48 protein-coding genes and 1 pseudogene (1 of these 49 running past the window's edge) are annotated in these 57,671 nt (G+C 74.1%); 33 read left to right on the top strand and 16 right to left on the bottom strand.

Annotated features, from left to right (window positions below; translation table 11 throughout):
• A protein-coding gene (locus E4P43_RS02840; RefSeq protein ID WP_135143920.1) for an MBL fold metallo-hydrolase crosses the window boundary here: on the bottom strand, nucleotides 1-470 show its 5' portion. Its footprint begins 199 nt before the window's first position; the window shows 470 of its 669 coding nt (coding positions 1-470); it begins with the start codon at nucleotides 468-470; its stop codon lies off the left edge, out of view.
• Between the two features lie 104 nt (nucleotides 471-574).
• Between E4P43_RS02840 and E4P43_RS02835 the strand changes: the two genes are divergently transcribed.
• The 13 genes from E4P43_RS02835 to E4P43_RS02775 all read left to right on the top strand — a co-directional run bounded on the left by E4P43_RS02835 (nucleotide 575) and on the right by E4P43_RS02775 (nucleotide 16,571).
• The gene (locus tag E4P43_RS02835) at nucleotides 575-1,954 is read left to right on the top strand and encodes an amidase (protein WP_245158903.1); all 1,380 of its coding nucleotides are present in this window, start codon (nucleotides 575-577) and stop codon (nucleotides 1,952-1,954) included.
• A gap of 147 nt (nucleotides 1,955-2,101) precedes the next feature.
• Nucleotides 2,102-4,999 (top strand): excinuclease ABC subunit UvrA, encoded by a 2,898-nt coding sequence (gene uvrA / locus E4P43_RS02830; protein ID WP_135143918.1) that lies wholly within the window; start codon nucleotides 2,102-2,104, stop codon nucleotides 4,997-4,999.
• Between the two features lie 217 nt (nucleotides 5,000-5,216).
• Nucleotides 5,217-5,522 (top strand): hypothetical protein, encoded by a 306-nt coding sequence (locus tag E4P43_RS02825; RefSeq protein WP_167759036.1) that lies wholly within the window; start codon nucleotides 5,217-5,219, stop codon nucleotides 5,520-5,522.
• A gap of 148 nt (nucleotides 5,523-5,670) precedes the next feature.
• On the top strand, nucleotides 5,671-7,698 hold the full coding sequence (uvrC, locus tag E4P43_RS02820) for an excinuclease ABC subunit UvrC (RefSeq protein WP_135143916.1): 2,028 nt from the start codon (nucleotides 5,671-5,673) through the stop codon (nucleotides 7,696-7,698).
• A 38-nt stretch (nucleotides 7,699-7,736) separates the two neighbouring features.
• Nucleotides 7,737-8,669, top strand: a complete 933-nt coding sequence (gene rapZ / locus E4P43_RS02815; protein ID WP_135143915.1) for an RNase adapter RapZ — start codon at nucleotides 7,737-7,739, stop codon at nucleotides 8,667-8,669.
• A gap of 14 nt (nucleotides 8,670-8,683) precedes the next feature.
• Nucleotides 8,684-9,637 carry a uridine diphosphate-N-acetylglucosamine-binding protein YvcK gene (gene yvcK, locus E4P43_RS02810; RefSeq protein WP_245158902.1) on the top strand — a complete coding sequence of 318 codons (954 nt, stop codon included), beginning with the start codon at nucleotides 8,684-8,686 and terminating at the stop codon, nucleotides 9,635-9,637.
• 133 nt (nucleotides 9,638-9,770) lie between these two features.
• Nucleotides 9,771-10,751, top strand: a complete 981-nt coding sequence (gene whiA, locus E4P43_RS02805) for a DNA-binding protein WhiA (RefSeq protein ID WP_091930636.1) — start codon at nucleotides 9,771-9,773, stop codon at nucleotides 10,749-10,751.
• 172 nt (nucleotides 10,752-10,923) lie between these two features.
• Complete coding sequence (gene gap, locus E4P43_RS02800; RefSeq protein WP_135143914.1) at nucleotides 10,924-11,928, top strand: type I glyceraldehyde-3-phosphate dehydrogenase; 1,005 nt, start codon at nucleotides 10,924-10,926, stop codon at nucleotides 11,926-11,928.
• Nucleotides 11,928-13,121, top strand: a complete 1,194-nt coding sequence (locus tag E4P43_RS02795; protein ID WP_135143913.1) for a phosphoglycerate kinase — start codon at nucleotides 11,928-11,930, stop codon at nucleotides 13,119-13,121. Before gap ends, E4P43_RS02795 begins: the two co-directional genes overlap by 1 nt.
• An 11-nt stretch (nucleotides 13,122-13,132) precedes the next feature.
• Complete coding sequence (gene tpiA, locus E4P43_RS02790) at nucleotides 13,133-13,939, top strand: triose-phosphate isomerase (RefSeq protein WP_135143912.1); 807 nt, start codon at nucleotides 13,133-13,135, stop codon at nucleotides 13,937-13,939.
• A 50-nt stretch (nucleotides 13,940-13,989) separates the two neighbouring features.
• A complete protein-coding gene (locus E4P43_RS02785; RefSeq protein ID WP_245158901.1) occupies nucleotides 13,990-15,765 on the top strand; it encodes an ABC transporter substrate-binding protein in 1,776 nt (591 codons plus the stop codon).
• Nucleotides 15,766-15,867: 102 nt separating this feature from the next.
• The gene (gene secG / locus E4P43_RS02780) at nucleotides 15,868-16,098 is read left to right on the top strand and encodes a preprotein translocase subunit SecG (protein WP_135143910.1); all 231 of its coding nucleotides are present in this window, start codon (nucleotides 15,868-15,870) and stop codon (nucleotides 16,096-16,098) included.
• Nucleotides 16,099-16,229: 131 nt separating this feature from the next.
• A complete protein-coding gene (locus E4P43_RS02775) occupies nucleotides 16,230-16,571 on the top strand; it encodes an RNA polymerase-binding protein RbpA (protein ID WP_135143909.1) in 342 nt (113 codons plus the stop codon).
• Between the two features lie 22 nt (nucleotides 16,572-16,593).
• Here E4P43_RS02775 and pgl read toward each other — a convergent pair whose 3' ends face one another.
• From pgl to tkt, 6 genes are all read right to left on the bottom strand, one after another.
• The gene (gene pgl, locus E4P43_RS02770; protein WP_135143908.1) at nucleotides 16,594-17,406 is read right to left on the bottom strand and encodes a 6-phosphogluconolactonase; all 813 of its coding nucleotides are present in this window, start codon (nucleotides 17,404-17,406) and stop codon (nucleotides 16,594-16,596) included.
• A complete protein-coding gene (locus E4P43_RS02765) occupies nucleotides 17,403-18,416 on the bottom strand; it encodes a glucose-6-phosphate dehydrogenase assembly protein OpcA (RefSeq protein ID WP_135143907.1) in 1,014 nt (337 codons plus the stop codon). The genes pgl and E4P43_RS02765 overlap by 4 nt, the downstream gene beginning before the upstream one ends.
• Nucleotides 18,417-18,441: 25 nt before the next feature.
• Complete coding sequence (gene zwf, locus E4P43_RS02760) at nucleotides 18,442-19,959, bottom strand: glucose-6-phosphate dehydrogenase (protein ID WP_135143906.1); 1,518 nt, start codon at nucleotides 19,957-19,959, stop codon at nucleotides 18,442-18,444.
• Nucleotides 19,960-20,029: 70 nt separating this feature from the next.
• Complete coding sequence (locus tag E4P43_RS02755; protein WP_135143905.1) at nucleotides 20,030-21,631, bottom strand: glucose-6-phosphate isomerase; 1,602 nt, start codon at nucleotides 21,629-21,631, stop codon at nucleotides 20,030-20,032.
• Nucleotides 21,628-22,734, bottom strand: a complete 1,107-nt coding sequence (gene tal / locus E4P43_RS02750; protein ID WP_135143904.1) for a transaldolase — start codon at nucleotides 22,732-22,734, stop codon at nucleotides 21,628-21,630. Before tal ends, E4P43_RS02755 begins: the two co-directional genes overlap by 4 nt.
• 44 nt (nucleotides 22,735-22,778) lie before the next feature.
• Complete coding sequence (gene tkt / locus E4P43_RS02745) at nucleotides 22,779-24,992, bottom strand: transketolase (RefSeq protein ID WP_135143903.1); 2,214 nt, start codon at nucleotides 24,990-24,992, stop codon at nucleotides 22,779-22,781.
• Between the two features lie 275 nt (nucleotides 24,993-25,267).
• Between tkt and E4P43_RS02740 the strand changes: the two genes are divergently transcribed.
• Together E4P43_RS02740 and E4P43_RS02735 are read left to right on the top strand one after the other, a co-directional pair.
• Nucleotides 25,268-26,200: a heme o synthase gene (locus E4P43_RS02740; protein ID WP_135143902.1), complete on the top strand. Its 933-nt coding sequence runs from the start codon at nucleotides 25,268-25,270 to the stop codon at nucleotides 26,198-26,200.
• A gap of 101 nt (nucleotides 26,201-26,301) precedes the next feature.
• Entirely contained in the window at nucleotides 26,302-26,595 is a 294-nt protein-coding gene (locus E4P43_RS02735) for a hypothetical protein (protein ID WP_135143901.1), read from the top strand.
• 83 nt (nucleotides 26,596-26,678) lie between these two features.
• Here E4P43_RS02735 and E4P43_RS02730 read toward each other — a convergent pair whose 3' ends face one another.
• Nucleotides 26,679-27,623 carry a COX15/CtaA family protein gene (locus tag E4P43_RS02730; RefSeq protein ID WP_135143900.1) on the bottom strand — a complete coding sequence of 315 codons (945 nt, stop codon included), beginning with the start codon at nucleotides 27,621-27,623 and terminating at the stop codon, nucleotides 26,679-26,681.
• 161 nt (nucleotides 27,624-27,784) lie between these two features.
• Here E4P43_RS02730 and E4P43_RS02725 point away from each other — a divergent pair, with 161 nt between their 5' ends.
• The 9 genes from E4P43_RS02725 (at nucleotide 27,785) to E4P43_RS02685 (ending at nucleotide 35,250) form a co-directional block, all read left to right on the top strand.
• Nucleotides 27,785-28,606, top strand: coding sequence for a helix-turn-helix domain-containing protein (locus E4P43_RS02725; RefSeq protein ID WP_245158899.1), 822 nt, complete (start codon nucleotides 27,785-27,787; stop codon nucleotides 28,604-28,606).
• Nucleotides 28,603-30,045 carry a Fe-S cluster assembly protein SufB gene (sufB, locus tag E4P43_RS02720; protein WP_135143898.1) on the top strand — a complete coding sequence of 481 codons (1,443 nt, stop codon included), beginning with the start codon at nucleotides 28,603-28,605 and terminating at the stop codon, nucleotides 30,043-30,045. Before E4P43_RS02725 ends, sufB begins: the two co-directional genes overlap by 4 nt.
• A complete protein-coding gene (gene sufD / locus E4P43_RS02715) occupies nucleotides 30,045-31,340 on the top strand; it encodes a Fe-S cluster assembly protein SufD (protein ID WP_209313689.1) in 1,296 nt (431 codons plus the stop codon). The genes sufB and sufD overlap by 1 nt, the downstream gene beginning before the upstream one ends.
• Nucleotides 31,340-31,693, top strand: a complete 354-nt coding sequence (locus tag E4P43_RS02710; RefSeq protein ID WP_104524133.1) for a non-heme iron oxygenase ferredoxin subunit — start codon at nucleotides 31,340-31,342, stop codon at nucleotides 31,691-31,693. Before sufD ends, E4P43_RS02710 begins: the two co-directional genes overlap by 1 nt.
• A gap of 10 nt (nucleotides 31,694-31,703) precedes the next feature.
• A complete protein-coding gene (gene sufC, locus E4P43_RS02705; protein ID WP_135143897.1) occupies nucleotides 31,704-32,474 on the top strand; it encodes a Fe-S cluster assembly ATPase SufC in 771 nt (256 codons plus the stop codon).
• A complete protein-coding gene (locus tag E4P43_RS02700) occupies nucleotides 32,471-33,784 on the top strand; it encodes a cysteine desulfurase (protein WP_135143896.1) in 1,314 nt (437 codons plus the stop codon). The genes sufC and E4P43_RS02700 overlap by 4 nt, the downstream gene beginning before the upstream one ends.
• 10 nt (nucleotides 33,785-33,794) lie before the next feature.
• Entirely contained in the window at nucleotides 33,795-34,256 is a 462-nt protein-coding gene (sufU, locus tag E4P43_RS02695) for a Fe-S cluster assembly sulfur transfer protein SufU (RefSeq protein ID WP_135143895.1), read from the top strand.
• Nucleotides 34,253-34,636: a metal-sulfur cluster assembly factor gene (locus E4P43_RS02690; RefSeq protein WP_135143894.1), complete on the top strand. Its 384-nt coding sequence runs from the start codon at nucleotides 34,253-34,255 to the stop codon at nucleotides 34,634-34,636. The genes sufU and E4P43_RS02690 overlap by 4 nt, the downstream gene beginning before the upstream one ends.
• Nucleotides 34,637-34,710: 74 nt before the next feature.
• Nucleotides 34,711-35,250 carry a GNAT family N-acetyltransferase gene (locus E4P43_RS02685; protein WP_135143893.1) on the top strand — a complete coding sequence of 180 codons (540 nt, stop codon included), beginning with the start codon at nucleotides 34,711-34,713 and terminating at the stop codon, nucleotides 35,248-35,250.
• A gap of 3 nt (nucleotides 35,251-35,253) precedes the next feature.
• Here the strand turns inward: E4P43_RS02685 and E4P43_RS02680 are convergent, their stop codons facing one another.
• The 4 genes from E4P43_RS02680 to E4P43_RS02665 form a co-directional block, all read right to left on the bottom strand.
• Complete coding sequence (locus E4P43_RS02680; protein WP_135143892.1) at nucleotides 35,254-36,522, bottom strand: alkaline phosphatase family protein; 1,269 nt, start codon at nucleotides 36,520-36,522, stop codon at nucleotides 35,254-35,256.
• Nucleotides 36,519-38,186, bottom strand: coding sequence for an alkaline phosphatase D family protein (locus E4P43_RS02675; protein WP_209313688.1), 1,668 nt, complete (start codon nucleotides 38,184-38,186; stop codon nucleotides 36,519-36,521). The genes E4P43_RS02680 and E4P43_RS02675 overlap by 4 nt, the downstream gene beginning before the upstream one ends.
• A gap of 73 nt (nucleotides 38,187-38,259) precedes the next feature.
• On the bottom strand, nucleotides 38,260-40,050 hold the full coding sequence (locus E4P43_RS02670) for a hypothetical protein (protein WP_135143890.1): 1,791 nt from the start codon (nucleotides 40,048-40,050) through the stop codon (nucleotides 38,260-38,262).
• A 66-nt stretch (nucleotides 40,051-40,116) separates the two neighbouring features.
• The gene (locus E4P43_RS02665) at nucleotides 40,117-42,282 is read right to left on the bottom strand and encodes a hypothetical protein (protein WP_135143889.1); all 2,166 of its coding nucleotides are present in this window, start codon (nucleotides 42,280-42,282) and stop codon (nucleotides 40,117-40,119) included.
• A gap of 131 nt (nucleotides 42,283-42,413) precedes the next feature.
• Between E4P43_RS02665 and E4P43_RS02660 the strand changes: the two genes are divergently transcribed.
• From E4P43_RS02660 to E4P43_RS02640, 5 genes are all read left to right on the top strand, one after another.
• Nucleotides 42,414-44,015, top strand: a complete 1,602-nt coding sequence (locus E4P43_RS02660; RefSeq protein WP_135143888.1) for an ABC-F family ATP-binding cassette domain-containing protein — start codon at nucleotides 42,414-42,416, stop codon at nucleotides 44,013-44,015.
• 167 nt (nucleotides 44,016-44,182) lie between these two features.
• On the top strand, nucleotides 44,183-44,410 hold the full coding sequence (locus E4P43_RS02655) for a helix-turn-helix domain-containing protein (RefSeq protein ID WP_135143887.1): 228 nt from the start codon (nucleotides 44,183-44,185) through the stop codon (nucleotides 44,408-44,410).
• Nucleotides 44,407-45,198: an enoyl-CoA hydratase/isomerase family protein gene (locus E4P43_RS02650; protein ID WP_245158898.1), complete on the top strand. Its 792-nt coding sequence runs from the start codon at nucleotides 44,407-44,409 to the stop codon at nucleotides 45,196-45,198. Before E4P43_RS02655 ends, E4P43_RS02650 begins: the two co-directional genes overlap by 4 nt.
• An 81-nt stretch (nucleotides 45,199-45,279) precedes the next feature.
• The gene (locus E4P43_RS02645) at nucleotides 45,280-47,175 is read left to right on the top strand and encodes an ABC transporter ATP-binding protein (RefSeq protein WP_209313687.1); all 1,896 of its coding nucleotides are present in this window, start codon (nucleotides 45,280-45,282) and stop codon (nucleotides 47,173-47,175) included.
• Nucleotides 47,176-47,420: 245 nt separating this feature from the next.
• A complete protein-coding gene (locus E4P43_RS02640) occupies nucleotides 47,421-47,885 on the top strand; it encodes an SgcJ/EcaC family oxidoreductase (protein WP_135143886.1) in 465 nt (154 codons plus the stop codon).
• Between the two features lie 9 nt (nucleotides 47,886-47,894).
• Here the strand turns inward: E4P43_RS02640 and E4P43_RS02635 are convergent, their stop codons facing one another.
• The 4 genes from E4P43_RS02635 to E4P43_RS02620 all read right to left on the bottom strand — a co-directional run bounded on the left by E4P43_RS02635 (nucleotide 47,895) and on the right by E4P43_RS02620 (nucleotide 53,018).
• Entirely contained in the window at nucleotides 47,895-48,647 is a 753-nt protein-coding gene (locus tag E4P43_RS02635; protein WP_135143885.1) for a DUF881 domain-containing protein, read from the bottom strand.
• A gap of 62 nt (nucleotides 48,648-48,709) precedes the next feature.
• On the bottom strand, nucleotides 48,710-49,414 hold the full coding sequence (locus tag E4P43_RS02630; RefSeq protein WP_135143884.1) for a sirohydrochlorin chelatase: 705 nt from the start codon (nucleotides 49,412-49,414) through the stop codon (nucleotides 48,710-48,712).
• A complete protein-coding gene (locus E4P43_RS02625; RefSeq protein WP_135143883.1) occupies nucleotides 49,411-50,166 on the bottom strand; it encodes an SDR family oxidoreductase in 756 nt (251 codons plus the stop codon). The genes E4P43_RS02630 and E4P43_RS02625 overlap by 4 nt, the downstream gene beginning before the upstream one ends.
• Nucleotides 50,166-53,018 (bottom strand): aconitate hydratase, encoded by a 2,853-nt coding sequence (locus E4P43_RS02620; RefSeq protein ID WP_135143882.1) that lies wholly within the window; start codon nucleotides 53,016-53,018, stop codon nucleotides 50,166-50,168. Before E4P43_RS02620 ends, E4P43_RS02625 begins: the two co-directional genes overlap by 1 nt.
• 272 nt (nucleotides 53,019-53,290) lie before the next feature.
• Here E4P43_RS02620 and E4P43_RS02615 point away from each other — a divergent pair, with 272 nt between their 5' ends.
• From E4P43_RS02615 to E4P43_RS02600, 4 genes and pseudogenes are all read left to right on the top strand, one after another.
• Nucleotides 53,291-54,298: a phosphatase PAP2 family protein gene (locus E4P43_RS02615; protein ID WP_135143881.1), complete on the top strand. Its 1,008-nt coding sequence runs from the start codon at nucleotides 53,291-53,293 to the stop codon at nucleotides 54,296-54,298.
• A complete protein-coding gene (locus E4P43_RS02610) occupies nucleotides 54,295-55,056 on the top strand; it encodes an NAD-dependent protein deacylase (protein WP_135143880.1) in 762 nt (253 codons plus the stop codon). The genes E4P43_RS02615 and E4P43_RS02610 overlap by 4 nt, the downstream gene beginning before the upstream one ends.
• Nucleotides 55,057-55,144: 88 nt before the next feature.
• Entirely contained in the window at nucleotides 55,145-56,680 is a 1,536-nt protein-coding gene (locus E4P43_RS02605; protein WP_135143879.1) for an AMP-binding protein, read from the top strand.
• A gap of 150 nt (nucleotides 56,681-56,830) precedes the next feature.
• Nucleotides 56,831-57,671, top strand: a pseudogene (locus E4P43_RS02600) (hypothetical protein); the annotation flags it as partial.

Below are 57,671 nucleotides of genomic sequence, written 5' to 3'. Positions count from 1 at the left end.
GTGAAGACGTGGACGCCGGCGTCCTCCGGGCCCCGCCAGACCAGCGCGATGCTGCCCGGGGTGTGCCCGCGCAGGCGCACCACCTCGAGGACCTGCTCGCCGACCGCGACGGTGTCCCCGTGCTCCACCGGCCGCTGGACCGGCACGGGCAGGTCGGCGGCGTCCGCGGGGTGGGCCACGGTGACCGCACCGGTCGCCGCGACGACCTCGGGCAGCGCCCGGTGGTGGTCCCAGTGCCCGTGGGTGGTGACGACGGTGCGCAGGTCGGCGTCGCCGATGAACGAGCGCAGGGTGTCGGGCTCGGCCGCGGCGTCCACCAGCAGCGCCTCGCCGGTCGCCGTGCAGCGCAGCAGGTAGGCGTTGTTCGCCATCTCGCTGACGGCGACCTTGCTGATGGTCAGCCCGGGCAGCTCGCGGACGTCGGCGGGGCCACCGACCTCGACGTCGCCGGTGTAGGTCGGGGTGCTCATCCGGACTCCGTTCGGGAAGTGTCGGCGGACGCCGTTACGGTCCAGGTATGGACGCTAGCGGAGCTGTCGGTACAGCTCAGGACGGTGCCCCGGCCGGGAGCGACGTGAAGGCGGGGATCGTCGGGCTGACCGCCGCGGAGATCGCCGCGAAGGTGCACGCCGGCGAGCTCACCGCGGTCGACGTGGTGCGCGCCCACCTGGACCACATCGAGGCCGTCGACGCCCGCATCGGCGCCTTCCGGGTCGTCCGCCGGGAGGCCGCGCTGGCCGAGGCGGCGGCGGTCGACGCCAGCCCCGCCCGCTTCGCCCTGCCGCTGGCCGGGGTCCCCGTGGCGATCAAGGACAACGTCGCCGTGTCGGGGGAGACCTGCACCGACGGCTCACCCGCGCGCACCGCGGGCCCGGAGGCGAAGGACCACCCCGTGGTCAAGCGGCTGCGCAAGGCCGGCGCGGTGGTCGTCGGCATCACCCGCGCGCCGGAGCTCTGCCTCTACGCCGCCACCGACGGTCCGGGGACGGTCACCCGCAACCCCTGGGACACCGCGCTCTCGCCCGCGGGCAGCTCCGGGGGGAGCGCCGCCGCGATCGCCTCCGGGTCGGTGCCCATCGCGCACGGGAACGACGGCATGGGGTCGCTGCGGCTGCCCGCCGCCGCGTGCGGTCTGGTCACGCTCAAGCCCGGCCGGGGCGTGGTGCCCGGTGGCATCGGCGCCGACGACTGGTCCGGCATGGCCGTGAACGGCGCGCTGGCCACGACGGTCGCCGACCTGGCGCTCGCCCACGGGGTCCTGGCGGGGGAGGGGCCGGCCGAGCCGTCGGACCCCGGCCGCCCGCTGCGCATCGCGGTGAGCTCGAGCTCGCCGGTGCCCGGGGTCCGTGCCGACGCCGCCACCCGGGCGGCGCTCGACCGCGTCGTCGCGGAGCTGCGCGCTGCCGGGCACACGGTCGTCCGGCAGAACCCGCCGATCACGCCGGGGGCGGCGGCCGGGGCGCTGGTGCGCTGGATGGCCGGCGCGGAGGACGACGCGGAGCTCCTCGGCATCCCCCGCGACCAGCTGCAGCCGCGCAGCCGGACGCACGCCCGGATCGGGCGGCTGGTCCGCCGGCTCGGCCTCGTGCGGCCGAGCACCCAGGAGCGCTTCCGCGAGCGCATGGTGCGCTTCTTCGACGAGGTCGACCTGCTGCTCACCCCGGTGACCACCGGCCCGCCGCTCCCCGCGCGCCCCTGGCACGAGCGCGGCTTCCTGGCCAACATCACGGCGAACGCGCGCTGGGCGCCGTGGACCGCCGCGTGGAACCTGGCGGGGCTGCCCGCGGCCGTCCTCCCCGCGGCGTCCCGGCCGCAGGGCCCACCGGTGCCGGTCCAGTTCGTCGGTCCGCCGGGCGCCGAGGCGCGGCTACTCTGGATGGCCGGGGAGCTCGAGCGGCGGCTGCCGTGGCGCCGGTACGCGCCGGTCTTCGACCCCACCTCAACCCCCGGCTGAGCCGTGTCCGTGCGCTGACCGGGCGAAGCTCACACCTCTAGGCGGACGACCGCGACACACCTGGTCGTTGCACCCGGAGGACCGCGACCCGGCCGGCACGGCCGCCGCACCACCTGCGACATCCACCCAGCGACCGACAGGGATCACATGGACCGGCTCGTCGTCCGCGGCGCCCGAGAGCACAACCTCAAGGACGTCCACCTCGACCTCCCCCGTGACGCGCTCATCGTCTTCACGGGGCTCTCCGGCTCGGGCAAGTCCAGCCTCGCGTTCGACACGATCTTCGCCGAGGGCCAGCGCCGCTACGTCGAGTCGCTGTCGGCCTACGCCCGCCAGTTCCTGGGCCAGATGGACAAGCCGGACGTCGACTTCATCGAGGGCCTCTCGCCCGCGGTGTCGATCGACCAGAAGTCGACCAACCGCAACCCGCGGTCGACCGTCGGCACCATCACCGAGGTCTACGACTACCTCCGGCTGCTCTACGCGCGCGCCGGGCAGCCGCACTGCCCGAACTGCGGCAAGCCCATCTCGCGGCAGACCCCGCAGCAGATCGTCGACCAGGTCCTCGCCATGGAGGAGGGCACCCGCTTCCAGGTGCTCGCGCCGGTGGTCCGCGCGCGCAAGGGCGAGTACGTCGACCTGTTCAGCTCCCTGCAGACCCAGGGCTTCTCCCGCGTCCGCGTCGACGGCGTCATCCACTCGCTGACCGAGCCGCCGAAGCTCAAGAAGCAGGAGAAGCACACGATCGAGGTGATCGTCGACCGGCTCACCGTCAAGGAGAGCGCGAAGCGGCGGCTCACCGACTCGGTCGAGACGGCGCTCGGGCTGGCCGGTGGCCTCGTGGTCCTCGACTTCGTGGACCTGCCCGACGACGACCCGCACCGCGAGCGCACCTACTCCGAGCACCTCGCCTGCGTCGACGACGGCCTGTCCTTCGAGGCGCTCGAGCCGCGCTCCTTCTCCTTCAACTCGCCCTTCGGCGCCTGCCCGGAGTGCACCGGCATCGGCACCCGCAAGGAGGTCGACCCCGACCTCGTGGTGCCCGACCCGACGAAGAGCCTGGCCAAGGGAGCCATCGCGCCCTGGTCGAGCTCGATGAGCAACGAGTACTTCACCCGCCTGCTCACCGGTCTCTCCCAGCAGATCGGCTTCTCCATGGACGAGCCGTGGGAGCGGCTGCCCGCCAAGGTGCAGAAGGCGATCCTGCACGGCTCGCCGGACCAGGTGCACGTCCGCTACAAGAACCGCTACGGCCGCGAGCGCAGCTACTACGCCGCGTTCGAGGGAGTCCTGCCGTTCCTGGAGCGCCGGCACGAGGACACCGACAGCGACTACATGAAGGACAAGTACGAGGGCTACATGCGGGACGTCCCGTGCCCCGTCTGCCACGGCACCCGGCTCAAGCCGGAGATCCTCGCCGTCAAGCTGGCCGGCCGGTCCATCGCCGAGGTGACCGGGCTGTCCATCGGCGAGGCCTCGCAGTGGCTGGGCGCGCTGGAGCTGGGGGAGCGCGAGGCGGCCATCGCCGACCGCGTGCTCCGCGAGATCCAGGCCCGGCTGTCCTTCCTCGTCGACGTCGGGCTGGACTACCTCTCCATGGACCGGCCGGCGGCGACGCTCGCCGGCGGCGAGGCACAGCGCATCCGGCTGGCCACCCAGATCGGCTCCGGGCTGGTCGGCGTCCTCTACGTGCTGGACGAGCCGTCCATCGGGCTGCACCAGCGGGACAACACCCGGCTGATCGAGACCCTCGTCCGGCTCCGCGACATGGGCAACACCCTCATCGTCGTCGAGCACGACGAGGACACGATCAAGGTCGCCGACTGGGTGGTCGACATCGGCCCGGGTGCCGGTGAGCACGGCGGTGAGGTGGTCGTCAGCGGCACGGTCGACGACCTGCTCAACTCGGAGCGGTCGCTCACCGGTGCCTACCTCTCCGGCCGCAAGCAGATCGTCGTCCCGGAGAAGCGGCGGGAGCCCACGCCCGGCCGGGAGCTGGTCGTGAAGGGCGCCCGCGAGAACAACCTGCGCGGCGTCGACGTGACCTTCCCGCTGGGCCTGCTGGTCGCCGTCACCGGCGTCTCCGGCTCGGGCAAGTCCAGCCTGGTCAACGACATCCTCTACAGCGTCCTGGCCAACGAGCTCAACCGCGCCCGGCTGGTGCCCGGCCGGCACCGCACCGTGACCGGCCTGGAGCACCTGGACAAGGTCGTGCACGTCGACCAGTCGCCGATCGGCCGCACCCCGCGCTCGAACCCGGCGACCTACACCGGCGTCTGGGACCACGTCCGCAAGCTGTTCGCCCAGACGACCGAGGCGAAGATGCGCGGCTACCTGCCGGGCCGCTTCTCCTTCAACGTCAAGGGCGGCCGCTGCGAGGCCTGCTCCGGCGACGGCACGCTGAAGATCGAGATGAACTTCCTGCCGGACGTCTACGTCCCCTGCGAGGTGTGCAAGGGCGCCCGGTTCAACCGGGAGACCCTCGAGGTGCACTACAAGGGCAAGACGGTCGCCGAGGTCCTCGACATGCCCATCGAGGAGGCCGCGGAGTTCTTCGAGGCCATCCCGGCGATCGCCCGGTACCTGCGCACGCTCACCGAGGTGGGGCTGGGCTACGTCCGGCTCGGCCAGCCGGCGACCACGCTCTCCGGCGGTGAGGCGCAGCGGGTGAAGCTGGCCAGCGAGCTGCAGAAGCGGTCCAACGGCCGGAGCATCTACGTGCTCGACGAGCCGACGACCGGCCTGCACTTCGAGGACATCCGCAAGCTGCTCCTCGTGCTCCAGGGCCTGGTCGACAAGGGCAACTCGGTGATCGTCATCGAGCACAACCTCGACGTCATCAAGAGCGCGGACTGGCTCATCGACATGGGCCCGGAGGGCGGGTTCCGGGGCGGCACCGTCGTCGCCGAGGGGCCGCCGGAGTTCCTGGCGACGGTGGAGGAGAGCCACACCGGCCGCTACCTGCGGCCGATGCTCGACCCCGACGCCGTCGCCGCGGCCGTCGCGGGCCCGGTGAAGAAGCGGGCCCGCAAGAAGGCGAGCTGACTGCTGAGGGAAGCCACCAGGAGCGGGGCCCACGACGGCTCCTCCGGGTTCGACGGCCCCCACCCGCTTCGTAGAGGTGCGCCTCCCACCCGGTCGGGCTGGGGAGGTCGACGCCGGGCGGCTCCGTGCTCAGCACTTGTGAGAGAAGTCACTCCGGGCGTACTCTCCTTGTGACCGACGTCACCGGGCTGCCTGCGCAGCCCACGAGGAGGCCGCGATGAGCGCACTCACTCCTGACTGCGACCCGGACATGGCCCACTGCGGCGAACCGTGGAAGGGCAAGGGCTCACGAGGGTCGGGGATCCTCTCCACCGTCGTCCTGCTCGCCCTCCTGGGCGTCTCGTTGGCCGTCGTGACCAAGGACGTCGTCGCCGACGCCTTCGACTTCGCCGCCGTGCCGGTCGGCGTGCTGGCGGCCGCGGTGCTGGCCCGCCGGGCGGCCCGCCTGACCGCCCGCGGCGCGTCGGCGCTGGCCGCCCGCACCCCGTCCGTCGCGGTGCGCCGGTCGCAGCCCGTGGGCTGAGCACCGCTCCTGCCCGTCCCGACGGAGCGGACCCGACCGGGGTCCGCTCCGTCGGCGTGCGCGGCACCCGGCGCCCTCGGATGTGACACGTGGGACGGACGGGTACGTCCGCGCACGGCGTGTCGGCCCCGCGACCTAATGTGGAGACATGGCCGATCCGTCCACGTACCGCCCGGCGGTCGGATCCATCCCCGAGAGCCCCGGGGTCTACAAGTTCCGCGACCCGAACGGGCGCGTCATCTACGTCGGCAAGGCCAAGAGCCTCCGGCAGCGGCTGAACAGCTACTTCGCCGACGTGGCGGGGCTGCACCCCCGCACCCGCCAGATGGTGACGACGGCGTCGAGCGTCGAGTGGACCGTCGTCGGCACCGAGGTCGAGGCGCTCCAGCTCGAGTACAACTGGATCAAGGAGTTCGACCCGCGGTTCAACGTCCGCTACCGCGACGACAAGAGCTACCCGTCGCTGGCGGTCACCCTCAACGAGGAGTACCCGCGGCTGCAGGTCATGCGCGGGCCGAAGAAGAAGGGCGTGCGGTACTTCGGCCCGTACGCCCACGCCTGGGCGATCCGCGAGACCCTGGACACGCTGACCCGCGTCTTCCCGGCGCGCACCTGCTCCAACGGCGTCTTCAAGCGGGCCGGCCAGATCGGCCGGCCCTGCCTGCTGGGCTACATCGGCAAGTGCGCCGCGCCCTGCGTGGGCCGGGTGAGCGCCGAGGAGCACCGGGAGATCGTCGACGACTTCTGCGACTTCATGGCCGGCCGGACCGACCAGATGACCAAGCGCCTCGAGCGCGAGATGGCCGAGGCCGCCGAGGCGATGGAGTACGAGAAGGCCGCCCGGCTGCGCGACGACCTCGGGGCGCTGAGGCGGGCCATGGAGAAGCAGGCCGTCGTCCTCGGGGACGGCACCGACGCCGACGTCGTCGCCTTCGCCCAGGACGAGCTGGAGGCCGCCGTGCAGGTCTTCCACGTCCGGGGCGGGCGGGTGCGCGGCCAGCGGGGCTGGATCATCGACAAGGTCGAGGAGGTCACCACCGGCGAGCTCGTCGAGCAGTTCCTGCTGCAGGTGTACGGCGGCGTCGACGAGCAGACCGGCGTCGGCGAGGCCGGGGAGCAGGTGCCGCGGGAGGTGCTCGTGCCCGAGCTGCCCGAGGACGCCGACGTCTACGTCGAGCTGCTGGAGGAGCTGCGCGGCGGCCGGGTGTCGCTGCGCGTCCCGCAGCGCGGGGACAAGCGGAGCCTGCTGGAGACCGTCGAGCGCAACGCCAAGGAGTCCTTCGCCCGGCACCGGGTGAAGCGCTCCAGCGACCTCACCGCTCGCTCCCTGGCGCTGTCGGAGCTGCAGGAGGCCCTGGAGCTCCCGGACGCGCCGCTGCGGATCGAGTGCATCGACATCAGCCACGTGCAGGGCACCAACGTCGTCGCCTCGATGGTCGTCTTCGAGGACGGCCTGGCCAAGAAGTCCGACTACCGCCGCTTCTCCGTCAGCAACGGCACCGACGACACCGCGGCGATGGCCGAGGTCGTCCGCCGCCGGTTCGCCCGCCACCTCAAGGAGGAGGCCGACCGGCGCGACGAGCAGGGCGTCGCGGCGGAGGAGGGGCGCCCGAGGCGGTTCGCCTACCCGCCCAACCTGCTCGTGGTCGACGGCGGTGCGCCGCAGGTGGCCGCGGCCGCCCGCTCGCTGGAGGAGCTGGGCATCGTCGACATCGCCGTGTGCGGGCTGGCCAAGCGCATGGAGGAGGTGTGGCTGCCGGGGGAGAGCGACCCGGTGATCCTGCCGCGCACCTCCGAGGCGCTCTACCTGCTGCAGCGCGTGCGGGACGAGGCGCACCGCTTCGCGATCACCTACCACCGGCAGAAGCGCTCCACGAGCATGCTGGTCTCCCTGCTGGACGACGTCCCGGGCCTCGGTGAGGCCCGGCGGAAGGCGCTGATGAAGCAGTTCGGATCCCTCAAGCGGCTGCGCGCGGCCACGGTCGAGGAGCTCATGGCGGTGCCCGGGATCGGCCGGCGGACGGCGGAGGCGGTGCAGGCGGCGGTCGCCGAGCCGGCCGACGGCGACGCCGGGCAGGTGGTCGAGACGACCCTCGCCCCGCAGGGCGCGGCGGAGCAGGGCACGCTGCAGGGCGGGGCCGGCGCCACCGCCGAGGTCGGCCGGGTGGCCTCGTGACGGCCGGCTCCGACGTGACCCAGGGAGCGGAGCAACCCATGTCCGGCGAGACCGCACCGGTCGGCCCGCAGAACGGCGTCTCGCCGGCGCTGGACCCGGCCTCGACCGAGCTCGCGCCGCTGGAGGTCGTCGTCGTCACCGGCCTGTCCGGCGCCGGCAAGAACAGCGCGGGCCGGGTGCTGGAGGACCTCGGCTGGTTCGTCGTCGAGAACCTGCCGCCGGCGCTGCTGCTGCCCATGGTCGAGCTGGGCGCCCGCGGTGACGTGCGCCGGTTCGCCGCCGTCGTCGACGTCCGCAGCCGCGCCTTCTCCAGCGACCTCCAGGAGGCCATCCGCGTCCTCGCGGAGGCCGGGCACCGCCCCCGGGTGGTGTACGTGCACGCCCGGGACGAGGTGCTGGTGCGGCGGTACGAGTCGAACCGCCGGGAGCACCCGCTGCAGGGCAGCGGGACGCTCACCGACGGGATCACCGCCGAGCGCGCGCTCCTCCGCGGCATCGCCGGCGACGCCGACCTGTGGGTGGACACCAGCGACCTCAACGTCCACCAGCTGCGCGCGACCCTGGAGAACGCCTTCGCCCGCGAGGGGCAGACCCCGCCGCTGACCGCGACGGTGATGAGCTTCGGCTTCAAGTACGGGCTCCCGCTGGACGCCGACCTGGTGGTGGACGCGCGCTTCCTCCCCAACCCGCACTGGATCCCCGAGCTGCGCGCGCACACCGGCCGCGACGCCGACGTCCGCGACTACGTGCTCGGGCAGGCCGACGCCGGCCCCTTCCTCGACCGCTACTCCGAGGTGCTGCGGCTGCTGCTCCCGGGCTACCGACGCGAGGGCAAGCGCTACCTCACGCTCGCGGTCGGCTGCACCGGCGGCAAGCACCGCAGCGTGGCCATCGCCGAGGAGTTCGCCCGCCGGCTCTCCGCCGAGGGCATCGCCGCCGTCGCCCGCCACCGCGACCTGGGCCGCGAGTAGTGGGCGGCGTACCGGTGCCCGGGCGTCCGCCGCGGGTCGTGGCCTTCGGCGGCGGCCACGGGCTGGCGGCCGCGCTGGGTGCCTGGCGGCGGATCACCCCGGACCTGACCGCGGTGGTCACCGTCGCCGACGACGGCGGCTCCTCCGGCCGCATCCGCCGGGAGATGCCGGTGCTGCCGCCGGGGGACCTGCGCATGGCGCTGACGGCGCTGGCCGGGCAGGACGAGCGCACCCGGCTGGTGGCCGACCTGCTGCAGCACCGGCTGGGCGGCAGCGGCGTGCTCGCCGGGCACCCCGTCGGCAACCTGGTGCTCACCGGGCTGGTCGAGATGCACGGCGGTGACACCGTGCAGGCCCTGGACCGGCTGGCCGAGCTGCTCGGCTGCCCGGGTCGGGTGCTCCCCATGGCCGACGTGCCGCTGGACCTGGTGGCCCGGGTGGAGAGCACCGACCCGGACGACCCGGCGCGCACCCGCCGGATCCGGGGGCAGGTGGCCATCGCGTCCACGCCCGGCCGGGTGCGGGAGATCTCGCTCTCGCCGGCCGACCCGCCGGTCAACCCGGCGGTGCTCGAGGCGATCGCCGAGGCCGACGTGGTCTCGCTCGGTCCGGGATCCTGGTACACCTCGGTGCTGCCGCACCTGCTCGTCCCGCAGCTGCGGGCCGCGCTGGCCGCGGCGCGGGCCAAGGTGGTGGTGGTGCTGAACCTGGAACCTCAGCCGGGGGAGACCGACGGTTTCTCGCCGGAGGAGCACCTGACGGTGCTGCGGGCACACTTGCACGGAGTGGCGTTGCACAGCGTGGTCGCGGATGCTGATTCGGTAGTTGACCGCCGTGGTCTGCTGGAGGCCGTGCGCGACTGCGGTGCCGAGCTCGTGCTCGCGCCCGTGGCCGAGCCGGACGGCGCACCGCGGCACGACCCGGAGCGCCTGTCGGCTGCGCTGGCGTCCGTGGTCGGTCGGCGGTGAACGAGTAGGGCTGCCCGACCGGGTAACGAAGGCAGGGCCGCCTGGGCGGCACGAGGGGGAAGGGGACGGCGTACATGGCGCTGGCCCGGAAGCCGGGGATGCGACGCCCCGGAGCAACGTGGGGGTGGACGGCATGGCGATGACCGCCATGGTGAAGGACGAGCTCTCCCGGGTGGAGTGCACAAAGACCTCCGAGCGGAAGGCCGAGGTGACCGCGCTGCTGCGGTTCTCCGGCGGCCTGCACATCGTGGGTGGTCGCGTGGTCATCGAGGCGGAGCTCGACACCGGCTCGGTGGCCCGGCGACTGCGCCGCGACATCAGCGAGGTCTACGGGTACACCAGCGGCGTCAGCGTGCTCGCCGGCGGCAACATCCGCCGCGGGGTGCGCTACCTCGTCCGGATCGCCAAGCACGGCGAGGGCCTGGCCCGGCAGACCGGCCTCGTCGACCAGCGCGGCCGCCCCGTGCGCGGGCTGCCGCCGGCCGTCGTCTCCGGCAGCATCAACGACGCCGAGGCCGCCTGGCGCGGCGCGTTCCTCGCGCACGGCTCCCTGACCGAGCCCGGCCGCTCCTCGTCGCTCGAGGTCACCTGCCCCGGGCCCGAGGCGGCCATGGCGCTGGTGGGGGCCGCCCGCCGGCTCGGCATCGCCGCCAAGGCCCGCGAGGTGCGTGGCGCCGACCGCGTGGTCGTCCGCGACGGCGACGCGATCAGCGCGCTGCTCACCCGCATGGGCGCCCACGACGCGGTGCTCGCCTGGGAGGAGCGGCGGATGCGCCGCGAGGTCCGGGCCACCGCCAACCGGCTCGCCAACTTCGACGACGCGAACCTGCGCCGCTCGGCCCGCGCGGCCGTCGCGGCCAGCGCGCGGGTGGAGCGGGCGCTGGAGATCCTCGGCGAGGACGCGCCCGAGCACCTGCTCGTCGCCGGCCGGCTCCGCCTGGAGTTCGGCCAGGCCTCGCTGGAGGAGCTGGGGCAGCGCGCCGACCCCCCGATGACCAAGGACGCCGTCGCCGGCCGCATAAGGCGTCTCCTGGCGATGGCCGACAAGCGGGCGAAGGACCTCGGCATCCCGGACACCGAGTCCGTGGTCACCGACGACATGCTCGCCCAGTAGCGGGAGGGCACCCCCTGCCCCGCACGCCTCGCCGACGCTGCGCCCGGGAGTCGCCCGATCGGGCGTGCGGGCGCCGGGTGATCCGCGGCCCGCTAGGGTTCTGACCCGGAGCGAGGCCGCGCCGCGCGGCCCCCGAGCGCCACACGTTTCGACGCGACAGTGGAGGTCTGCAGTGACGGTCCGGGTAGGCATCAACGGATTCGGCCGGATCGGCCGCAACTTCTGGCGGGCCGCCGCGGCCAGCGGCCAGGACATCGAGATCGTGGCGGTCAACGACCTGACCAGCAACGAGGCCCTGGCCCACCTGCTCAAGTACGACAGCATCCTGGGCCGCCTCGGCCAGGACGTGGTCGCCAACGGCGACGGCATCACCATCGGCGGCAAGCAGATGAAGGTGCTCTCCGAGCGCGACCCGGCCAACCTGCCCTGGGCCGACCTGGGCGTCGACGTCGTCGTCGAGTCCACCGGCTTCTTCACCAAGGCCGCCGACGCGCGCAAGCACGTCGACGCCGGTGGTGCCAAGAAGGTCATCATCTCCGCGCCCGCGACCGACGACGACATCACGATCGTCATGGGCGTCAACGACGAGCTCTACGACGGCTCGCAGACCGTCATCAGCAACGCGTCCTGCACCACCAACTGCCTCGCGCCGCTGGCCAAGGTCCTCAACGACGCGTTCGGCATCGAGCGCGGCCTGATGACCACGATCCACGCCTACACCGCCGACCAGAACCTGCAGGACGGCCCGCACAAGGACCTCCGCCGCGCCCGCGGTGCCGCCCTCAACATGGTGCCGACCTCCACCGGCGCCGCGAAGGCGATCGGCCTGGTCCTCCCCGAGCTCAAGGGCAAGCTGGACGGCTACGCGATCCGCGTCCCGGTCCCGACCGGCTCGGCGACCGACCTGACGGTGCAGCTGAAGAACGAGGCGACCGCCGACGACATCGACGCCGCCTACCGCGAGGCCGCTGCCGGCCCGCTCGGCAAGTACCTGACCTACACCTCGGACGAGATCGTCTCCTCCGACATCGTCACCGACCCGTCGTCGTGCATCTACGACGCCAAGCTGACCAAGGTCTTCGGCCCGATGGCGAAGGTGCTCGGCTGGTACGACAACGAGTGGGGCTACTCCAACCGCCTCGTCGACCTCACCGCGCTGGTGGGCTCGAAGCTCTGATGCGCTCCGTCGACGACCTCATCGCCGAGGGCGTCTCGGGTCGGCGCGTGCTCCTGCGCGCCGACCTGAACGTCCCGCTCGACAAGAGCACCCGCGAGATCACCGACGACGGCCGGATCCGCGCCAGCCTGCCCACGCTGCAGGCCCTGCGCGACGCCGGCGCCCGCGTGGTCGTGTCCGCGCACCTCGGCCGCCCCAAGGGCGCGCCGGACCCGCAGTTCTCCCTCGCGCCGGTCGCCGCGCGCCTCGGCGAGCTGCTGGGCGCCGACGTCCCGCTGGCCGGCGACGTCGCCGGCGACGACGCGCGGGCCAAGGCCGGGGCGCTGGGCGACGGCGACGTCCTCCTGCTGGAGAACGTCCGCTTCGAGGCCGCCGAGACGTCGAAGGACGACGCCGAGCGCGGCGAGCTGGCCGACCGGTTCGCCGCCCTGGCCGACGTCTACGTCGACGACGCCTTCGGTGCCGTGCACCGCAGGCACGCCTCGGTGTTCGACGTCGCGCAGCGCCTGCCGCGCTACGCCGGGCGGCTGGTCGCCCGGGAGCTGGAGGTCCTGACCCGGCTCACCACCGACCCCGAGCGCCCCTACGTGGTGGTGCTCGGCGGCTCCAAGGTGAGCGACAAGCTCGCCGTCATCGAGGCGCTCCTGCCGAAGGTCGACCGGCTCCTGGTCGGCGGCGGCATGTGCTTCACCTTCCTGGCCGCCCAGGGCCACGGCGTGGGCTCCTCGCTGCTGGAGGCCGACCAGGTCGACACCTGCCGCCGGCTCCTCGCCGAGGCCGACGGCCGGATCGTCCTGCCCGTGGACGTGGTCTGCTCGCCGCAGTTCAGCGCCGACGCCGGCTCCACGGTCGTCGACGTCACCGCGATCCCCGACGACCAGATGGGCCTGGACGTCGGCCCGCGCACCGTCGAGCTGTTCGCCGGCGAGCTGGCAGGCGCCCGCACGGTCTTCTGGAACGGCCCCATGGGCGTGTTCGAGATGGCGCCCTTCCAGGCCGGCACCCGCGGGGTCGCCGAGGCGGTCGCCGGGGTCGAGGGGCTCTCCGTCGTCGGTGGCGGGGACTCCGCCGCCGCCGTGCGGGTCCTGGGGCTCGACGAGGACGCCTACGGCCACATCAGCACCGGCGGCGGTGCGTCGCTGGAGTACCTCGAGGGCCGGGAGCTCCCGGGCCTCGCGGTGCTCGCGGACTGAACGGGGAGACCATGGCAGCCACCGCTACGCGCCGGCCGCTCATCGCCGGCAACTGGAAGATGAACATGAACCACCTGGAGGCCATCAGCCTCCTCCAGAAGATCGTGTTCAGCCTCAAGGACAAGGAGATGGAGGCGGCCGAGGTCGTCGTCCTCCCGCCGTTCACCGCGCTGCGCAGCGTGCAGACGCTCGTGGCCGGCGACAAGCTGACCGTCGGCTACGGCGCGCAGGACCTGTCCACGCACGACTCCGGGGCCTACACCGGTGAGGTCAGCGGCAGCATGCTCGCCGCGCTCGCCTGCACCTACGTCACCGTCGGCCACTCCGAGCGGCGCGCGCTGCACGCCGAGGACGACGCCGTCGTGGCCGCCAAGGTGGGCAGCGCGCTCCGGCACGGCCTGGTGCCCATCCTCTGCGTGGGGGAGGGCCTCGACGTCCGCAAGGCCGGGACGCACGTCGCGCACTGCACCGCCCAGCTCGACGCCGCGCTCGAGGGGCTGACCGCCGAGCAGGTGGCCGGGACGGCAGGAGGCGGCGTCGTGGTCGCCTACGAGCCGGTCTGGGCAATCGGCACCGGCGAGGTCGCGACCCCCGACGATGCGCAGGAGGTGTGCGGGGCGCTTCGGGCGCGGCTCGCCGAGCGATTCGGCCCGGAGACGGCCGCTGTCGTCCGTATCCTCTACGGCGGGTCGGTGAAGGCCGCGAACACGGCCGGGATCCTGGCCGGGGCGGACATCGACGGCGCGCTCGTCGGCGGTGCCAGCCTGGACGCCGACGAGTTCGCGCAGATCTGTCGGATCGCCGCCGGCGGTAGCTGAGCCCTGCTGCCCGCCGCCGGCCGGACACGGGTGGGGGTGGGCAGCAGGTGGTGCAGCAGGCGCTCGAGCGACTGGCCGACCGGCTGCCCGGCTGGGCCCGGGGCTGGTCCCGCCGCAGGATCCTGGGATCCGCCGCGGTCGTGCTCCTCGTCATCGTGCTGGCGGTCAGCTGCCTGGGCGGTGCCGGGGGACGGGCCGACGTTCCGGTCCTGGCCGACGGGGCAGACGCCGGCGTGGAGGGTGTCCGCTCGCCCTCGGACGAGGCCGGCGGAACGTTGCGGGTCGTCGCCCCGGAGATCGACAGCCTGGACCCGCAGCGCTCGTACTCCCCGGGCGTGTGGAACCTGATGCGGCTGTACGCCCGCACGCTGGTGACCTACTCGTCCGAGCCCGGGAAGACCGACCAGCTGGTCCCCGACCTGGCCACCGACCTCGGCACCGTCTCCGAGGACGGGCTGACCTGGAGCTTCACGCTCCGCGAGGGCGTCCGCTTCGAGACCGGGCGGCCCATCACCAGCCAGGACGTCAAGTACGGCATCCAGCGGTCCTTCGCCTCCGACGTGGTCGTCGGCGGCCCCACCTACGTCGTCGACCTCCTGGACGACCCGGCGAACCCCTACCCGGGGCCGTACTCCAAGGAGGAGGACGACCCGGACCTGACGTCGGTGGAGACCCCCGACGACCGGACGATCGTCTTCCGGCTGCGCTCACCGCAGCCCGACCTCCCGTTCGTGCTCGCGCTGCCCTCGAGCAGCCCCGTGCCCGCGGAGGCCGACACGGCCGGCCAGTACGGCCAGGACCCGGTCTCCTCCGGCCCCTACGCGGTCACCTCCGTGGACCCCGAGGCCGGTGTCCTGCTGGAGCGCAACCCGCAGTGGGACCCCGCCACCGACGACGTGCGCACGGCCCTGCCCGACTCGGTCGTCGTCCGCACCGGCCTCTCCGGCCTGGAGCGCGACCAGGCCCTCCTGGCCGGCTCCGCCGACATCGACATCTCGGGCACCGGCGTGCAGGTCGCCACGAACGCCCGTCTCACCGACGACGAGGACCACGACCTGGCCGCCCGGGTCGACGACGTGACCACCGGCTCGCTGCGGGTGCTGGCGCTGCCCACCGACGTCGCCCCGATGGACAGCCCGGACTGCCGCGCCGCCGTCGCCGCGGCCATCGACCGGCGGGCCGTGCAGGACGCGCTGGGCGGGCCCGGGGAGGCGGTCCGCAGCTCGCAGCTGTGGCCGCGGGGGCTCGACGGCGGGCCCACGCACACCGACGCCGGCCCGGACCGGGACGCGGCGAGGGCCGCGCTCGAGAAATGCGGCCGGCCCGACGGGTTCAGCACGGTGTTGGCGGTGCCGGACGCGCCGAGCACGCTCGAGGTGGCCGACGAGGTGGCGGGCCAGCTGGGCGAGGTGGGCATCGACGTCGAGGTGCGGCCGCTGGACCCGGCCACGTTCTACGCCACCGAGGTGGGCAACCCCGACACCGTCGCGAGCAACGGGTACGGGATCGTCCTCGCCACCCGGACCGCGGACTTCCCGACCGCCGGCTCATTTTTGGTGCCGCTGGTCGACGGCCGCAGCGTCCGCTCGGTGGGCAACACGAACTACGCCCGGCTGAACGACCCGGCCGTCACCGCGCTCGTCGACGAGGCCCGCGCCGGTGGGCCGGGGTCGTGGGGCGACGTCGCGGAGACGGTGCGGAAGACGTCGGCCTACGTGCCACTGGCGGAGGCGCGGATCCAGCTGGTGGCGGGGCAGCGGCTGCACAACGGCGTGGTCATGCGGCCCTACGCCGGCTACGACATCGCCACCGCGGGCGTCCGCTGAGACCGTGGCCCGGCTGCCTCACCGGGCCGCGGGGGCGCGTCGGCTAGGCTCGGGGGGAGAGCTGGCGTCCGTCGCCGGTCGTCGAGGCTTCCGGAGAGGTCAATGGAGCTGGGGCTCAACATCCTGCTGGTGCTCACCAGCATCGTGCTGATCGTGCTGATCCTGCTGCACCGCGGGAAGGGCGGCGGTCTGTCCTCGATGTTCGGCGGCGCCGCGTCCTCGTCGCTGGCCGGCTCCTCGGTCGTGGAGAAGAACCTGAACCGGCTGACCGTGGGCACCGCCCTGGTCTGGACCGTCTGCATCGTCGGCCTGGGCATCCTCCTCAAGGTCTGACGCCCGCCCCTGAAGGCGACCGGCGTCACAATCGGCGCCGAATCGTGACCGGAAACCGCGGTCCCGGGAGTTAGTCTTCCGGCGCGGTGACCGGCGTCGCCGCGACCCGGAGCGACGATCAGGGGGCACACGTGGCTGGTGGCAACGCGATCCGGGGTTCCCGGGTCGGTGCGGGTCCGATGGGCGAGGTCGAGCGGGGCGAGGCCGCACCGCGGCGCCGCATCCCGTTCTGGTGCGCCAACGGGCACGAGACCCGGGTGGTGCTGGCGAGCGAGGCGGACGTCCCGGAGTTCTGGGACTGCCCCCGCTGCGGTCTGCCGGCCGGGCAGGACCAGGACGCCCCGCCGCCGGCCCCGCGGATCGAGCCGTACAAGACCCACCTGGCCTACGTCCGCGAGCGGCGCAGCGACGCCGACGGCGACGCGCTCCTGCAGGAGGCGCTGGACCGCCTCCGCGTGCGTCGCGGCGGCTGAGGTACCGCCCGGCCTGCCGCGCTCAGTCCTCCGCGCGGGGCAGCCGGCTCGCGGCGGCGGCGTCGAGCAGCCACCGGGTGGCCCGGGTCCCGTGGACCCCGGCCGCCGGGATCTCGTCCCGAGGGGCGCCGGCCAGGGCACGCGCCACGGCCGGCGCCTTCTCCTCCCCGGCGACCAGCAGCCAGACCTCCTCGGCGCTGGTGAGCGCCGGGAAGCCGAGGCTGACCCGGGTGGGCGGCGGCTTCGGGCAGTCGCGCACGGCCACGACCGGGCGCTCGTCGCCCACTGCGGGGGAGCCGGGGAAGATCGAGGCGGTGTGGCCCTCGGGCCCCATCCCGAGCAGGAGGACGTCGAAGCGCGGCAGGTCCCGCCCCTCGGCGGCGTACTCCCGGAGCTCGGCGGCGTAGTCCTCGGCCGCCTCCTCGGGGGTGGCGAAGGCGTCGGACGCCCCCATCGCGTGCACGCGGAAGCCGGGCAGGTCCAGGCCGTCGAGCAGTGCGGTGCGCGCCTGCCGCTCGTTGCGGTCGTCGGAGTCGGCGGGGACGAAGCGCTCGTCACCCCACCAGAAGTCGACCTGGGACCAGTCGACGACCTCGCGGACCGGCTCGGCCACGAGCCCGGCCACGTGCCGCAGGACGGCGATGCCGACGCCGCCGCCGGTGAGCACCACCGAGGCGCTGCCGTGCACGGCCTGCGCCGCGGCCAGGCGGGCGACCAGGGCCTCGGCCACCGCCCGCACCAGCCGGTCGGTGTCCGGCTCGATCACGACCTGCGGGGGAGGGCGGTGGCCGTCGGGCAGCTCGGCGGACGCGCGGTCACCGGGGGAGAGGCTCACGAGGTCACCACGTCGGTCTCCGCCGCCGGGTCGAACCACACGTGCTCGCGGACCGCCGGCCGGTCGGACAGGCCCCGCAGGCCGGTCGCTGCCTCCAGCGCCTCGCTGTAGGGCTCGTCCGGGTCGAGCCGGCGCAGCTCCTCGCTGAGCAGGTCGCCCAGCACCCGCTCGGGCAGGGCGAGCGTGGAGTCCGGGCGGTAGGGCTGGGAGATGACGGCGCCGCCGCGGTGGTCGGCCCGCACCTCCAGCTGCTCGTCCTGGTCCAGCCGCAGGGTCACGGCCTCGACCCCGCTCGGCCCGGGGTCGCGCGACCCGGGCACGACGTCGACCGAGCAGCCGCAGCGGGAGGAGATCCACCCGGCGAGCAGCTGCGCGGTGGCGTTGCCAGGGTCGCCCTCGATCCGGCCCCCGTGCACCTGGACGGCGTCGCTGCGCCGCCCGGACACCGAGTCCAGCGTCGAGGCCAGCACCGCGCGCCACGCGGTGCTGCGGGTCCAGGCGAGGTCGGAGTCGCCGGGGGCGTAGTCCTCGGCCCGCACGCGCAGCGTGGCCGGCGGGTCCTCGGTGAGCGAGCTGTCCGTGATCCGGCGGTCGGCCAGGACCCCGAGCGCGTCGGTGGCGATCCGCTCCGGCGGGACGCCGTGCCACCACGTGACGACGGGTGCGTCGGCGGCGAGGAGCGGCAGGACCACGGACTCGGCGTGCAGGGCGAGCCGGCCGTACATGCGCATCACCACGGCCTCGCCCGGCCCGAGCCGCCCGCCGATCTGCACCTCCGCGTCGAGGCGCGGGACCGGTGCGTCGATCTGCCGGCGCACCACGATCAGCACCCGGCAGGGGTGCATCTCCGCGGCGTGGGTGGCGGCCTCCTCGGCCTCGGTCACCCGGCTCTCGTCGGCGACGACGACCAGGGTCAGCGCCACCCCGGAGAGCACCGCACCGCCGGTCCGCCGCTGGGCGGCCAGCTCCTTCACCACGGCCGAGCCGGTGGTGTCCCACAGCGTGGTCATCGGGTCTCCGTCTCCTGGTGGCCGCTCACGGTCGCCGCCACCGGCGGCCTTCGGCGGCGAGCATCTCGTCGGCCGCCCGGGGGCCCCACTCGCCGGCCCGGTAGGAGTGCGGCTTCGTGCCCTGCCAGAACTCCTCCAGCGGGTCGATCACCGCCCAGGAGGCCTCGACCTCGGCGTTGCGGGGGAAGAGCGTGGCGTCGCCGAGCAGCACGTCCAGCAGGAGCCGCTCGTAGGCCTCCGGGCTGGACTCCGTGAACTGCTCGCCGTACAGGAAGTCCATCGAGACGTCGCGGACCTCCATGACGCTGCCGGGGACCTTCGACCCGAACTTGAGGGTGACGCCCTCGTCGGGCTGCACGCGCACGACCAGCTGGTTGTTGCCCAGCTCCTCGGTGTCGGTGTCGGCGAAGGGCAGGTGCGGGGCCCGCTTGAACACCAGGGCGATCTCGGTGACGCGGCGGGGGAGCCGCTTGCCGGTGCGCAGGTAGAAGGGGACGCCCGCCCACCGCCGGGTCTCCACCCCCAGCCGGACGGCGGCGAAGGTCTCGGTGGTCGACTCCGGGTCGACCCCTTCCTCCTGCCGGTAGCCGCAGGCGCGCTGGCCGGCGAGCCAGCCCTGCTCGTACTGCCCCCGGACGGCGAAGGTCTCCAGGTCCTCGGGCAGCGAGATGGCCCGCAGCACCTTGAGCTTCTCGGTGCGGATCTCCTCGGCGGAGAACTCGACCGGCTCCTCCATGGCGGTCAGGGCCAGCAGCTGCAGCAGGTGGTTCTGCAGCACGTCGCGGGCGGCGCCGGTCTTCTCGTAGAACCCGGCCCGCCCGCCGATGCCGACGTCCTCGGCCATGGTGATCTGCACGGAGTCGACGTTGTGGCCGTTCCAGATCGGCTCGAACAGGGTGTTGGCGAACCGCAGCGCCATCAGGTTCTGGACGGTCTCCTTGCCCAGGTAGTGGTCGATGCGGAAGACGTCGTCGGCGGTGAACACCGAGTCCACCAGCGCGTTGAGCTCGCGGCTGGACTCCAGGTCGGTGCCGAACGGCTTCTCGACCACCACCCGGCGCCATCGGTCGCTGGTGCTGTCGGCCATGCCGGTGCGCTGCATCTGCTTGAGGACGACGGGGAACATCGCCGGGGGGATGGAGAGGTAGAACGCGGCGTTGCCGCCGATGCCGTGGCTGCCCTCGAGCTCGGCGAGGTGCCCGGCGAGCTCGTCGAAGGCGTTGTCGTCGTCGAAGCTGCCCTGGACGAAGCGGACGGTGGTGGCCAGCCGCTCCCACACCTCCTCGCGCCACGGCGTGCGGGCGTGCTTCCGTGCGGCGTCGCGGGCGAGCTCGGCGAACTCGGTGTCGCCCCAGTCGCGCCGGGCGAACCCGAGCAGCGCGAAGTTGGTCGGCAGCAGGCCGCGGTTGGCGAGGTCGTAGACGGCCGGCAGCAGCTTCTTGCGCGCCAGGTCGCCGGTGATGCCGAAGACGACCAGGGCGCAGGGCTCGGGCACCCGGGGGAGCCGCCGGTCCCGCGGATCGCGCAGCGGGTTGGGGATCATCTTCCGTCCTCGTGGTCGGGGTGGGACCGGGGCGGTGCGGACGGCGTCGCCGTCCGCACCGCGGCGACGGTCAGCCCAGCGCGGTGAGCAGCTGGCCGATTCCCGCTGCCCGGTCCTTGAGGTGCAGGTGGAGCAGCGGGCGGTCCCGGTCGGCCAGCGCCTTGCGGTCACCGGCGGCCTGGGCCGCCTGCAGGGTGCCGAACGTGTAGGGCTGGTCGGGGACCGGCAGGTCCTCGGCGACGGCGCCGGTGAGCTGCAGGAAGGCCCCGACCTGCGGGCCGCCCTTGTGGTACTGGCCGGTCGAGTGCAGGAAGCGCGGGCCCCAGCCGAAGGTGACCGCGTGCTCCGTGCGCTCCGCCAGCGCGGCGCGCACGTCGGCGGCCGAGGCGTCCTGCAGCCGGTCCAGGTAGGCCATGACCGCCAGGTAGCCGCGCGGCGGGATCGCGCCGACCAGCGCGTCCAGGGCGAGCCGGAGCGCGTCGGACGCGGAGAGGTCCACGCCGTCGAGCAGGCCGCCGGAGGCGCGGATCTGCACCGCGCCCACCGTGGCGAGCGGCCGCTCGTCGGGCAGGCCCGACGCGAGGATCGCCTGGGTGTTCTCCTTGCTCTCGGTGACGTTCGGCTGGTCGAACGGGTTGATCCCGAGCACCCGCCCCGCCACCGCCGTCGCGTACTCCCAGGCCAGGAACTGCGCGCCGAGCGGGCCGGTCACGCCGACCGAGGGCCCCGGCTCCGGCGCGGTGGCGCCGACGAGGCCGAGGAGCACGTCCGGGGCCTGGGCGCCGGGCGCGTCCGGCGACTCCAGCACCACGGGGAGGATGCCGCGGCCCTGCTTGCCGGTGGACTCGGCGATCAGCTGCTCGGCCCAGTCGCCGAAGCCCTGGATGGGGGTGGCGCCGGCGTCGGCGAGGGCGACCTTGTCCCTGCCGGTCCGGAACGCGGCCCCGAGCGCGATGCCGAGCTGCATGGCGGCGTTGTCCGGCCGCGCCAGGCCCTCGGCCAGCTCCTCCGCGTCGTCCACGAGGGAGGCGACGTCGGCGCCGGCCAGCGCCGAGGGCACCAGCCCGAAGGCGGACAGCGCGCTGTACCGGCCGCCGACGGTGGGGTCGGCCAGGAAGACCGCCCGCGCGCCCATCGCGGCGGCCGTCTCCGACAGCGGGGACCCGGGATCGGTGACGACGACGAACCGGGCGCCGATCTGCTTCTCATCCAGGCCGGCGGCCGCGAAGGCGCTGATGAAGGCCCGGCGCTGGCTCTCGGTCTCCACGGTGCCGCCGGACTTGGAGCTGACCACGACGACGGTCCGCTCCAGGTCGGTCATCGCAGCGGCCACCTGGCCGGGGTCGGTGGTGTCGAGCACCACCAGCGGGACGCCGGCGGTCCGGCAGATGACCTCCGGCGCCAGGGAGGAGCCGCCCATGCCGCAGAGGACGACGCGGTCGATCCCCTCGGCGGCGAGCTCGGACCGCAGCTCGGCCAGCTGGGCGACCAGCGGGCGCGACGTCGCCGGCAGGTCCAGCCAGCCGAGGCGGACGGCCGCCTCGCTCTCCGCCTCGGGGCCCCAGAGGGTGGCGTCCTTCTGGACCAGCCGCGCGGCGACGTCGTCCTCGAGGAGCTGGGAGCGGACGGGCTCGGGGACCTCCAGACCGGCGGAGCTGAACTCCAGGGTCATGCCTTGTCCTCGAGCTCGGTGCGGACGGACTCGGTGAGCTCGTCCCAGGAGTCGACGAACTTCTGCACCGCCTCCTCCTCGAGCTGCCGGAAGACGTCGTCGAGGTCGACGCCGGCGTCGCCGACGGCCTTCATGACCGCGGCGGCGTCGTCGTAGGACTTCTGCACGGGGGTGCCGGGCGTGCCGTGGTCGGCGTAGGCCATCAGCGTCTTCTCCGGCATCGTGTTGACGGTGCCGGGAGCGATCAGCTCGCTGATGTAGAGGGTGTCGGAGTAGTCGGGGTTCTTGACCCCGGTCGACGCCCACAGCGGCCGCTGCCGCCGGGCGCCCTTGGCCTCCAGCGCCTGCCACCGCTCGGAGGTGAAGACCTCCTCGTAGGCCTGGTAGGCCAGCTGGGCGTTGGCCACGCCGGCCTTGCCCTTGAGCGAGGGGTCGGCCCCCGCGGCGTCGAGGCGCTTGTCGATCTCGGTGTCCACGCGGGAGACGAAGAACGACGCCACCGACTCCAGCGTGGAGAGGTCGGCCTCGGGGTCCTCGGCCAGCCGCTGCTCCAGGCCGGAGAGGTAGGCGTCCATGACGGCGCGGTACCGCTCGAGGCTGAAGATGAGGGTGACGTTGACGCTGATGCCGCGGGAGATCGACGTCGTGATGGCCGGGAGGCTGGCCTCGGTGGCCGGGATCTTGATGTACAGGTTCGGCCGGTCGACCAGCCACCACAGGTGCGCCGCCTCGGCGGCCGTGGCGTCGGTGTCGTGCGCCAGGCCGGGGGCGACCTCGAGGGAGACGCGGCCGTCGCCGGGCTGGCGGGAGGCCAGCGGGGCGAGCAGGTCGCAGGCGTCCCGGACGTCGGCGGCGGTGATGGTGCGCAGCGCCTCCTCGACGCTCACCTTGCGCACCGCGAGGGCGTGCAGCTGGTCGTCGTAGGACTCCGAGCCGCTGATCGCGGCGGCGAAGATCGTCGGGTTCGTCGTGACGCCGACGACCGAGTGCTCGTCGACCAGCGACTGCAGGTTGCCGCTGCGGATGCGGTCGCGGGACAGGTCGTCGAGCCAGACGGCGACCCCTGCCTGGGACAGCTCGGCCAGGTTCTCGTTCTGTGCCATGTCGGCCCCTTCCGGGCTCGGGTGGGTCGGTGCCGGCGCCCGCGTCAGCGGTCGCCGGTGGGGGAGTAGAGGCCGCCGGTGGCCGCGACCGGGCCGGCGGGGACGGCGGCGCCGGACCGGGCCGCCTCGATGCTCTCGCGGGCGGCGGCCACGACCGCCTCGTCGGTGAGGCCGAACTCCTCGTACAGGACGCCGTAGGCGGCGCTGGCCCCGTAGTGGGTGAGCCCGACGATCCGGCCGGCGTCGCCGACGAACTCGCGCCAGCCCAGGGGCACGCCGGCCTCGACGCTGACGCGGGCGCGGACGGTCGGGGGGAGCACCTCGTCCTTGTAGCCCTGGTCCTGGTCGGCGAACCACTCGACGCACGGCACGGAGACGACCCGGGTCGGGACGCCGTCGGCCTCCAGCCGCTCGCGGGCGGCGACGGCGATCTGCACCTCGGAGCCGGTGCCGAGCAGGATCACCTCGGGCGCGCCGTTCGAGGCGTCGGCCAGGACGTAGGCGCCGCGGGCCGTGCCCTCTGCCGAGCCGGACGAGGAGCGGTCGAACACCGGCAGGTTCTGCCGCGAGAGCAGCAGGCCGGCGGGGCGGTCGTTGTTCTCCAGGATCGTCCGCCACGCGACGGCCACCTCGTTGGCGTCGGCCGGGCGGACGACGTCGAGGCCGGGGATGGCGCGCAGCGCGGCGAAGTGCTCGATCGGCTGGTGTGTCGGGCCGTCCTCGCCCAGGCCGATGGAGTCGTGCGTCCAGACGTAGATGACCGGCAGCTGCATGAGCGCGGCCAGCCGCACCGCCCCGCGCATGTAGTCGGAGAAGGTGAGGAAGGTGCCGCCGTAGACGCGGGTGCCCCCGTGCAGCGCGATGCCGTTCATGATCGCGCCCATGGCGTGCTCGCGGACGCCGAAGTGCAGGGTGCGGCCGTACGGGCCACCGGTCCACATCTTGGTCTGGCGGTCGGCCGGCAGGAACGAGGGCTCGCCCTTGACCGCGGTGTTGTTGCTCTCCGCCAGGTCGGCCGAGCCGCCCCACAGCTCGGGCAGCGCCGGGTAGACGGCGGCCAGCACCTCGCCGGAGGCCTTGCGGGTGGCGACGCCCTTGGGGTCGGCGTCCCAGCTGGGCAGGTTCGCGGCCCAGCCCTCGGGGAGGGTGCGGGTGCTCATGCGCTCGAGCAGCGCGGCGCCCTCGGGGTTGGCCTGCTGCCAGGCGGCGAACCGCTCGTCCCACTGCGCGCGCTGCTCCCGGCCGCGCTCGACGACCGAGCGGGCGTGGGCCAGCACGTCGTCGTCGACCTGGAAGGTGCGCTCGGGGTCGAAGCCGAGGATCTCCTTGGTGGCGCGGACCTCGTCCTCGCCCAGGGCGGAGCCGTGCGAGGCGCCGGTGTTCTGCTTGGTCGGCGCGGGCCAGGCGATGACGGTCCGCAGCACGATGATCGACGGGCGGCCGGTCTCGGCCTTGGCCGCGGCGAACGCGGCGTCGACCGAGGCCAGGTCCTCGCCGTCGGCCACGTGCTGCACGTGCCAGCCGTAGGCCTCGTAGCGCTTGCCGACGTCCTCGGTGAAGGCGACGGTCGTGTCGTCCTCGATGGAAATCCTGTTGTCGTCGTAGACGAGGACCAGGTTGCCCAGCTTCTGGGTGCCGGCCAGCGAGGACGCCTCGCCGCTGACGCCCTCCTCCAGGTCGCCGTCGGAGGCGAAGCACCAGATGGTGTGGTCGAACAGGCTCTCGCCCTCGGGGGCGTCCGGGTCGAGCATGCCGCGCTCACGGCGGGCGGCCATGGCCATGCCGACCGCGTTGCCGACGCCCTGGCCCAGCGGGCCGGTCGTCGTCTCCACGCCGGGGGTGTGGTTCACCTCGGGGTGGCCCGGGGTCTTCGAGCCCCAGGTGCGCAGCGCCTTGAGGTCGTCCAGCTCCAGGCCGTAGCCGGAGAGGAAGAGCTGGACGTACAGCGTCAGGCTCGAGTGGCCCATCGACAGGATGAAGCGGTCGCGGGCGGTCCACTGCGGGTCGCTCGGGTCGTGCTTCAGCCACTTGTGGAAGAGCAGGTAGGCGGTGGGCGCCATGCTCATCGCGGTGCCGGGGTGGCCGTTGCCGACCTTCTGCACGGCGTCCATCGCCAGGATGCGGGCGGTGTCGATCGCGCGGCGGTCGAGGTCGCCGAAGTCCGCCGGCAGGGTCGGCCGCGGCTGCGACGGGTTCCCGGTGGGGGCGTCGGTCGCGGCCTCGGCCGGGGCTTCCGCCTCCGTGCTGCGCGTGTCCATCTGGTCGGTGTCTCCCTCGAGGTAGGCCTGACGATGCACCCGGACGGGCGGTCGGCCGCCGGCGGACGTGCCGGGGCGTCACGACGGGGTCTCGTCGCCGTCGCCCCTACCCGCTGCACCCGCGGCACCAACGTGATCAACCCTAGTCATCCGAGGTCATGGCGCGCGGCTGGCCGGGCGGGGCCCGGGGCTACCATGGGCGGGTTCCTCCCCCCGGTTCGAAGGGATCCCGTGGTGCCCTGCTGCCCGCGCGCGACCGCGCACGAGGGCACCCGGTGACGGCGCTGTCCGAGCGCGCCGCCGCCCCTGCTCCCCGCCTCGCCGCCCGCCTCCGCTCGCGGGTCGGTGCCTACGTCGGGCTGACCAAGCCGCGCATCATCGAGCTGCTGCTCATCACCACGGTGCCGGCGATGATGGTCGCCGACCGGGGCTGGCCGCCGCTGCCGCTGCTGTTCTGGACGCTGGTGGGCGGCACGCTCGCGGCCGGCGCCGCCAACGTCTTCAACTGCTACTTCGACCGGGACATCGACCGGTTGATGCAGCGCACGCAGAAGCGGCCGCTGGTCACCGGGGAGGTCACCCCGCGCGCCGCGCTGGTGTTCGGCTTCGCCCTGACGGTGAGCTCGATCGTCCTGCTGCTGCTCACCACGACGCCCCTGGCCGCCGCGCTGTCGGCGGCGGCGATCTTCTACTACGCCGTCCTCTACACGATGGTGTTCAAGCGGCACACCCGCCGCAGCACCGAGTGGGGCGGGGTGCCCGGCGCCGCGCCGGTGCTCATCGGCTGGGCCGCGGTCACGGGCTCGCTGGACTGGCCGGCCGTCGTCATCTTCGGGATCGTCTTCTGCTGGCAGATGCCGCACTTCTGGGCGCTGGCCCTGCGGTTCAAGGACGACTACGCACGAGCCGACGTCCCGATGCTGCCCGTGGTGACCACCGCGCTGTCGGTGGGCCGGCAGTCCGTCGGGTGGGCCTGGGCCACGTTCGCCGTCTCGCTGCTGCTCTGGCCGGTCGCCGCGGGCTACGGCATCGGGCTGGGCTACGCGATCCCCGCGGCGCTGCTGGGCGGCTGGTTCGTGGTGGAGTCCCACCGGCTGCTGGCCCGCATCAGGCGCGGCGGGGACATGAAGCCGATGCAGCTGTTCCACGTCTCGATCTCGTACCTGTCACTGCTGTCGGTCGCGATCATCGTCGACGCCATCGTCTGACCGGCGTCGGAGCGCGGCCGGTCCGGTGGCCGAGAACGGTGCCACGCCGGTCTCCGGCCGGGCGGATGCCGGAGCGGCGCGCGTCTCGGTGGCATGGAAGCGTGCAGCTCGTGCGCACGGACCTGGCCAACGCCCGGATGGGCCAGCTGGTCGGCGCCGACCGGCGCACGTACTCGATGACCGGGGTGGCGCTCGGCCCGGCCGAGGTCGAGGCGCTGGTCGAGTCCGGGTGCCCCGTCGTCACCTACCTGCCGGGCGGACGCCTCCTCTGGCACGACGAGGACGACGCCTGGCCGGCGTGGGCCGATGCGCGCAGCGGCCCGGAGCGGGTGACGGCCGGGCGATGGGAGTCACCGGACGGGTCGGTGCTGGTCGTCCTCGTCCTGCACGCCTGAGCGAGCCCCCTCGATGTCGCCCGCATGCGCACGGATGTCGCTACCGCGCCCGGGATTCCCGCGCGGAGGCGTGAGCGGGCGGTTCAGCGGGTCGCGGCGGGCTCCGCCTCGCGCGCCGCCAGCGGGGCGTCCGACGCCGGGCCGCGCACCGACCACACGAGCCGGGCGGCGAAGGCGGTCGTGAGCACCGCGCCGAGCATGTGCAGCAGGACCAGCGCGATGGGCAGGTCGGTGAAGTACTGCACGTAGCCGACGACGCCCTGGGCCAGCTCCACGAGCAGCAGGTCGCGGGCGGCCCGCCGGACCCGGGCGGGAGCGTCGGTGGCGTGCAGCGCCACCAGCATCGCCACGGTCAGGCCGACCAGCAGGAAGACGACGTCGGCGTGCAGCTGGCTGACCAGCTCGGGGTCGAAGCCCATGCGGTCGCCGGTGGGCACGTCCCGCTCGTCGACGTCGCCGCTGTGCGGGCCGCTGCCGGTGACGACGGTGCCGAGCGCCAGGACGGCCGCCGTCGCGGCGCCGATGCCCCAGGTCAGCAGCACGAAAGGCCGGCGCACCAGCGGCTGCCCGACGCCCGGCTCCCGCGAGCGCAGCCAGAGCGTCGTGGCGAGCGCGACGAGGACCGCCGAGACGAGGAAGTGCGCGGCGACCGTCCACGGGTTCAGCCCGGTGAGCACGGTGACGCCGCCCAGCAGCGCCTGCGCCGGGATGCCGAGGAAGGTCAGGACGGCGAGCGGCCGCAGGTCGCGGCGCGCGGAGCGCCAGACGGCGACGACGGTGGCGACGGCGACCGCGGCGAGCACGAACGTGAGCAGCCGGTTGCCGAACTCGATGGCGCCGTGGCCGGCCAGCTCCGGCGTCGCCACGAAGCTCTCCGAGGTGCAGCGCGGCCAGGTGGGGCAGCCCAGGCCGGAGCCGGTCAGCCGGACCGCGCCGCCGGTCACGACGATCAGCCCGTTGGCCACGGCGTTGGCGAGGGCCAGGCGGGAGATGGTGGTCGCGGAGAACGAGGCGGGCAGGCGCGGCACGCGTCGATCGTATTCGCTCCGGCGCCCGGACCCGGGTCGCGCGCACCGGGGGAGAGGGCCGTCACGTGCGCGCGGTGAAGCTGATCACGATGCTGTCCCGAGGAGGTGCTTCTTAGGTCGACCTTGCTTGCGCGGTCCCCTAAATAGGACACACTCGTGTTGTGGAATCCATCGCGGCGCACTCCCGGCCGTCGGCGACTGCCGACGACGGGCGCACCCGCGACCGCGTGAGCGGCCTGCTCCTCGAGCACGGCCCGCAGACCGCCACCGAGCTCGCGGGGCGGCTGGGCATCTCCCCGGCCGCCGTGCGCCGGCACCTCGACGCGCTGGTCGCCACCGGCCGGGTCGAGGAGCGCCAGGTGCGCGACGCCCACCGCGGCCGCGGCCGTCCCGCCCGCCGGTTCCACCTCACCGACGCCGGCCGCTCGGCCTACCCGCACGCCTACGACGACCTGGCGCTGACCGCGCTGCGGTACGTCGCGGGGATCGGGGGCCCGGACGCGGTCCGCGCGGTCGCCGAGCAGCAGCTGGCCGGCCTGGAGGCGCGCGCGTCGAGCGCCGTGGAGCGGGCGGTCAGCGCGGAGCACGGGCAGCCGGTCGACCGGGCCCAGGCACTCGCCGCCGCGCTCACCGCCGAGGGCTACGCTGCCTCGGCCTCCGCGATCTCCAGCGGGGGGCAGCTCTGCCAGCACCACTGCCCGGTGGCGCACGTGGCGGCCGAGTTCCCCCAGCTGTGCGAGGCCGAGACCGCGGTGATCGGCCGGCTCGTGGGCACCCACGTGCAGCGCCTGGCCACGATCGCCCACGGCGACGGGATCTGCACCACACACATCCCCGGCGCCCTGCGCCCGGGGAACAGAACGGCCCCTGCACGCCCTGTACCAGGTGAGCGAGGAGCGCGCGGCGCGCGCACCGCACCGTCCACCAGCACCGAGACACCCAGCAACGCCCACGCGATCTCCCGGGAGAGGACGCCCGCATGACCAGCACGCAGCAGCCGGCCACGGCCACGCAGCTGACGCAGGACGAGCAGATCGAGCAGCTCGGCCGCTACGAGTACGGCTGGGCCGACGCCGACGTCGCCGGCGCGTCGGCGCGCCGCGGTCTGAGCGAGGACGTCGTCCGCGACATCTCCGCGCGCAAGAGCGAGCCCGAGTGGATGCTCGACCGCCGTCTCAAGGCCCTGAAGCTCTTCGACCGCAAGCCGATGCCCGACTGGGGCTCGGACCTGTCCGGGATCGACTTCCAGAACATCAAGTACTTCGTGCGCTCCACCGAGAAGCAGGCCACCTCGTGGGAGGAGCTGCCGGAGGACATCAAGAACACCTACGACAAGCTGGGCATCCCCGAGGCGGAGAAGCAGCGGCTGGTCGCGGGTGTCGCCGCGCAGTACGAGTCCGAGGTCGTCTACCACCAGATCCGCGAGGACCTCGAGGAGCAGGGCGTCCTCTTCCTCGACACCGACACGGCGCTGAAGGAGCACCCGGACCTGTTCCGCGAGTACTTCGGCTCGGTCATCCCGTCCGGGGACAACAAGTTCGCCGCGCTGAACACCGCCGTGTGGTCGGGTGGCTCGTTCATCTACGTGCCGCCGGGCGTGCACGTGGAGATCCCGCTGCAGGCCTACTTCCGGATCAACACCGAGAACATGGGCCAGTTCGAGCGGACGCTGATCATCGTCGACGAGGGCGCCTACGTGCACTACGTCGAGGGCTGCACCGCGCCGATCTACAAGTCGGACTCGCTGCACTCCGCGGTCGTCGAGATCATCGTCAAGAAGAACGCGCGCTGCCGGTACACGACCATCCAGAACTGGTCGAACAACGTCTACAACCTGGTCACCAAGCGGGCCGTGGCCCACGAGGGCGCGACCATGGAGTGGGTCGACGGCAACCTCGGCTCCAAGGTGACGATGAAGTACCCGGCCGTGTGGATGACCGGCGAGCACGCCAAGGGCGAGGTCCTCTCGATCGCGTTCGCGGGCGAGGGCCAGCACCAGGACGCCGGCGCCAAGATGGTGCACGCCGCGCCGCACACCTCCTCGACCATCGTGTCGAAGTCGGTGGCCCGAGGTGGTGGCCGCACGTCCTACCGCGGCCTGGTCCAGGTCGACGAGGGCGCCTACGGCTCCAAGTCGACCGTGAAGTGCGACGCGCTCCTGGTCGACACGATCAGCCGCTCGGACACCTACCCCTACGTCGACGTCCGCGAGGACGACGTCGCCATGGGTCACGAGGCCACCGTCTCCCGCGTCAGCGAGGACCAGCTCTTCTACCTGATGAGCCGCGGTCTCACCGAGGACGAGGCCATGGCGATGGTGGTGCGCGGGTTCGTCGAGCCCATCGCCCGTGAGCTCCCCATGGAGTACGCCCTCGAGCTCAACCGGCTCATCGAGCTGCAGATGGAAGGTGCCGTCGGCTGATGACCGACCAGAACACCACGGGTCTCACGACCGAGTCCGCCGTCCTCGCCGGAGAGCTCTTCGGCGAGGGCGTCGGGACCCAGGCGGGCCCGCCGACCACCCCGGCCGACTCGACCGCGGTCGCCCCCGGCGCGCACTCGCACGGTGGCACCCCGACCGGCTCGCCGGCCGAGCGGTTCACCTCGACCGACCCGGACGCCTTCGGCGTGCCGACCGGCCGCGAGGAGACCTGGCGCTTCACGCCGATGAAGCGGATCAGGCCGCTGCTCGACGGCGCCGCCTCCGACGCGAAGCTGAGCTGGACGACCGACCTCCCCGAGGGCGTCGAGCTGGCCCGCGTCGACGCCGGCGACCCGCTGCTCAAGGGCCTGCCCGAGCCGGTGGACCGGCTCGCCGCGCTGACCCGGCAGAACGCCGGAGGCGCCGACGTGGTCCGCGTGGCCCAGGAGGCCCAGCTCGACCGCCCGGTCACGCTCGGCCTGGCCGGTACCGGCTCCGAGGACGTCGTCTGGGGCCAGCTCGTCGTCGAGGTCGGAGCTTTCGCCAAGGCGACGGTCGTCCTCGACCACAGCGGCCTCGCGAAGTACTCCGGCGGGGTCACCGTGCTCGTCGGCGACGGCGCGCAGGTCACCCTCGTCACGGTGCAGGAGTGGGCGCCCGGTGCGGTGCACGGCGGGCAGTACGACGCCGTCGTCGGCCGGGACGCGACCTTCAAGCAGGTCGTGGTCACCCTCGGCGGCGACCTCGTCCGCCTGGTCAGCAACGTGCAGTACGCCGGCCCCGGCGGCAGCGCGGAGCTCTTCGGCGTCTACTTCTCCGACGAGACGCAGCACCAGGAGCACCGGCTCTGGGTGGACCACGCCGTCCCCAACTGCTCCAGCAACGTGCTCTACAAGGGCGCGCTGCAGGGCGAGGGCGCGCGCACGGTGTGGATCGGCGACGTCCGGATCCGCCCCGCGGCCACCGGCACCGAGACCTACGAGCTCAACCGGAACCTGGTGCTCACCGACGGCGCCCGCGCCGACTCGGTGCCGAACCTGGAGATCGAGACCGGTGAGATCGTCGGCGCCGGCCACGCCAGCGCCACCGGCCGGTTCGACGACGAGCAGCTGTTCTACCTCTGCTCGCGCGGCATCGACGCCGAGACCGCCCGCCGCCTGGTGGTCCGCGGCTTCTTCGCCGACGTCGTCCAGCACATCGGCGTGGACGAGCTGCAGGACCGGCTCATGGCCACCATCGACGCCCGTCTCGGCGCCCTCCCGGGCCTGGACGAGCAGCCGGTCGAGGTCGCCTGATGGCTTTCGAGCGGGTCTGCGCGCTCTCCCAGGTCCCCGAGAACGGGGCCCTGCGGGTGGAGCTCGCGGACGTCGACGTCGCCGTCGTCCGCTTCGAGGGCGAGGTCTACGCGATCCAGGACCTCTGCTCGCACGCCGAGGTCCCCCTGTCCGAGGGCGACGTCGAGACCTTCGACGGCGCCCCCACCATCGAGTGCTGGCTGCACGGGTCGTGCTTCGACCTGCGCACCGGTGAGCCCACCAACCTGCCGGCGACCGAGCCGGTCGACGTCTACCCGGTCCGCGTGGAAGGGGAGGACGTGCTCGTCGACACCGAGAGCGACGGCCGCCTCCCGCTCGCGTCCGGCAGCTGAAGGAGAAGAAGTGTCCGTTCTGGAGATCCGCGACCTGCACGTCAGCGTGGGCGAGGGTGACGACGCCAAGGAGATCCTCCGCGGCGTCGACCTGACCGTCCGCTCGGGCGAGACGCACGCGATCATGGGCCCCAACGGGTCGGGCAAGTCGACCCTGGCCTACTCGATCGCCGGCCACCCGAAGTACACGATCACCGGCGGGACCGTCACGCTCGACGGCGAGGACGTCCTCGAGATGAGCGTCGACGAGCGCGCCCGCGCCGGCCTGTTCCTCGCCATGCAGTACCCGGTCGAGGTCCCCGGCGTCTCGGTGTCGAACTTCCTGCGCACCGCCGCCACCGCCATCAAGGGCGAGGCCCCCAAGCTGCGCACCTGGGTCAAGGACGTCAAGAGCGAGATGGAGCTGCTCGAGATGAACCCGGCCTTCGCCGAGCGCAACGTCAACGAGGGCTTCTCCGGTGGTGAGAAGAAGCGCCACGAGATCCTGCAGATGCGCCTGCTCAAGCCGGGCATCGCGATCCTCGACGAGACCGACTCCGGCCTCGACGTCGACGCGCTGCGGATCGTCTCCGAGGGCGTCAACCGCTCCCGCGAGGAGGGCCAGGTCGGCGTCCTGCTGATCACGCACTACACGCGGATCCTGCGCTACATCAAGCCGGACTTCGTGCACGTCTTCGTCAACGGCAAGGTCGTCGAGGAGGGCGGCCCGGAGCTGGCGGAGAAGCTGGAGAACGAGGGCTACGCGTCCTACGTCAAGACCGCGGAGGTCGCACAGGCATGACCCAGACCGCCTCGCGTCCCGATGCCGGGGCGCAGCGAGCGCCCCTGCCTCTGGACGTCGAGGCGATCCGGGCGGACTTCCCGATCCTGTCGCGCACCGTGCGCGACGGGAAGCGGCTGGTCTACCTGGACTCCGGGGCCACCTCGCAGAAGCCGCGCCAGGTGCTCGACGCCGAGCGCTGGTTCTACGAGAACGTCAACGCCGCGCCGCACCGGGGGGCCCACCAGCTCGCCGAGGAGGCCACCGGCGCGTACGAGGAGGCCCGGGCGAAGATCGGTGCCTTCATCGGGGCGCCGGAGACCGAGGTCGTCTTCACCCGGAACACCACCGAGGCGATCAACCTCGTGGCCTACGCGCTCTCCAACGCGGCCACCGCGAAGGAGCCGGAGTTCCGGACCTACGCCGCCGGCCAGGGTGACGAGATCGTGGTCACCGAGATGGAGCACCACGCCGACCTGATCCCGTGGCAGCAGCTGTGCGAGCGCACCGGGGCGACCCTGCGCTGGCTCGGGCTGACCGACGACGGCCGGCTGGACCTCTCGGACCTGGGCACGGTCGTCAACGAGCGCACCAAGCTCGTCGCGGTCACCCAGCAGTCGAACATCCTGGGCACGATCAACCCGATCGCGCCGATCGTCGAGCGCGCCCGCGAGGTCGGCGCCCTGGTGCTGGTCGACGGCGCCCAGTCGGTGCCGCACCAGCCGGTGGACGTGCAGGCCCTGGGTGCGGACTTCCTCGTGTTCTCCGGGCACAAGATGCTCGGGCCGACCGGCGTCGGCGTGCTCTGGGGCCGCTACGAGGTCCTCGACAAGCTGCCGCCGTTCCTCACCGGCGGCTCGATGATCGAGGTCGTGCGCATGGAGGGCTCCACCTTCATGCCGCCGCCGCAGCGCTTCGAGGCCGGCGTCCCGATGACCGCGCAGGTGGTCGGGCTCGGTGCCGCCGTCGACTACCTCCAGGCCCTGGGCATGGACAAGGTCGAGGAGCACGAGAAGGCGCTGACCGCCTACGCGCTGGAGAAGCTCGCCGAGATCCCCGGCGTCCGGGTGGTCGGGCCGGCCGACACCGTCGCGCGCGGGGGAGCGGTCTCCTTCACCGTCGAGGACATCCACCCGCACGACGTCGGCCAGGTGCTCGACGACCTGGGCATCGCCGTGCGCGTCGGGCACCACTGCGCCTGGCCGGTGGTGCGGCGCTACGGCGTCCCGGCCACCACCCGGGCCACGTTCTACGTGCACACCGGCTACGACGACATCGACGCGCTGGCGGACGGAATTCGCGCGGCCCAGAAGTTCTTCGGAACTGTGTGAGGCGCATCTGATGCAGCTGGAGTCGATGTACCAGGAGATCATCCTGGACCACTACAAGAACCCCCACGGGCGAGGTCTGCGCGACCCGTTCGACGCCGAGGTGCACCACGTCAACCCGACCTGCGGTGACGAGGTGACCCTCCGGGTGAAGATCGAGGGCGACACGATCGCCGACGTCTCGTACGAGGGCATGGGCTGCTCGATCAGCCAGGCCTCGGTCTCGGCCATGTACGACCTAGTGGTCGGCAAGCCGGTCACCGAGGCGCTGGGGACCGGCGAGCACTTCATGACCCTGATGCAGGCGAAGGGCGACCCGTCGGTCGCCGAGAAGCTCGAGGACGAGCTGGAGGACGCCGTCGCGTTCGCCGGCGTCTCGAAGTACCCCGCGCGCATCAAGTGCGCGCTGATGAGCTGGATGGCGTTGAAGGACGCATCCGCCCGGGCCCTGTCAGCCACCGGAGGCACCGCATGAGCGAGACCCCGACCACCGCCACCGACGAGACCCCCGCCGAGCTGCCGCCGTACAAGTCGGCGCTGCTCGAGGACCTCGAGGAGGCCATGCGCGACGTCGTCGACCCCGAGCTCGGCGTCAACGTCGTCGACCTGGGCCTGGTCTACGGCATCGACGTGGACGAGTCCAACGTCGCGATCCTGGACATGACGCTCACCTCGGCGGCCTGCCCGCTGACCGACGTCATCGAGGACCAGGCCCGTCAGGCCCTGACCGGTGGACCCGGCCCCGGTCTGGTCGACGACATCCGGATCAACTGGGTCTGGATGCCGCCGTGGGGCCCGGACAAGATCACCGACGACGGCCGCGAGCAGCTCCGCGCGCTCGGCTTCCGCGTCTGAACGAGTTCTACGAGGGCTTGGCCGTCGGGTACGTCCCGGCAGCCGATGCGAGCGTTGCCGTACGGCCCGCGCCCGTGGGGGCGCGGGCCGTCGTCGTCGGTGGCACCGCCTGGCACGTGGTGGCCGCAGACGTCGACCCTTCCTGGGCGGCAGCGCAGGTGGCGCACGACCCGCTCGCCGCGCCGTTGGGTGCCCGCTTCCTCGCGGCGCTGGCCGACCAGGTGGGTGCCGAGCCGGGCGTGCTCGATGCGGTCTTGCTCGCCCCTGCGGCGGCGGCAACGTCCGTCGAGCTGCGGCCGGTGTCCGTGACGCATCCGCGCGTGGACCGGGCGCTGCTGCACCGCACCGATGTCTCGGTCTGGTCGACCCCGGACGACGCGGCCGTGCTCGTGCTCGGCCGCGGAGTCGCCGGCCGGTGGGAGGTCAGCCTCGAGGTCGCCCCGGAAGCGCGGGGGAAGGGCCTGGGAACGGCGCTGGTCGCGACGGCGCCGTCGCTGGTCCCCGACGGCGCCCCGCTCTGGGCGCAGGTCGCCCCGGCCAACACCGCATCGCTGCGTGCCTTCCTGACCGCCGGCTACCGGCCGATGGGCGCCGAGGTCCTGTTCGGCCCCTGAGCGTCAGCGGCGGGCCTGGAACGCCTCTTTCCGCGCGACGCCGTCGTAGCCGCCCCGCGGTGCCCCCAGCCCGAAGAGGGCTCCCACGGTCGGCGCGACGTCGATGGTGCGCGCCGGCGCCCCGCTGACCGCGCCGCGGCGGACCAGCGGGTGCCCGCCGGCGACGAGGAACGGGATCGGCTCGGTCGCCGGGTGGCCGTGGTTGCCGGGGATGGGGTTGGAGAGGACTTCGGGGTCGCTGAACCGCCAGCCCGCTCGGCAGTAGACGACGAGGTCGCCGGCCTCCGGGCCGAGCCGCAGCTCGCGCGGCGCGTGCACCGACAGCACGCCGGGGTGCGCCCGCACCAGCCGCCGCACCTCGGCCAGGCCCGCGGCGCGCCGGTCGGCCGGCCCGGTCCAGTACAGGAGGTCCGCGCCGCCGTTCTGGGCGATCTGCACCGACGAGTGCAGGTCCGGGCGGCCGCGCAGCACCGCGCTCACCGAGACGACCCCCGTCGGCAGGGACCAGTCCATCGAGTGGTCGGCGAGTACCAGCAGCACGCTGGAGGCCCAGCGGCCGGTCGCCCGCAGGTGGTCGACGAAGCGGCCCACCTGCAGGTCGGTGCTGCGCAGCGCCAGCGTGCGGGCCACCCGCAGCGAGGTCCCGGTCAGGTCGCTGTGCCCCACGCGGTCGGTGTCCCCGAGGTTGACGAAGACCAGGTCCGGGTCGGCGTGGTCGACCATCGCCAGGAGGGCGTTCGTGGTGGCGACGTCCGGCGCGTGGCCGGTGACCGGGAGGACCGGGAACGGCTCCCAGCGGTGCGTGGCCCGCTCGCCGAAGATGCCGTACAGGTACTCCTTGGACAGCACCGTCCCCGTGGTGCGGCCCGTGGCGTTCAGCCGCTCGATGAGCGTGGGGAAGCGCAGGTCCGAGGGCCGGTCGAGGTCGCGGACCGTGGCCTCGGCCCGGTCGTAGACGGAGTTGGCGGGCACGCCGGACCGGTCGGGCCGCACCCCGGTCATCATCATCACGTGGTTGGGGATGGTCTCCATCACCGGCAGCGAGCGCGCCTGGGCGTACCAGGTGCCCTCCGTGCGCAGCCGGTGTAGCCGCGGCATCAGCTGCGGGGTGACCTCGTCCGGCCGGGTCCCGTCCACCACGAGGACGTACACCCGCAGCCGGTCGGCCGCCCGGGCCCGCGGGGCGCCGAGCGCCGTGGACAGGACCACCGCACCGCCGGTCGCCGTCGTCAGCTGGAGGAACCGCCGCCGGCTGAGCACCTCGCCGGTCACCGCAGCCGCCCCTGGGCGCGGGTCACGCGGTTGGTCCCGGCGGCCACCCGCCACGACGTCGACCAGACGGCCGCCGCCCGGGGGTCGGTGCGGTCGGTGAGCACGAACCAGTCCATCTGCGCCCCTGCCTCGGTGAGCTCCAGCACGGAGAACCCGTGCGAGTCGAAGTCCAGGTACTTCACGTGCGGGTTGTTCACCTTGATGGCGGTCTCCACCGCGAGCGACGTCGTGCGGGGGCGGGTGCCCAGGATGTCGTCGAGGTTGTCGCTGGTGACCGACGTGCAGACCAGCTCCACGCCGAGGCTGTCCCGGGTGAGCGGGTAGGTGGCGGGGTCCGAGGGCAGCTCGCAGGCCCAGCCGGAGTGGATGTCGCCGGTGAGGAACACCGTGTCCTTGATGGCCCGGTCGCGCAGGTGGGCGAGGACCGTGCCGCGCTCGGCGGGGTACCCGTCCCACTGGTCGACGTTGTAGGGGACCCCGGCGACCGGGGGAGCGGGCAGGTCCAGGAGCGTCGCGATGCTCTCCACGGTGCGCGACTCCAGCCCGTTCGGGAACCGGACCGGGGAGATCATCACCGGGTTGCCGACGAGCTTCCACTGCACCTGCGGGTCGCCCAGCCCGTCGAGCAGGAACTGCAGCTGGTCGGGCCCGGTGATGGTCCGGTCGGGGGCGGCGAGGGCCGGGTCCACGGGCGAGGAGGCCTGCTGGTCGCGGTAGGTGCGCAGGTCGAGCATCGACAGGCTGGCCAGCCGGCCGAACCGCAGCCGCCGGTACAGCTGCCCGCCCGGCTCGTACCGGACCGGCATCCACTCCGCGTAGGCTTGCTGGGCGGCGGCCCGCCGCGCCCGCCAGGCGCCCTCGGCCCCCTCGGTGTGGTTCTCGGCCCCGCCGGACCAGGCGTCGTTGGCCGACTCGTGGTCGTCCCAGGTCACCACCCAGGGCGCCGCCGCGTGCAGCGCCTGCAGGTCCGGGTCGGTCTTGTACTGCGCGTGCCGGCGCCGGTAGTCGGCGAGGGTCACCGTCTCGCGGGGCGGGTCGTGCGGGCGGACCAGCACGTCGCCGGCCTGGTACTCGTCGGGCCCGTACTCGTACAGGTAGTCGCCGAGGTGCAGGACGACGTCGAGGTCGGTGCGCGCGGCCAGGTGCCGGTAGGCGCTGAACCAGCCGGCCTGGAGGTTGGCGCAGGACAGGACGGCCATGCGCAGCCGCGGCACGGCCGCGCCCGGAGCGGGTGCGGTGCGGGTGCGCCCGACGGGGGAGGTCGCCCCGCGGCAGCGGAAGCGGTACCAGTAGGTGGTGGCGGGGCTGAGCCCACCGGCGTCCACCTTGACCGTGTGGTCCCGTCCGCGGCCGGTGCGGGCCACGCCCCGACGCACGACGCGCCGGAAGCCCGCGTCGGCGGCGACCTCCCAGCTCACCTCGGCGTCCGGCCCGGCGCCCGAGCCGGGCGCGGCGGCCTCCGAGGGGGTGACCCGGGTCCAGAGCAGGACCGACCCGGGGAGCGGGTCACCGGAGGCGACGCCGTGCCGGAAGACCGGCGAGGACGGGTGCTTCGGCGTGGCGGCGGCGGGGCCGGCGGCGGCGACCGCGGCCAGCCCGGTGCCCGTGGCCGCGGCCAGCTGGAGCGCGCGGCGGCGGGTGAGCTGCGCGTCGGGAGCGTTCACGACCTGGTTCATCGACCGAGCGCCGGAAAGGATGCGGGTCGGGGCGGCTGTTCACCGCGTGTTCGCCGCTCGCTCAGCGGAGCTCGGGCAGCCGGGCCGCGAACCCGGCGACCGGCCGGCGCTCGCGGAGCATGCCGATGACCAGCAGCGCGCATCCCACGACGAGCGCCGTGCCCACCGGCCAGGGCAGCGCCCGCACGGCCAGCCCGAGGGCGAGCACCAGGGCCGTGCCGGCCCCCACCATCAGCGGCGCGCGCACCCCGGCGCGGCCACCGGCCACCATCGCGACGGCGGCGAGCGCCAGCACCACCACCCCGCGGAGGGCGTCGGACGTGGCCACCGCGAGCACCGTGGACGGTGCTGCGGCGAGCACCAGCCCGGGGCCCCAGGTCGGCCACGACGCGTCGCGCACCAGCCCGCGGCCGGCCGCCAGCAGCAGCCCCGCGGACGCCGGGAGGCTGTAGGCCTCCACCGCACCGAGGTCGGCCAGGGCGGCGGCGATCCAGCCGGCCAGGACCAGCTGCGCCGCACCCACCCGCCAGGCCACCGTCGCGTCGGTGTCGTCGTCCGGCGCGGCCCCGGGGCGTCCGGTCCACCAGGCCCAGACGAGGGTCGCGGCGCCCTGCCCGGCGAGGTGCCCCGCGACCAGGCCCCGGTCGCCCTCGGCCACGAGCAGGACCACCGCGGCGGCGGCGACGGTGGCGGCCGCGACGGCGGTCGCCCGCCGCGAGTCGCGGTCCAGCCGCGCGGTGGTGAGCAGCGCCAGCACGTACAGCCCGGTGAGCAGGACGGCGACGACGGCGGGGGAGGCCCAGCCGTCGGGCAGCCCGAGCAGCGCCGCCCCCGCCAGGCAGCCGACCGCGGTGGGCGCGGCGACGGGGCGGTCGTCCCGGCGGAGCGCCGCCACCCACACCGTCGGGACGGCGGTGAGCAGGAGCAGCAGCGCGATCTCCGACCAGTGCCGGCCGTCCACCAGGCGGGCGATGGACAGCGCGGCCAGCAGCACGCCGCCGGTGAGCGCGACGGGCAGGAAGAGGCCGCGCCGCCACCCGGAGAGCTCCGCGGCGGCCACGGCGGCGACGAGCACCCCGACGAAGCCGGCCACCGCCACGGCCACCGGGCCGCCGGCCGAGCAGGCTCCGGTCACGGCCACCGCGCTCACGGCACCCACGGCCACGGGGACCAGGCGGGGCGGGCCGAGCAGGACGTCGAGCGACCGGCGCAGGCGGGCCAGGAGCAGCCCGGCGGCGGCCGCGCTCACCAGGAGGGCGGACACCCAGCGCTCGAGGCCCGGGGCGGTCCACGCCTCGACCGAGCCACCGAGGGCCCCGGCGGCCCACCACGGGGCCGTGGTCGCCGTGGTCAGCCGGCCGACGAGCGGCCGGGCCCACAGCGCGATGCCGAGCCCGACGAGGGAGACCCCGAGGAAGAGCTCGGTGCGCAGCACGTCCGGGACGAGGTCCAGCGAGCGCAGCACGGCCACCTGCCCGGAGGCCCACGCCGCGAGGGGCCAGGCGGCGGGGACGGACGAGACCCGCTGGAGCGCCAGGAAGACGCCCACGAGCACGATCGGCAGGAGGGGGTCGCCGGTGGCGGGGGCGCCCCCGATGTCGGTGCCCGCGAGCGCGAGACCGGCGGCGCTCGCGGCGAAGGTCTCCGCGGAGCTGCGCAGCCCCGCCCGGTCGGCCCGGACCGAGACGGCGGCGGCGACGGCGGCCAGCGCCAGCACGGCGGTGCGCACCAGGGGCCCGCCGTAGGCCGAGGCGAGCGTGGCGCCCGCGCTGACCAGGAGCACGGCGCCGACGGCGAGCAGCACCTGCGGGGGGCGCGTCCGGTAGGGGAACGGGGGCGCAGGCCGACCCATGACCGCCCCCTCCCGTGCTCCCGAGTCGTCCCACCGTAGGGCGACCGGTGCCCGGCGGCAGCCCGGTCAGCGCATCTGGGCCACCCACGCGACGGCCTCGTGTGCCTGCTGGCGGCGCCGCTCGTAGGTGGCGCCGACGACCAGCAGGAGCAGCCCCGCGGCGCCGAGCGTGAGCCAGCGCGGGAGGAGCGGCGCGTACGGGCCGAGCCGGCCCACGGCGACGAGCAGCAGCACCCCGGCGCCGACGACGAACGGTGCCTGCCGGTGCAGGACCGTGCCCCCGACCGTCAGCGCCGCGCCCGCCACGATGACGAGCACGAGCCGCAGCGCGGTCGGCGCCGCGACGACGACCAGGGCCGACGGCACCAGGGCCACCCCGACGGCGGCCCCCTCGGCGGCCCAGGAGGGCGCGCCGGTGCGCAGCTGCGGCACCGCCAGCACGAGCAGCCCGAGGGCGGCCGGCAGCGTGTAGGCCTCCGGCGTCTCCACCCCGGCCCCACCGACGGCGACCCACGCGGCGAGGACGAGGTCGGCCACGGCGAGCACCCCGACCTGGCGGCGCCCCGTGGTGACCGCGTAGGCGCCGGCGGCGACGCCGGCGATGCCGAGCTGGAGGCCCACCTGGCCCCAGGCGCCGACGCTGCCGCTGGTCAGCCCGGCGGCCAGGCCCGCCGCGGCGCCGCAGCCGGCCGCCCACAGCTCCTCGGGTCGGCCCGCGCGGGCGGTGGCGACCCCGAACGCGGCCGCGGCCAGCAGGGCGAGGAGCAGCCCGGCGGCGGTCGCGCCCAGCAGGGACCCGGCCCGGGCGAGCAGCACCGCCGCGACGGGGGCCAGCAGCGCCGCGGCCGTGGCGGGCGGGCGCAGGGCCGGCAGCCGGAACGCGGCCAGGGCGGCGGGGACCGCGGCGCCCAGGGCGACGGCGGCCAGCACCCCGAAGTCCTCGCGGTCGGCGAGCAGGAGCGCGTGCGGGACCACGAGGGCGGTGCCGAGGGCCACCAGCCCTGCCGTCGTCGCCACCCGCCCGGCGGTGAGGACGGCGGCGGTGAGCGCCGCGAGCCCCAGGCCGGCGGCGACCCACGGGCCGGGCTCGCCGGCCGTGCCCAGAGACCCGGCCAGGGCCAGCCCGACCACGGCGCCGGCGACGCCGGCCAGGGACCGCCGCTCCCGGGTCGCACCGCCCGCGCGGAGCCGCCGGTGCGCGACGAGCGCCGCGGCGCCGGCCAGGGCCAGCACGCCGGTCGCCGCCCAGGACTCCGGGGCGTCGTCCGCCGCGGCGACCAGCAGCCCGACGAGGACGCCGACCGCGGTCAGGACGGCGGTCAGCGCGACGGCCACCCCGGCCAGGCCGGTGCGCAGCCTCAGCGCCGCGGCCAGGTCGGCGGCGGCCAGCGAGAGCGCGACGGCGACGCCCGGGGCGCCGAGGAGCAGCTCGCCGGGCAGCAGCAGGAACGGCAGCGGCTGGGCCACCAGCAGGGCGGCCAGCGGCCAGGTCGCCGTCCTCCGGGTCAGCCGGGCGAGGAGCAGGGAGACCACCAGCACCACGGAGCAGGAGACCGCCCACCACCAGCGGAGCGGGACGTCCTCGATGCCGAAGAGCCCGAGCCAGCGGGCGGCGGCGAGGTCGATGGCGAGGAGGGCGGCACCGGCGGCGGCGAGGGCCTCCTCGGTGGCCCGCAGGCCGCGCCGGGCCGTCCAGGCGGACACGCCGCAGGCGGCGGTGGTGGCCGCGAGCATCACCCCGGCCTGGAAGGCCAGCCCGAAGCGGCTCCAGGCGACAGCGACGAACGTGATCGCGGCCGCCACCACCAGCAGCGCGCCCAGGCCGAGCAGCACCTGCTGGGGGGACATGCTGGGCCGCGGCGGGCGCACGGGCGCCGGTGCCGGGCCGGGGGGCTGCGGGGCCCAGGCCGGCGGCGCCAGGACCCCTGGCCGGGGCGGTGCCCAGGGCTGCGGCGGAGGTGCGGGCGCCGGGGCAGGGACCGGTGGGGGGAGGGGTGCGGCCGTCGGGGCGGGAGCCGCCCAGGCGCCCGGTGCGGCGGCACGCAGCGTCGCGAGCAGCTGGTCCCGGTCGCGGGTGAGCTCGCCGATCGTCGTCCCGATCCGGGCGATGACCAGCCCGGCCTGGGCCGCTGCCGGAAGGCCGCACGAGGGGCACGGTCCCGGCCCGACGTCGCCGAGCGGCCGACCGCAGACCGGACAGCTGGGCGCCCACTGGCCTGCGTTCGGGTTCATGGCCGCATCCTGGCAACCCGCCGCTCCACGCGGTACCGGTCGGGGCCGCAACACGCCCGGCGGTGTGATGCCGCCGATGTCACCCCGAAAGCGTTCGTGGTATCGGGCGGTGAGCGCCTACCCTGGGATCAGTGATCACGACGACCGGTCTGGAGCTGCGCGCCGGCGCTCGCATCCTCATCAGCGAGGCCACCCTGCGCGTCCAGCCCGGCGACCGGATCGGGCTGGTGGGCCGCAACGGCGCCGGCAAGACCACCACCCTCACCACGCTGGCCGGTGAGCGGCTCCCGCACGCCGGCAAGGTCGAGGTGACCGGCGAGATCGGCTACCTGCCCCAGGACCCCCGCAGCGGCGACCTCGACATCACCGCCAGCGACCGCGTGCTCTCCGGCCGCGGGCTCGACGTGCTGCGCAGCCAGATGGTGAAGGCGCAGGTCGCGATGGCCGAGCCGGCCGACGACGCCGAGCGGGACCGGGCGGTCCGGCGGTACGGCCAGATCGAGGACCAGTTCGCCGCTCTCGGCGGGTACGCGGCGGAGAGCGACGCCGCGCGGATCTGCACCAACCTCGGCCTTCCCGACCGGGTGCTGGCCCAGCCGCTGCGCACCCTCTCCGGTGGTCAGCGCCGTCGCGTGGAGCTGGCGCGGATCCTCTTCTCCGACGCCGAGACGCTGCTGCTCGACGAGCCGACCAACCACCTCGACGGTGACTCGATCACCTGGCTCAAGGGCTTCCTGGCCGGCCACAAGGGCGGCCTGATCGTCATCAGCCACGACGTCGAGCTGCTCGACGCCGTCGTGAACAAGGTCTGGCACCTGGACGCCAACCGGGCCACCGTCGACATCTACAACCTCGGCTGGAAGCCCTACCTCGCGCAGCGGGAGACCGACGAGCGGCGCCGCAAGCAGGAGCGGGCCAACACCGAGCGCAAGATCGACACCCTCAACGCGCAGGCCGACAAGATGCGCGCCAAGGCCACCAAGGCCAAGGCGGCCAAGAGCATGGACAAGCGGGCCGAGCGGCTGGCCGCGGGCCTGGCGGAGGTGCGGGTCCAGGACAAGGTCGCGAAGCTGCGCTTCCCGACGCCGGTCGCCTGCGGCAAGACGCCGCTCACCGCCGAGGGCCTGTCGAAGAGCTACGGCTCGCTGGAGATCTTCACCGACGTCGACCTGGCCGTGGACCGGGGCGCGCGGGTCGTCGTCCTCGGGCTGAACGGTGCGGGGAAGACGACGCTGCTGCGGATGCTGGCCGGCACCGAGGCCCCGGACACCGGCGAGGTGAAGGCCGGCCACGGCCTGCGCGTGGGCTACTACGCCCAGGAGCACGAGACCCTGGACATGGACCGCACGCTGCTGGAGAACATGCGCTCGGCGGCGCCGGACAGCACCGACACCGAGCTGCGGCGGATCCTGGGCGCCTTCCTGTTCTCGGGGGAGACCGTCGACCAGCGCACCGGCACGCTCTCCGGCGGTGAGCGCACCCGGCTGGCCATGGCCACGCTGGTCATCTCCGGCGCGAACGTGCTGCTGCTCGACGAGCCGACGAACAACCTGGACCCGGCCAGCCGCGAGCAGGTGCTCGAGGCGCTGCGGACCTACTCCGGCGCCATCGTGCTGGTCACCCACGACGAGGGCGCGGTGCGGGCGCTGGACCCGGACAAGGTCATCCTGCTGCCCGACGGCACCGAGGACGCGTGGAGCGAGGACCTGGCCGACCTGGTCGAGCTCGCCTGACCCGTCACGGCGCCGACCGGTTCCCGTCCCGTCCCCTTCACCTGGCCGACCCCCGCGGGTTGGGTGATCATGGGATGGCGGGAGCCGTGGTCACCCGGACGGCGGCACCAGGGCGACAGCACGCACCGGCGCGCCCGGCGGGCCGGTGGCTGACACGGAGGGGAGCCATGGCCGACTCGAACACTGCGGACCTCGGCAAGGGCAAGCGCATCACCGGCGGTGACCGGTCGACGCTCGCCGACGACCTGCGCAAGCGGTACGACGAGGGCGAGAGCATCCGCTCGCTGGCCACCTCCACGAACCGGTCCTACGGGTTCGTGCACCGTCTCCTCTCGGAGTCCGGGGCATCACTGCGCAGCCGCGGTGGGGCCAACCGGAATAGTAAGAAGGCGTGACCGCAGACACCTCGACCTCCCTCCCCGGTTCCGGCTGGGTGCGGACGAGCCGCGACGGCGCCGTCCTCACCGTCACCCTGGACCGCCCCGACCAGCTGAACGCGCAGACGCCGGCCACCTGGTCGGCGCTGGCCGAGGTGGGCGCCTCCCTCGACGACGACGTCCGCGTCGTCGTGCTGAAGGGGGAGGGGCGCTCCTTCTCCGCGGGCCTCGACCGCAGCATGTTCGACCCCTCGTCGACCACCGGTGGTGGCTTCGGCGAGCTGGTCGGCCTGCCGGTGGAGGAGGCGCAGGAGCGGATCCGGGCCTACCAGGCCGGGTTCCGCTGGCTGCGCTCCCCGGGCGTCGTCTCGGTGGCCGCCGTCCAGGGGCACGCCATCGGTGCCGGCGCGCAGCTGGCGCTCGCCTGCGACCTGCGCGTCCTCGCCGACGACGCCCAGCTGCGGCTGCCCGAGGTCACCCTCGGCCTGGTGCCCGACCTCACCGGCACCAGCACCCTGGTGGAGCTGGTCGGGTACTCGCGGGCGCTGGAGATGTGCCTGACCGGGCGGGCCGTGGGCGCGTCCGAGGCGCAGGCGATCGGCCTGGCCACGCTCGTCGTGCCGCGCGCCGAGCTCGACGGCGCCGTCGCCGACCTGGTGCAGGCCGTCCTGGCGCCACCGGTGAGGGCCAGCCGGGCCACCGCGGCGCTGGTGCGGTCCGCGGTGCGCAACGACTTCCCGACCCAGGACGCCGCCGAGCGCGCCGCCCAGGTGCAGCGGCTGCACGATCTCGTCAGCGGCGGCTGAGAGGCTCCTGCGGAACAAGCGCGGTCGCGTCCCGGTTGCAGCAGCCGCCGGGGGCGCGACCGGCGGACCGAGGGAGGTGCGGTGGACGGCAGTCCCATGACCTCCATGGCGGCCATGCGGTCGTTCCGGCGGGACCCGTCGGTGACGGCCCGGAAGCTGCCGCCGGGCACGGTCCGGCGGATCCTGGGCATCGCCGGCCCCTACCGGCGCGAGCTCACCTGGTTCCTGCTGCTGGTCGTCGCCTCGTCGCTGATCGGCGTGGTCACCCCGCTGCTGGCCGGTGACATCGTCAACCGGATCGCCCGGCTCGAGGGGACCAGCGGCGGCATCGTCCGCATCGCGCTGGTCATCGCCGGGCTCGCCGTCGTGGACGCCGCGATCTCGCTGGGCACCCGGTGGTTCTCCGCCCGCATCGGCGAGGGCGTCATCTACGACCTGCGCAGCAAGGTCTTCGAGCACGTCCAGCGCATGCCGGTCGCCTTCTTCACCCGCACGCAGACGGGCGCGCTGGTCAGCCGGCTGAACAACGACGTCGTCGGCGCCCAGCAGGCGTTCACCTCGACGCTGTCCGGCGTGGTCTCCAACGTGATCGGCCTGGTGCTGACCGCCGGCGTGATGCTCACGCTGTCCTGGCAGATCACGCTGCTGTCGCTGGTCCTGGTGCCGCTGTTCGTCCTGCCCGCCCGCCGCATCGGCCGCCGGCTGCAGGAGATCACCCGGGAGTCCTACGAGCTCAACGCGTCGATGAACGCGACGATGACCGAGCGGTTCAACGTCGCCGGGGCGCTGCTGGTCAAGCTGTTCGGCCGGCCGGCCGCGGAGGCCGAGTCGTTCAGCGGCCGCGCGGCCCGGGTGCGCGACATCGGCGTCCTCTCGGCCATGTACGGCCGCACCTTCTTCACCGCGCTCACGCTGGTCGCCGCGCTGGCGACCGCCCTGGTCTACGGCCTCGGCGGGTACCTCGCCTTCGACGGCTCGCTGAGCCCCGGCGACGTGGTGGCGCTGGCGCTCCTGCTGTCCCGGCTCTACGGGCCGCTGACGGCCCTGGCCAACGTCCGGGTCGACGTCATGAGCGCGATGGTCAGCTTCGACCGGGTCTTCGAGGTGCTCGACCTGCCGCCGATGATCCGCGAGGCGCCCGACGCCGTGCCGGTGCCGACCGACGACCGCTCCGTCGAGTTCGAGTCGGTGTCCTTCAGCTACCCGGCGGGCTCCGACGTCTCGCTGCCGTCGCTGGAGGAGGTGTCCCTCCCCGAGCACGGGGGGCCGGTCGACGTCCTGCACGACGTGAGCTTCCGGGTGGCGCCGGGGGAGATGGTCGCGCTGGTGGGGCACTCGGGCGCGGGCAAGTCGACCATCGCCCACCTCGTACCGCGGCTGTACGACGCGACGGGCGGCACCGTGCGGGTCGGGGGAGTGGACGTCCGCCGGGCGACGCTGGCCTCGCTGCGCGACGCGATCGGCGTCGTCAGCCAGGACGCGCACCTCTTCCACGACACCATGCGCGCCAACCTGCTCTACGCCCGGCCCGAGGCCACCGACGAGCAGGTGTGGCAGGCGCTCGAGGGAGCGCACATCGCCGACCTCGTGCGGTCGCTGCCCGAGGGCCTGGACACCGTCGTGGGCGACCGCGGCTACCGGCTGTCGGGTGGGGAGAAGCAGCGGCTGGCGATCGCCCGGGTGCTGCTCAAGGCGCCGGGCATCGTCATCCTCGACGAGGCGACCGCGCACCTGGACAGCGAGTCGGAGGCGGCCGTGCAGCACGCCCTGGACACCGCCCTGGCCGGCCGCACCTCGCTGGTGATCGCGCACCGGCTCTCGACCATCCGCAGCGCCGACCAGATCCTCGTCGTCGACGAGGGCCGCATCGTCGAGTCGGGCACCCACGAGCAGCTGCTGGCCCGCGACGGCCGCTACGCCGACCTCTACCGGACCCAGTTCGCCGACGGCGAGCGGGACCACGCCGTCATCGGCTGAGCCGCCCGGCGGTACCGCTGCGCGCATGACCGCGCACGGTGCGTCGCAGGCACTCGGTCGGGGCGGAAAACCGCAGATGGCGCGGCGTGCGACACCGGCGAGCGTCGAACGGTCGGTCCGGTACGAGCACTAGCGTCACTCCTGTCCCAGGCAGCCGCAGCCGGGGCACGTGACCGGGCTGGCGCGGTCACGAAGGAACCACAGCACCGTCGGGGAAGACCGGCGAACGCCAGCGAGGAGGAGACGTGACCGCAGCCCACCCGCAGGACACCCAGATCCGCTCCCTCTACGCGGACTTCGTCGACGGCTGGAACCGGCGCAGCGGCGCGGCGGTGGCGGCCGGGTTCGCCGACGACGGGGACATCATCGGCTTCGACGGCAGCCACCACCGCGGCCGGCTGTCGATCGCCGCCGACCTGCGGCAGGTGTTCGCCGGCCACGAGACGCCGGCCTACGTCGCGGTCGTCCGCTCCGTGCGGCCGGTGGCGCCGGGGGTGGCGATCCTCGTCGCGCACGCCGGGATGATCCCGCCGGGCGCCAACGACCTCGACCCCGACCTCAACGCCGTCCACACCATGGTCGCCGTCGACGAGGGCCGGGGCCGCTGGCGCATCTCGCTGTTCCAGGCCACGCCCGCCGCCTGGCACCAGCACCCGGACGAGCGCGAGGCGCTCACCGAGGAGCTGCGGGGCCTGCTCATCCCGCAGTGACCCCGGCGGTCAGCCCACCAGGGCGTCCACCACGACCTCGTCGGCCTGGACGATCCGCACCTCGCCGCCGACGCGGCTGACGTCGTCGACCACGCCACCGGCCACGTTGAGCGCGACCTCCAGCGCCGCGGTGGGCCCGACGACCCGGATGTCGTAGGGCGCGCTCAGCAGGGTGCCGTCGATCCGCAGCTCCCCGGGGGTGCCGGTGATGGCGCTGGAGACGACGACGCGGACGCCGTCGACCTGGAGGGCCTCCGCGCCGGCGCCGCGAAGCTCCTGGACGGCGTCGAGCAGCACCGAGACGGGCACGGCGCCCTCGGGGTCCTGGACGGTCACGCGCACCCCGGGCCCGCGGGCCGGCAGCGTCCCGTTCAGGATGCCGATCGACTCGGCGCGCTGCCGCGCCTCCTCGACCGCGGTCTCGGACTGCTGCTGCCCGGTGCTGAGGTCCTCGATGGTCTGCCGCGTCTCGCCGATCTGCCGGCGCAGGACCTCCTCCTGCTCGCCCAGCTCGTCGAGGATCAGGACGAGGTCCTCCTCGCGGCGGCCCTCCTGGGCGGCCGGCTCGTCGGTGTTGCGGATCTGCACGGTCAGCCCGAAGCCCAGGACGACGGCCAGCAGCGTGCTGGCCGCGACCGAGGTGGGCCGGTTCCAGGTCCGTCGCCGGGGTGAACCTGCACCTGAGGTCGAGCCTTCGCCGTCGGGAGCGGAGTCGTCAGCCGGCGGGACCGGGGTCCCGTCGCTCGTCGGCTCGCCGTCCATCGCGCTCCACAGTAGGTGCTCGCCCCTGGGTGGGAGCGCTGCCCCGCGGCCGCGTCGCGCGCTCAGCCGCGGGCGGCGAGGGCCCCGTCGTAGCGGTCGAGCAGGACGGCGGCGATCCGCTCGTCGGGCAGCAGCGGGGCGGTGACGACGTCGGCGCCGGCGCCGCCCAGCTTGTCGTGGAAGTGGCCCGGCGCGAGGAGGTAGGAGGCGACGACGACCCGCTGCGCGCCGGCAGCGCGGGCGGCTGCCACGGCGTCCGGGACGGGCGGTCTCGCGGCCGAGCCGTAGCCGGTGGTCACCGGTCCCGCCCAGCTGCGCTGCAGGAGGGCGGCGGTGTCCTCGACGTCGGCGACCGACCGCGGGTCGCTGGACCCGGCGGCGGCCAGCACCACAGCGGTGCCCGGGTCGCCGGGGTCGGCGCCGGCCTCGACCAGGCGGTCCAGCAGCACGGCGGCCAGCCGCGGGTCGGGGCCGAGCGGCCGCGCGGCGACGGTGCCCCCGGCGCCGGCGACGGCACCCGCGATGTCGACGTGCACGTGGTAGCCACCCGACAGCAGGAGGGGGACGACGACGGCGGCCCGGCCCTCGGCGGCGAGGCCGGCCACCACGTCGAGGACGGTGGGCGGCTGCACGTCCACGAACGCCGCCGTCGTCACCAGGCCGGGTCGCTGGGCGCGGGCGGCGAGGGCCAGCTCGGCGACCAGCCGGCGGCCGGTGGGGTTGCGGGTGCCGTGCGCGCAGGCGACCAGGACGGGGTGGGTGCTCACGGGGACCGCGTGACGCCGCCGTCGACGGCGACCATCGTGCCGGTGACGTAGGAGGCCGCCGGGGAGAGCAGGAAGGCGGCCACGCGGCCGAACTCCTCGGGCCGGCCGACCCGGCGCAGCGGGATCGAGGCCTCGGTGCGGGCACGCATGGCCCCCGCGTCCCCCGACGCCGCTTCGATCTCGGTGATCCGGTCGGTGGCGATGGTGCCCGGCATGAGCCCGAGCACCCGGATGCCGCGGGGGCCGAGCTCGTCGGCGAGCGCCTTCGCCGTCATGGCCAGGCCGGGCCGCAGCCCGTTGGAGATGGCGAGGTGGCCGATCGGCTGCCGCACGGAGGTGGACAGCACGAAGGCGATGCAGGCGCCCTCGGACAGGTGCGGGACGAGGGCCCTCACCAGCCGGAGCGGGCCGAGCAGGACGTTCTCCACCCCGTCGCGCCAGGCGTCCTCGGGGGTGTCCAGGACGGTGCCGGGCGCCGGCCCGCCGACGGAGACCAGCGCGCCGTCGACCGTGCCGAGCCGCTCGAGGGCCGCGGCGACCAGCCGCTCGGCCGCCTCCGGGTCGGCGAGGTCGGCGGGAACGCCGGACGCCGCCGTCCCCAGGGCGGAGACGGCGGCGTCCACGGAGGCGGCGGACCGGGAGCTGACCAGCACCCGGGCGCCGTCGTCGACCAGGGCGCGGGCGGTCGCGAAGCCCAGTCCCCGGCTCGCGCCGGTGAGCAGGTACCCGCGACCGCCCAGCCCCAGATCCATCAGGCGGCAGAACCCCGCAGCGAGCGCAGGACGTACTGCATGATCCCGCCGTTGCGGTAGTAGTTCGCCTCACCGGGGGTGTCGATGCGCACCCGGGCGTCGAACTCCACGTCGCCGGCCTTCACCTTCACCGTGCGGGGCACCGAGCCGTCGTTCAGCGCGGTGATCCCGGTGATGGTGAACTCCTCGTCGCCGGTCAGGCCGAGCGACTCGCGGTTCTGGCCCTCGGGGAACTGCAGCGGCAGCACGCCCATGCCGATGAGGTTCGAGCGGTGGATGCGCTCGTAGCTCTCGGCGATGACGGCCTTGACGCCCAGCAGGGCGGTGCCCTTGGCGGCCCAGTCACGGGAGGAGCCCGAGCCGTACTCCTTGCCGGCCAGCACGACCAGCGGGATGCCGGCGTCGATGTAGGCGCGCGAGGCGTCGTAGATCGTCGTCGTCTCGCCGGTCAGGTGGTTCTTGGTGACGCCACCCTCGGTGCCCGGGACCAGCTGGTTGCGCAGCCGGATGTTGGCGAAGGTGCCGCGGATCATCACCTCGTGGTTCCCGCGCCGGGAGCCGTAGGAGTTGAAGTCGCGACGGTCCACGCCGTGCTCGCGCAGGTACTTGCCCGCGGGGCTGTCGGCCTTGATCGAGCCGGCCGGCGAGATGTGGTCGGTCGTCACCGAGTCGCCGAGCACCGCGAGGGTGCGGGCGCCGGTGATGTCCTGGACCGGGGCCGGCTCGGCCGGCATGCCCTCGAAGTACGGAGGACGCCGGACGTAGGTGCTCTCCTCGGCCCACTCGAAGGTGTCACCGGTGGGCGTGGGCAGGTTCTGCCACTGCTCGGTGCCGGCGAACACGTCCTCGTAGCTGCGGCCGAACTGCTCGGCCGAGACGGCGTGGTCGATGACCCGCTGGACCTCCTGCGGGGAGGGCCAGATGTCGCGCAGGAAGACGTCGTTGCCGTCCTGGTCCTGGCCCAGCGGGTCGTTGTTCAGGTCGACGTCCATGGAGCCGGCGAGCGCGTAGGCGATGACCAGCGGCGGCGACGCCAGGTAGTTCATCTTGACGTCGGGGTTGATCCGGCCCTCGAAGTTGCGGTTGCCCGAGAGCACCGAGACGACGGCGAGGTCGGCCTCGTTGACCGCGTTGGATACCGGCTCGGGGAGCGGGCCGGAGTTGCCGATGCAGGTCGTGCAGCCGTAGCCGACCAGGTAGAAGCCGAGCTTCTCCAGGTACGGGGTGAGCTCGGCCTTCTCGTAGTAGTCCATGACGACCTTGGACCCGGGGGCCATCGTCGTCTTGACCCACGGCTTGCTGGTCAGCCCGCGCTCCACGGCGTTCTTGGCCAGCAGGCCCGCGCCGATCATCACCTGCGGGTTCGAGGTGTTGGTGCAGGAGGTGATCGCGGCGATCACGACGGCGCCGTGGTCGATCTCGGTCTCCGTGCCGTCCTCCAGGACCACGCGGGTCGGCTTGGACGGGCGGTCGCCCACCGAGGCGGTGTCGTAGTGGTGCGGCTTCCCGGCCTCGCCGTTGCCGTGCTGCTCGGCGATCGGGTCGGACGCCGGGAAGGTGTTGGCCACCGCGTCGTCGATCGCCGAGGTGACGCCGTAGGGCTTCTCCTGCTGCGGGACGCCGGGCTTGCGGTCCTCGCCGCCGGTCTCGTCGTCGGCGACGTAGTCGGCCAGCGCCTCGCGGAAGGAGGCCTTGGCGTCGGTGATCGCGACGCGGTCCTGCGGGCGCTTCGGGCCGGCGATCGACGGGACGACGGTGCCGAGGTCGAGCTCCAGGTACTCGGAGAACGCCGGCTCGCGCGACGGGTCGTGCCAGAGGCCCTGCTCCTTGGCGTAGGCCTCGACCAGCGCCACCTGCTCGGCCGAGCGGCCGGTGAGCTTCAGGTAGGTGATGGTCTCCTCGTCGATGGGGAACATCGCCGCGGTCGAGCCGAACTCCGGGCTCATGTTGCCGATCGTGGCGCGGTTGGCCAGCGGCACGGCGGTGACGCCCTCGCCGTAGAACTCCACGAACTTCCCGACCACGCCGTGCTGGCGCAGCATCTCGGTGATCGTGAGCACGAGGTCGGTCGCGGTGGCGCCGTCCGGCAGCTGGCCGAAGAGCTTGAAGCCCACGACGCGGGGGATGAGCATCGAGACCGGCTGGCCGAGCATCGCGGCCTCGGCCTCGATGCCGCCGACGCCCCAGCCCAGCACGCCCAGGCCGTTGACCATCGTGGTGTGCGAGTCGGTGCCCACGCAGGTGTCGGGGTAGGCGACGACGCGGTCACCCTCCTGCCGCGGGAAGATCACGCGGGCCAGGTGCTCGATGTTGACCTGGTGGACGATGCCGGTGCCCGGGGGGACGACCTTGAAGTCGCTGAAGGCGCCCTGGCCCCAGCGGAGGAACTGGTAGCGCTCGCCGTTGCGCTCGTACTCGATCTCGACGTTGCGCTGGAACGAGTCCTCGGTGCCGAAGATGTCGGCGATGACCGAGTGGTCGATGACCAGCTCGGCCGGGGCGAGCGGGTTGATCTTCTGCGGGTCGCCGCCGAGCTCGGCCATGGCCTCGCGCATGGTGGCGAGGTCGACGATGCAGGGGACGCCGGTGAAGTCCTGCATGACCACGCGGGCCGGGGTGAACTGGATCTCCTGCTCGGGCTCGGCCGACGGGTCCCAGTTGGCGATCGCCCGGATGTGGTCGGCGGTGATGTCCGCGCCGTCCTCGGTGCGCAGGAGGTTCTCGAGGAGGACCTTCAGGCTGAAGGGCAGCTTCTCGGAGCCCTCCACCGCGTCGAGCCGGTAGATGTCGTACTCGGTGCCGTCGACGGTGAGCGTCGACCGTGCTCCGAAGGTGTCCTTGCTGGCTGCCACTTCTCTGCGCCTACCCCTCGCTGGTTCGTCGCGCTGGTTTACCACCCCCGATCATCCCAGCTCAGGCGCGGGCATGACTGGTCAGGCGACCCTTCCCTCACCCGGTGACCTGCATCACGTCCCCGGAAACCCGGTGGGGCCGGCGAAATCGGTGCGGGCCCGCCGTCCCACCGGTCCTCCGCCGGCTCACCTGTCACTCGTGCGTGGGAACCGACGGCGCGCCGCCGTGGTCCGCCCCACAGCAGCGCCGGACGCCGTTACCGTCCCGCGCCATGACCGCGGTCGAGCTTCCGGCACCCGTCGTGGCCCCGGCGGTCCCCGCCGTCGACCGGGCGGTGCGGCCCACCCGTGCGCGGGACGGCCGGGCGCGCCTGCTGACGGTGGTCCTGTGGGTGGCCCTCGGCACCGCCTTCGCGGCGACCTGCGCCGTGCGCGGCCTGCCGACCGACCGCGTCGTCCTGCTCGGCTGGGTGCTCGCCGGCCTCGGCGTGCACGCCGCCACCCAGGGACCGCGCCGGCTGGTGCGGCTGCTGCTGGACTGGCTGCCGCTGGTCGCCGTCCTCCTGGCCTACGACGCCAGCCGCGGCCTGGCCGACGGCCTCGGCATGCCCGTGCACGTGGCGGAGCTCGCGGACGCCGACCGCTGGCTCGGCGGCGGGGTGCTCCCGACCGTGTGGCTCCAGGAGCACCTGGAGGCCGACGCCTGGCGGGCGCTGGCGACGCTGGTCTACAGCAGCCACTTCGTCGTCACCCCGCTGGTCCTCGGGGTGCTCTGGGTCCGCAACCGCGAGCGCTGGGCCCGCTGCGCGCGGCTGGTCGTCGCGCTCTCGCTCGCCGGGCTGCTCACCTACGTCCTCTACCCGGCGGCGCCGCCGTGGCTGGCCGCGCGCGACGGCGTCATCGAGCCGGTCGAGCGGATCAGCAGCTCCGGGTGGGCCGTGCTGGGCCTGCCCAAGGCCGGTGTCCTGCTCGACCACGGTCAGGGCCAGGTCAACCTCGTCGCGGCGATGCCGTCGCTGCACACCGCCTTCGCCGTGCTCATGTGCGCGGTCCTGCTGCCCCTGGCCCGCCGGCGCTGGCAGCGCGTGGCGCTGGTGGCCTACGCCGTCCTCATGCCGGTGGTCCTGGTCTGGGGCGGCGAGCACTACGTGGTCGACACCCTCCTCGGTGCCGCCTACGCCGTCGGCGTCTTCCTGGCCATGCCCGCGCTCGAGCGGGCCGGCCGGGCCGTCCTCCGCCGGGCGGCGGGCGCCGCGCCGGCCCTACCGTGGCGGGCGTGACCGGCGCCGTCCCCGACCCCCTGCCCGGCTGGCTGACCGCCGCCACCCGGGTCACCGCGCTCACCGGCGCGGGCATCTCCACCGACAGCGGCATCCCCGACTACCGGGGGCCCCAGGGCGTCTGGACCCGCGACCCCGACGCCGAGAAGCTCGTGACGCTGTCCTACTACATGGCCGACCCGGAGATCCGTCGCCGGTCGTGGCTCCTGCGGCGCGACCTCCAGGACGCCGACCCGCGCCCGAACGCCGGCCACGCGGCGCTGGTCGACCTCGAGCGCCAGGGCCGGCTCCGGGCGATCGTCACGCAGAACATCGACGGGCTGCACCAGGCCGCCGGCTCCGACCCCGACCGGGTGCTGGAGATCCACGGCACGGTCAACGAGGTGCTGTGCACCTCCTGCGGCGACCGGACGCCGATGCGCGAGGCGCTGGACCGCGTCGCGGCGGGCGAGCCCGACCCCTCCTGCCGCGTCTGCGGCGGCATCCTCAAGTCCGCGACCATCTACTTCGGGCAGATGCTGGAGGAGCGGGTCGTCGACGCAGCCGTCGCGGCGGCGACCGACTGCGACGTCCTCCTCGCCGTCGGCACCTCGCTGACCGTCCACCCGGCCGCCGGGCTGGTCGACCTCGCCGCCCGCTCCGGTGCGCGCGTCGTCGTCGTCAACGCCCAGCCCACGCCGTACGACGACGTCGCCGACCTCGTCGTCCAGGAGCCGATCGGCACCGCCCTGCCGCGTCTGCTGGCCGCCCCCGCCTGACCGGCTCGTCGCCACCCCCGGCTGCGGATAGCGTGACGGCGACCACGTCGACGGCCGGCCCGCCCGGCCCGCACCACCGGGAGCCGGCATGCGCGTCGCCCTCACCACCCGCGACTTCCTCGACCGGGCCGAGCTGGTCTACGGCGACCGGGTGGGTGTGGTCGACGAGCCCGCCCAGCCGGCACCGAGCCTCGGGGACGTCACCTACCGGGAGGTCGCGCGGCGGGGCCGCGCCCTGCAGGCCGGCCTGGACCGGCTGGGCATCGCCGAGGGGGAGCGGGTGGCGATCGTCAGCCACAACTCCGCCCGGCTGCTCGAGCTGCTGCTCGCCGTCCCGTCGTCCGGCCGCGTGGCGGTCCCGATCAACTTCCGCCTGCAGCCGGAGGAGGTCGAGTACATCGTCGGCCACTCCGGCGCCCGGGTGCTGCTCGTCGACCCGGAGCTGGAGGGCGCCCTCAAGGGCGTGACGGCCGAGCACCGCCTCGGCACGGGCGAGGAGTACGAGCAGCTGCTGCGGTTCGACGCCGAGCCGCGCCCCTGGGCCGAGCCGGACGAGGACGCGACGGCGACGATCAACTACACCAGCGGCACCACGGCGCGGCCCAAGGGCGTGCAGATGACGCACCGCAACATCTGGGTCAACGCCGTCACCTTCGGCATGCACATGCAGGTCAGCGACCGCGACGTCTACATGCACACCCTGCCGATGTTCCACTGCAACGGCTGGGGGCTGCCCTACGCGATGGCCGGGGTCGGTGCCCGCCAGGTGGTCATCCGCAAGATCGACGGCGCGGAGATCCTGCGCCGGGTGGAGCAGCACGGCGTCACGATGATGGCCGGCGCGCCCGCGGTCTGGAACGCCGTCCTCGACGCCGCCGCCGAGTGGGACGGGGAGGTCCCCTGCCGCGACCGGGTGCGCCTCGTCGTCGCCGGCGCCCCACCGCCCTCGCGCACCATCGCCCGCATCGAGGCCGAGCTCGGCTGGGAGTTCAACCAGATCTACGGCCTCACCGAGACCGCCCCGCTGCTCACCATCAACCGGGGCCGGGAGGAGTACGACGGGCTGGACGCCGAGGAGCGGGCCAAGCGGCTGTCGCGTGCCGGCGTCCCGTCGCTGGGGACCCGCCTCGCGGTGAGCGACTCCGGCGAGGTGCTCGCCCGCAGCAACACCGTGCTGGCCGGCTACTGGGAGAACCCCGACGCCTCCGCCGAGGCGCTGGAGGACGGCTGGTTCCACACCGGCGACGGCGGCAGCATCGACGAGGCCGGCTACCTGACCATCTCCGACCGCAAGAAGGACGTGATCATCACCGGCGGCGAGAACGTCTCCTCGATCGAGGTCGAGGACGTCGTCTTCAGCCATCCGGCGGTCGCCGAGGTCGCGGTCATCGGCATCCCCGACGACAAGTGGGGCGAGCTGGTGACGGCGGTCGTCGTCCTGGCCGAGGGGGAGCAGGCCACCGAGGCCGACATCATCGCCCACTGCAAGGCGCGGATCGCCGGCTACAAGGCGCCGAAGAAGGTCGAGTTCCGCGACGAGCTGGCCCGCACCGCGACCGGCAAGATCCAGAAGTTCAAGCTGCGGCAGGACTTCTGGGCCGGGTCGGAGCGCCAGGTCAACTGACGGCCCGGCGACGTCCCTGGCGGACCTCCTTCACCCGCCCGTGTCGTCTCACCCCTCGGGGTGAGGCGGGGTCAACGGGCCTGCTCAGCGGTCCGATGCCTCCTGTGGGCCGCCCGTCCGGGCGCTCCGGGTCGTCGGGAAGAGGCAGTCGTGGGCAGCGGAACGCGGAACGGCACGGCGGGGGCCATCGGCGTCCCGTCCGGCGCGGTCGAGCGCACCGGGGGGCGGACGGCCCTGCGCATCGGCGGCACGGTCCTGGCGACGGCGTTCCTGGTCGGGCTCACCCCGGCCGTCGCCGACGCGGCCCCGAGGCGGCCCAGCGACAGCCAGATCGCCCAGGCCAAGAGCCAGGCCGACGCCGTGGCGCAGCGCATGGACGAGCTCAACCAGCAGATGAGCGCCGCCCAGGCGGAGGTCGACGCCGCGCGCGCCCAGGCGGCGCTGGCGCTCGACGAGTACCAGGCCACCCAGGAGGCCTCCGAGGAGGCGCGGCTGCACGCCGAGGAGGCCGCCGCGGCCGCCGTGCGCGCGGAGGCCGACCTGGCCGCCGCCCGCGACGCCGTCGTCGCCTTCGCCCGGCGCAGCTACATGCAGGGCAGCACCTACCCGGGCGCCGCGGCGCTGCTCACCTCGGGCAGCCCGGGCGAGCTGGTGGAGAAGGCGGCCCTGCTGGAGGCAGCCGGGAGCCACCGCACCGAGGTGCTGGGTGTCGTCACCGTGGCCCAGGTCGCCGCCGAGCAGGCCGACGCCACCGCGCAGATGGCGCTGGCCGAGGCCGACGCGCTGGAGGCCGAGGCCGCGTTCACGCTGGACGTCGCCCGCACCGCCGAGATCTCCGCCCGTGAGCAGGAGGCTGCCCTCGAGACCGAGCGCGGCGAGGTGGAGGCCGAGCTCCGGACGGCGCAGCAGCAGCTGAGCACCCTCGTCGGCGAGCGCGCCGCCGCGGACCGGGCGGCCGCTGCCCGCGCCGCCGCGGCCCCGGCCCGAGATC

It is taken from the genome of Blastococcus sp. TF02A-35 (genome assembly GCF_004571075.1).
Taxonomy (GTDB): Bacteria; Actinomycetota; Actinomycetes; order Mycobacteriales; family Geodermatophilaceae; genus Blastococcus.
This window is presented reverse-complemented; position numbering and strand designations above follow the sequence as displayed.

Coding starts and splice junctions, on each gene's coding strand:
- rapZ (WP_135143915.1), top strand. CDS start 7,737: ATGTCCGGCGAGACCGCACCGGTCGGCCCGCAGAACGGCGTCTCGCCG.
- E4P43_RS02665 (WP_135143889.1), bottom strand. CDS start 42,282: ATGAACCCGAACGCAGGCCAGTGGGCGCCCAGCTGTCCGGTCTGCGGT.
- E4P43_RS02670 (WP_135143890.1), bottom strand. CDS start 40,050: ATGGGTCGGCCTGCGCCCCCGTTCCCCTACCGGACGCGCCCCCCGCAG.
- E4P43_RS02655 (WP_135143887.1), top strand. CDS start 44,183: ATGGCCGACTCGAACACTGCGGACCTCGGCAAGGGCAAGCGCATCACC.
- E4P43_RS02700 (WP_135143896.1), top strand. CDS start 32,471: ATGACCCAGACCGCCTCGCGTCCCGATGCCGGGGCGCAGCGAGCGCCC.
- E4P43_RS02755 (WP_135143905.1), bottom strand. CDS start 21,631: ATGACCCTGGAGTTCAGCTCCGCCGGTCTGGAGGTCCCCGAGCCCGTC.
- E4P43_RS02690 (WP_135143894.1), top strand. CDS start 34,253: ATGAGCGAGACCCCGACCACCGCCACCGACGAGACCCCCGCCGAGCTG.
- E4P43_RS02605 (WP_135143879.1), top strand. CDS start 55,145: ATGCGCGTCGCCCTCACCACCCGCGACTTCCTCGACCGGGCCGAGCTG.
- whiA (WP_091930636.1), top strand. CDS start 9,771: ATGGCGATGACCGCCATGGTGAAGGACGAGCTCTCCCGGGTGGAGTGC.
- E4P43_RS02710 (WP_104524133.1), top strand. CDS start 31,340: ATGGCTTTCGAGCGGGTCTGCGCGCTCTCCCAGGTCCCCGAGAACGGG.
- tpiA (WP_135143912.1), top strand. CDS start 13,133: ATGGCAGCCACCGCTACGCGCCGGCCGCTCATCGCCGGCAACTGGAAG.
- uvrC (WP_135143916.1), top strand. CDS start 5,671: ATGGCCGATCCGTCCACGTACCGCCCGGCGGTCGGATCCATCCCCGAG.
- sufD (WP_209313689.1), top strand. CDS start 30,045: ATGACCGACCAGAACACCACGGGTCTCACGACCGAGTCCGCCGTCCTC.
- zwf (WP_135143906.1), bottom strand. CDS start 19,959: ATGATCCCCAACCCGCTGCGCGATCCGCGGGACCGGCGGCTCCCCCGG.
- E4P43_RS02615 (WP_135143881.1), top strand. CDS start 53,291: ATGACCGCGGTCGAGCTTCCGGCACCCGTCGTGGCCCCGGCGGTCCCC.
- sufB (WP_135143898.1), top strand. CDS start 28,603: ATGACCAGCACGCAGCAGCCGGCCACGGCCACGCAGCTGACGCAGGAC.
- tkt (WP_135143903.1), bottom strand. CDS start 24,992: ATGGACACGCGCAGCACGGAGGCGGAAGCCCCGGCCGAGGCCGCGACC.
- E4P43_RS02625 (WP_135143883.1), bottom strand. CDS start 50,166: ATGGATCTGGGGCTGGGCGGTCGCGGGTACCTGCTCACCGGCGCGAGC.
- sufU (WP_135143895.1), top strand. CDS start 33,795: ATGCAGCTGGAGTCGATGTACCAGGAGATCATCCTGGACCACTACAAG.
- tal (WP_135143904.1), bottom strand. CDS start 22,734: ATGGCACAGAACGAGAACCTGGCCGAGCTGTCCCAGGCAGGGGTCGCC.
- E4P43_RS02795 (WP_135143913.1), top strand. CDS start 11,928: ATGCGCTCCGTCGACGACCTCATCGCCGAGGGCGTCTCGGGTCGGCGC.
- uvrA (WP_135143918.1), top strand. CDS start 2,102: ATGGACCGGCTCGTCGTCCGCGGCGCCCGAGAGCACAACCTCAAGGAC.
- secG (WP_135143910.1), top strand. CDS start 15,868: ATGGAGCTGGGGCTCAACATCCTGCTGGTGCTCACCAGCATCGTGCTG.
- E4P43_RS02765 (WP_135143907.1), bottom strand. CDS start 18,416: ATGACCACGCTGTGGGACACCACCGGCTCGGCCGTGGTGAAGGAGCTG.
- E4P43_RS02825 (WP_167759036.1), top strand. CDS start 5,217: ATGAGCGCACTCACTCCTGACTGCGACCCGGACATGGCCCACTGCGGC.
- E4P43_RS02635 (WP_135143885.1), bottom strand. CDS start 48,647: ATGGACGGCGAGCCGACGAGCGACGGGACCCCGGTCCCGCCGGCTGAC.